Annotated in this window: 56 protein-coding genes (1 of these 56 only partly in view); 21 read left to right on the forward strand and 35 right to left on the reverse strand. The window is 33.6% G+C overall.

Features of this window, described 5'->3' with window-relative positions:
- A protein-coding gene (locus tag RMN97_RS00360; RefSeq protein ID WP_309612534.1) for a GNAT family N-acetyltransferase crosses the window boundary here: on the forward strand, positions 1-190 show its end. The gene continues 371 nt to the left of window position 1, outside the view; only the last 190 of its 561 coding nucleotides appear in the window; the start codon falls outside the window, past its left edge; it ends in the stop codon at positions 188-190.
- On the opposite strand, the gene RMN97_RS00365 is transcribed toward RMN97_RS00360, so the two are convergent.
- Both RMN97_RS00365 and RMN97_RS00370 read right to left on the reverse strand, forming a co-directional pair.
- Entirely contained in the window at positions 191-421 is a 231-nt protein-coding gene (locus RMN97_RS00365; RefSeq protein ID WP_309612535.1) for a VF530 family protein, read from the reverse strand.
- 69 nt (positions 422-490) lie between these two features.
- A complete protein-coding gene (locus RMN97_RS00370; RefSeq protein ID WP_309612536.1) occupies positions 491-2,020 on the reverse strand; it encodes a S8/S53 family peptidase in 1,530 nt (509 codons plus the stop codon).
- Positions 2,021-2,121: 101 nt separating this feature from the next.
- Here RMN97_RS00370 and smpB point away from each other — a divergent pair, with 101 nt between their 5' ends.
- The gene (smpB, locus tag RMN97_RS00375) at positions 2,122-2,574 is read left to right on the forward strand and encodes an SsrA-binding protein SmpB (protein WP_309612537.1); all 453 of its coding nucleotides are present in this window, start codon (positions 2,122-2,124) and stop codon (positions 2,572-2,574) included.
- On the opposite strand, the gene RMN97_RS00380 is transcribed toward smpB, so the two are convergent.
- Positions 2,571-3,212, reverse strand: coding sequence for a protein-L-isoaspartate(D-aspartate) O-methyltransferase (locus RMN97_RS00380; protein ID WP_309612538.1), 642 nt, complete (start codon positions 3,210-3,212; stop codon positions 2,571-2,573). The genes smpB and RMN97_RS00380 overlap by 4 nt on opposite strands.
- A 97-nt stretch (positions 3,213-3,309) precedes the next feature.
- Here RMN97_RS00380 and RMN97_RS00385 point away from each other — a divergent pair, with 97 nt between their 5' ends.
- The 7 genes from RMN97_RS00385 to RMN97_RS00415 all read left to right on the forward strand — a co-directional run bounded on the left by RMN97_RS00385 (position 3,310) and on the right by RMN97_RS00415 (position 10,560).
- Positions 3,310-4,293, forward strand: coding sequence for a Gfo/Idh/MocA family oxidoreductase (locus tag RMN97_RS00385; protein ID WP_309612539.1), 984 nt, complete (start codon positions 3,310-3,312; stop codon positions 4,291-4,293).
- 85 nt (positions 4,294-4,378) lie between these two features.
- Positions 4,379-5,266 (forward strand): 3-hydroxyacyl-CoA dehydrogenase NAD-binding domain-containing protein, encoded by an 888-nt coding sequence (locus RMN97_RS00390; RefSeq protein WP_309612540.1) that lies wholly within the window; start codon positions 4,379-4,381, stop codon positions 5,264-5,266.
- A gap of 94 nt (positions 5,267-5,360) precedes the next feature.
- Positions 5,361-6,599 (forward strand): DUF1015 domain-containing protein, encoded by a 1,239-nt coding sequence (locus tag RMN97_RS00395; RefSeq protein ID WP_309612541.1) that lies wholly within the window; start codon positions 5,361-5,363, stop codon positions 6,597-6,599.
- 13 nt (positions 6,600-6,612) lie between these two features.
- Positions 6,613-7,263: a YggS family pyridoxal phosphate-dependent enzyme gene (locus RMN97_RS00400; protein ID WP_309612542.1), complete on the forward strand. Its 651-nt coding sequence runs from the start codon at positions 6,613-6,615 to the stop codon at positions 7,261-7,263.
- A 39-nt stretch (positions 7,264-7,302) separates the two neighbouring features.
- The gene (locus RMN97_RS00405; protein WP_309612543.1) at positions 7,303-8,664 is read left to right on the forward strand and encodes an exonuclease domain-containing protein; all 1,362 of its coding nucleotides are present in this window, start codon (positions 7,303-7,305) and stop codon (positions 8,662-8,664) included.
- 90 nt (positions 8,665-8,754) lie between these two features.
- Complete coding sequence (gene miaA / locus RMN97_RS00410; RefSeq protein ID WP_309612544.1) at positions 8,755-9,690, forward strand: tRNA (adenosine(37)-N6)-dimethylallyltransferase MiaA; 936 nt, start codon at positions 8,755-8,757, stop codon at positions 9,688-9,690.
- 129 nt (positions 9,691-9,819) lie between these two features.
- A complete protein-coding gene (locus tag RMN97_RS00415) occupies positions 9,820-10,560 on the forward strand; it encodes an acyl-ACP thioesterase domain-containing protein (protein WP_309612545.1) in 741 nt (246 codons plus the stop codon).
- Positions 10,561-10,726: 166 nt separating this feature from the next.
- Here RMN97_RS00415 and RMN97_RS00420 read toward each other — a convergent pair whose 3' ends face one another.
- From RMN97_RS00420 to RMN97_RS00480, 13 genes are all read right to left on the reverse strand, one after another.
- Positions 10,727-11,428, reverse strand: coding sequence for a response regulator transcription factor (locus RMN97_RS00420; protein ID WP_136152319.1), 702 nt, complete (start codon positions 11,426-11,428; stop codon positions 10,727-10,729).
- A 17-nt stretch (positions 11,429-11,445) separates the two neighbouring features.
- A complete protein-coding gene (locus tag RMN97_RS00425; RefSeq protein WP_309612546.1) occupies positions 11,446-13,026 on the reverse strand; it encodes a HAMP domain-containing sensor histidine kinase in 1,581 nt (526 codons plus the stop codon).
- A 70-nt stretch (positions 13,027-13,096) separates the two neighbouring features.
- Entirely contained in the window at positions 13,097-13,681 is a 585-nt protein-coding gene (coaE, locus tag RMN97_RS00430) for a dephospho-CoA kinase (protein ID WP_309612547.1), read from the reverse strand.
- Positions 13,678-14,682, reverse strand: coding sequence for a glycosyltransferase (locus tag RMN97_RS00435; RefSeq protein ID WP_309612548.1), 1,005 nt, complete (start codon positions 14,680-14,682; stop codon positions 13,678-13,680). Before RMN97_RS00435 ends, coaE begins: the two co-directional genes overlap by 4 nt.
- A gap of 128 nt (positions 14,683-14,810) precedes the next feature.
- Positions 14,811-16,403, reverse strand: a complete 1,593-nt coding sequence (locus RMN97_RS00440; RefSeq protein WP_309612549.1) for a T9SS type A sorting domain-containing protein — start codon at positions 16,401-16,403, stop codon at positions 14,811-14,813.
- Positions 16,404-16,509: 106 nt separating this feature from the next.
- Entirely contained in the window at positions 16,510-17,703 is a 1,194-nt protein-coding gene (fabV, locus tag RMN97_RS00445) for an enoyl-ACP reductase FabV (RefSeq protein WP_309612550.1), read from the reverse strand.
- A 56-nt stretch (positions 17,704-17,759) separates the two neighbouring features.
- Entirely contained in the window at positions 17,760-19,412 is a 1,653-nt protein-coding gene (gene recN, locus RMN97_RS00450) for a DNA repair protein RecN (protein WP_309612551.1), read from the reverse strand.
- Between the two features lie 41 nt (positions 19,413-19,453).
- Positions 19,454-20,341: a DUF4835 family protein gene (locus RMN97_RS00455; protein ID WP_309612552.1), complete on the reverse strand. Its 888-nt coding sequence runs from the start codon at positions 20,339-20,341 to the stop codon at positions 19,454-19,456.
- A 63-nt stretch (positions 20,342-20,404) separates the two neighbouring features.
- The gene (gene coaBC, locus RMN97_RS00460; RefSeq protein ID WP_309612553.1) at positions 20,405-21,631 is read right to left on the reverse strand and encodes a bifunctional phosphopantothenoylcysteine decarboxylase/phosphopantothenate--cysteine ligase CoaBC; all 1,227 of its coding nucleotides are present in this window, start codon (positions 21,629-21,631) and stop codon (positions 20,405-20,407) included.
- 5 nt (positions 21,632-21,636) lie between these two features.
- Positions 21,637-21,957, reverse strand: a complete 321-nt coding sequence (locus RMN97_RS00465; protein WP_309612554.1) for a DNA-directed RNA polymerase subunit omega — start codon at positions 21,955-21,957, stop codon at positions 21,637-21,639.
- A gap of 7 nt (positions 21,958-21,964) precedes the next feature.
- On the reverse strand, positions 21,965-22,759 hold the full coding sequence (locus RMN97_RS00470; RefSeq protein ID WP_309612555.1) for an outer membrane protein assembly factor BamD: 795 nt from the start codon (positions 22,757-22,759) through the stop codon (positions 21,965-21,967).
- Between the two features lie 121 nt (positions 22,760-22,880).
- Positions 22,881-23,765, reverse strand: a complete 885-nt coding sequence (dapA, locus tag RMN97_RS00475; protein WP_309612556.1) for a 4-hydroxy-tetrahydrodipicolinate synthase — start codon at positions 23,763-23,765, stop codon at positions 22,881-22,883.
- A 1-nt stretch (position 23,766) separates the two neighbouring features.
- Complete coding sequence (locus RMN97_RS00480) at positions 23,767-24,285, reverse strand: DUF6913 domain-containing protein (protein ID WP_309612557.1); 519 nt, start codon at positions 24,283-24,285, stop codon at positions 23,767-23,769.
- A gap of 48 nt (positions 24,286-24,333) precedes the next feature.
- Here RMN97_RS00480 and RMN97_RS00485 point away from each other — a divergent pair, with 48 nt between their 5' ends.
- Positions 24,334-25,137 (forward strand): 5'-nucleotidase, encoded by an 804-nt coding sequence (locus RMN97_RS00485; RefSeq protein ID WP_309612558.1) that lies wholly within the window; start codon positions 24,334-24,336, stop codon positions 25,135-25,137.
- Between the two features lie 4 nt (positions 25,138-25,141).
- Entirely contained in the window at positions 25,142-26,056 is a 915-nt protein-coding gene (locus tag RMN97_RS00490) for a metallophosphatase (RefSeq protein ID WP_309612559.1), read from the forward strand.
- Here RMN97_RS00490 and RMN97_RS00495 read toward each other — a convergent pair.
- From RMN97_RS00495 to rpsF, 7 genes are all read right to left on the reverse strand, one after another.
- A complete protein-coding gene (locus RMN97_RS00495) occupies positions 26,042-26,728 on the reverse strand; it encodes a lysoplasmalogenase family protein (RefSeq protein ID WP_309612560.1) in 687 nt (228 codons plus the stop codon). The two genes, RMN97_RS00490 and RMN97_RS00495, sit on opposite strands and share 15 nt — an antisense overlap.
- Before the next feature lie 129 nt (positions 26,729-26,857).
- Positions 26,858-27,559, reverse strand: coding sequence for a hypothetical protein (locus RMN97_RS00500; RefSeq protein ID WP_309612561.1), 702 nt, complete (start codon positions 27,557-27,559; stop codon positions 26,858-26,860).
- An 11-nt stretch (positions 27,560-27,570) separates the two neighbouring features.
- A complete protein-coding gene (gene ligA / locus RMN97_RS00505) occupies positions 27,571-29,574 on the reverse strand; it encodes an NAD-dependent DNA ligase LigA (RefSeq protein WP_309612562.1) in 2,004 nt (667 codons plus the stop codon).
- Positions 29,575-29,875: 301 nt separating this feature from the next.
- Entirely contained in the window at positions 29,876-30,349 is a 474-nt protein-coding gene (locus RMN97_RS00510; protein ID WP_309612563.1) for a DUF6495 family protein, read from the reverse strand.
- A 241-nt stretch (positions 30,350-30,590) separates the two neighbouring features.
- Positions 30,591-31,031, reverse strand: coding sequence for a 50S ribosomal protein L9 (rplI, locus tag RMN97_RS00515; protein WP_309612564.1), 441 nt, complete (start codon positions 31,029-31,031; stop codon positions 30,591-30,593).
- A gap of 62 nt (positions 31,032-31,093) precedes the next feature.
- A complete protein-coding gene (gene rpsR / locus RMN97_RS00520; protein ID WP_136152299.1) occupies positions 31,094-31,390 on the reverse strand; it encodes a 30S ribosomal protein S18 in 297 nt (98 codons plus the stop codon).
- Positions 31,391-31,392: 2 nt separating this feature from the next.
- Positions 31,393-31,737 carry a 30S ribosomal protein S6 gene (gene rpsF / locus RMN97_RS00525; RefSeq protein ID WP_136152298.1) on the reverse strand — a complete coding sequence of 115 codons (345 nt, stop codon included), beginning with the start codon at positions 31,735-31,737 and terminating at the stop codon, positions 31,393-31,395.
- 188 nt (positions 31,738-31,925) lie between these two features.
- On the opposite strand from rpsF, the gene RMN97_RS00530 reads away from it, so the two are divergent.
- Positions 31,926-32,621 (forward strand): LytTR family DNA-binding domain-containing protein, encoded by a 696-nt coding sequence (locus RMN97_RS00530; RefSeq protein WP_136152297.1) that lies wholly within the window; start codon positions 31,926-31,928, stop codon positions 32,619-32,621.
- A 6-nt stretch (positions 32,622-32,627) separates the two neighbouring features.
- Here RMN97_RS00530 and priA read toward each other — a convergent pair whose 3' ends face one another.
- The 4 genes from priA to nadC are packed head-to-tail and all read right to left on the reverse strand — an operon-like array spanning position 32,628 to position 37,323.
- Positions 32,628-35,078: a primosomal protein N' gene (priA, locus tag RMN97_RS00535; protein WP_309612565.1), complete on the reverse strand. Its 2,451-nt coding sequence runs from the start codon at positions 35,076-35,078 to the stop codon at positions 32,628-32,630.
- Positions 35,079-35,089: 11 nt separating this feature from the next.
- A complete protein-coding gene (locus RMN97_RS00540; protein ID WP_309612566.1) occupies positions 35,090-35,512 on the reverse strand; it encodes a DUF2147 domain-containing protein in 423 nt (140 codons plus the stop codon).
- Positions 35,509-36,465 carry a YihY/virulence factor BrkB family protein gene (locus RMN97_RS00545; protein ID WP_309612567.1) on the reverse strand — a complete coding sequence of 319 codons (957 nt, stop codon included), beginning with the start codon at positions 36,463-36,465 and terminating at the stop codon, positions 35,509-35,511. Before RMN97_RS00545 ends, RMN97_RS00540 begins: the two co-directional genes overlap by 4 nt.
- Positions 36,466-37,323 carry a carboxylating nicotinate-nucleotide diphosphorylase gene (nadC, locus tag RMN97_RS00550; RefSeq protein ID WP_309612568.1) on the reverse strand — a complete coding sequence of 286 codons (858 nt, stop codon included), beginning with the start codon at positions 37,321-37,323 and terminating at the stop codon, positions 36,466-36,468.
- Between the two features lie 240 nt (positions 37,324-37,563).
- Between nadC and RMN97_RS00555 the strand changes: the two genes are divergently transcribed.
- Together RMN97_RS00555 and RMN97_RS00560 are read left to right on the forward strand one after the other, a co-directional pair.
- A complete protein-coding gene (locus RMN97_RS00555) occupies positions 37,564-38,586 on the forward strand; it encodes a quinone-dependent dihydroorotate dehydrogenase (protein ID WP_309612569.1) in 1,023 nt (340 codons plus the stop codon).
- Positions 38,587-38,651: 65 nt separating this feature from the next.
- A complete protein-coding gene (locus tag RMN97_RS00560) occupies positions 38,652-39,476 on the forward strand; it encodes a hydroxymethylglutaryl-CoA lyase (RefSeq protein WP_309612600.1) in 825 nt (274 codons plus the stop codon).
- A gap of 152 nt (positions 39,477-39,628) precedes the next feature.
- On the opposite strand, the gene RMN97_RS00565 is transcribed toward RMN97_RS00560, so the two are convergent.
- Complete coding sequence (locus RMN97_RS00565) at positions 39,629-42,124, reverse strand: cation-translocating P-type ATPase (protein WP_309612570.1); 2,496 nt, start codon at positions 42,122-42,124, stop codon at positions 39,629-39,631.
- Positions 42,125-42,237: 113 nt separating this feature from the next.
- Here RMN97_RS00565 and guaB point away from each other — a divergent pair, with 113 nt between their 5' ends.
- From guaB to RMN97_RS00585, 4 genes are all read left to right on the forward strand, one after another.
- On the forward strand, positions 42,238-43,710 hold the full coding sequence (gene guaB / locus RMN97_RS00570; RefSeq protein ID WP_309612571.1) for an IMP dehydrogenase: 1,473 nt from the start codon (positions 42,238-42,240) through the stop codon (positions 43,708-43,710).
- A gap of 12 nt (positions 43,711-43,722) precedes the next feature.
- Entirely contained in the window at positions 43,723-44,484 is a 762-nt protein-coding gene (locus RMN97_RS00575) for an FkbM family methyltransferase (RefSeq protein ID WP_309612572.1), read from the forward strand.
- 509 nt (positions 44,485-44,993) lie between these two features.
- Positions 44,994-46,319: an ammonium transporter gene (locus tag RMN97_RS00580; protein ID WP_309612573.1), complete on the forward strand. Its 1,326-nt coding sequence runs from the start codon at positions 44,994-44,996 to the stop codon at positions 46,317-46,319.
- Between the two features lie 135 nt (positions 46,320-46,454).
- Positions 46,455-47,525 carry an outer membrane beta-barrel protein gene (locus tag RMN97_RS00585; protein WP_309612574.1) on the forward strand — a complete coding sequence of 357 codons (1,071 nt, stop codon included), beginning with the start codon at positions 46,455-46,457 and terminating at the stop codon, positions 47,523-47,525.
- Between the two features lie 66 nt (positions 47,526-47,591).
- Here the strand turns inward: RMN97_RS00585 and purB are convergent, their stop codons facing one another.
- Both purB and RMN97_RS00595 read right to left on the reverse strand, forming a co-directional pair.
- Positions 47,592-48,935, reverse strand: a complete 1,344-nt coding sequence (gene purB, locus RMN97_RS00590) for an adenylosuccinate lyase (RefSeq protein WP_309612575.1) — start codon at positions 48,933-48,935, stop codon at positions 47,592-47,594.
- Positions 48,936-49,093: 158 nt separating this feature from the next.
- Positions 49,094-49,795 (reverse strand): NAD-dependent deacylase, encoded by a 702-nt coding sequence (locus RMN97_RS00595; RefSeq protein WP_309612576.1) that lies wholly within the window; start codon positions 49,793-49,795, stop codon positions 49,094-49,096.
- A 71-nt stretch (positions 49,796-49,866) separates the two neighbouring features.
- Here RMN97_RS00595 and RMN97_RS00600 point away from each other — a divergent pair, with 71 nt between their 5' ends.
- Entirely contained in the window at positions 49,867-50,520 is a 654-nt protein-coding gene (locus RMN97_RS00600) for an RNA methyltransferase (protein WP_309612577.1), read from the forward strand.
- Positions 50,521-50,633: 113 nt separating this feature from the next.
- Here RMN97_RS00600 and RMN97_RS00605 read toward each other — a convergent pair whose 3' ends face one another.
- The 3 genes from RMN97_RS00605 to RMN97_RS00615 all read right to left on the reverse strand — a co-directional run bounded on the left by RMN97_RS00605 (position 50,634) and on the right by RMN97_RS00615 (position 54,504).
- A complete protein-coding gene (locus RMN97_RS00605; RefSeq protein ID WP_309612578.1) occupies positions 50,634-51,401 on the reverse strand; it encodes a carboxypeptidase-like regulatory domain-containing protein in 768 nt (255 codons plus the stop codon).
- Positions 51,402-51,690: 289 nt separating this feature from the next.
- Positions 51,691-53,667 (reverse strand): DEAD/DEAH box helicase, encoded by a 1,977-nt coding sequence (locus RMN97_RS00610; protein WP_309612579.1) that lies wholly within the window; start codon positions 53,665-53,667, stop codon positions 51,691-51,693.
- 264 nt (positions 53,668-53,931) lie between these two features.
- Entirely contained in the window at positions 53,932-54,504 is a 573-nt protein-coding gene (locus RMN97_RS00615; protein WP_309612580.1) for a non-canonical purine NTP diphosphatase, read from the reverse strand.
- A 117-nt stretch (positions 54,505-54,621) separates the two neighbouring features.
- Here RMN97_RS00615 and RMN97_RS00620 point away from each other — a divergent pair, with 117 nt between their 5' ends.
- A complete protein-coding gene (locus RMN97_RS00620) occupies positions 54,622-55,884 on the forward strand; it encodes a pyridoxal phosphate-dependent aminotransferase family protein (RefSeq protein ID WP_309612581.1) in 1,263 nt (420 codons plus the stop codon).
- 77 nt (positions 55,885-55,961) lie between these two features.
- On the opposite strand, the gene RMN97_RS00625 is transcribed toward RMN97_RS00620, so the two are convergent.
- Positions 55,962-56,477 (reverse strand): hypothetical protein, encoded by a 516-nt coding sequence (locus RMN97_RS00625; RefSeq protein WP_309612582.1) that lies wholly within the window; start codon positions 56,475-56,477, stop codon positions 55,962-55,964.
- A gap of 114 nt (positions 56,478-56,591) precedes the next feature.
- Here RMN97_RS00625 and RMN97_RS00630 point away from each other — a divergent pair, with 114 nt between their 5' ends.
- Positions 56,592-56,738: a hypothetical protein gene (locus RMN97_RS00630; RefSeq protein WP_309612583.1), complete on the forward strand. Its 147-nt coding sequence runs from the start codon at positions 56,592-56,594 to the stop codon at positions 56,736-56,738.
- Between the two features lie 50 nt (positions 56,739-56,788).
- Here RMN97_RS00630 and RMN97_RS00635 read toward each other — a convergent pair whose 3' ends face one another.
- On the reverse strand, positions 56,789-57,535 hold the full coding sequence (locus tag RMN97_RS00635; RefSeq protein ID WP_309612584.1) for a hypothetical protein: 747 nt from the start codon (positions 57,533-57,535) through the stop codon (positions 56,789-56,791).
- Between the last annotated feature and the right edge of the window lie 136 nt (positions 57,536-57,671).

Consider the following 57,671-nt stretch of genomic DNA (forward strand, 5'->3'; position numbering starts at 1 on the left):
TTTCGGTTTTGAACAGATGAACCTGCATTCTATTGAAGCTATTATTGACCCTGAGAACATTGCTTCTGAAAGAGTTTTACAAAAAAATGGTTTTGTGAAAGAAGCTCACATTTTGGAAAATGAGTTATGGGAAGGAAAGTTCTGGGATACAGTGATTTATTCTTTATTAAGAAAGAATTGGAAAAAATAATTATTTGTTGAGCTCGGGTAATGTTCTAACATACAATTCTTCTACTTTTTTTCTGGCCCAATCTGTTTTTCTCAGAAAAGTTAAACTAGATTTAATAGATGGATTATCGGTAAAACATTTAATTTTTATCAATTCACCCAAAGTATCAAAGCCATAAAATTCAACGAGAATTTCCAGTATTCTTTGAAGCGTAATGCCGTGAAGAGGATCTTTTGATGAATTACTTTGCATGCTGTAAAAATAGAATAAAAAAACCATCCCAATAATTGAGATGGTTCTTAATTTTAGAATGCTGTGATACTATTGAACCGCTAAAAACGCATTTACGTTTCCATAGCCATATTCAGCATTTCTGTTTGGATACAAACTAGCCGATTGTCTCATTTTAGTTAGAACCTGATCTCTTGTCCAAGTTGGATTTTTTGACCAAACCAAAGCTGCAATTCCAGCAGTTGTTGCGGTTGCAACAGAAGAACCGCCTACATAATCAGTTTGGTTTTCATAATAACTATCCACAGGAACCGTATTTCCAGAAGAAGCTCTTTGCATTACAACGGTAAAATCAACTTTGCTACCGGTATGACAAACATCGCATGCTTGGTAAATTGAACTTTCTTTAACTCCAGTTACAGCGACAGTTTCGGACATCCAAGCGGGGAAAATAACTCCAGCAAAAGTGGTGAAACTAGTTGAAGTTCCTGCTGCGCAAAAGATTAATTTACCTTTTCCATAAGCATATTTGATAGCATCTTCTATTTTTCCAACAGAGAAAACATAACCCATCGACATCGAAATTATTTTCACTTTAGCATTATTTCCCAAGGCAGTAAAAGCTTTTTTAACACCTTCTTGTTCTTGATAGCCATCCAAAACAACATTCGCTGCAGCGCGATAAGTAACCAAATCTGCATTATAAGCAACTCCAACTGGCAATCCTCTGTCATTTCTTGGTGCTGCAGCTACAGAAGCCATGCTTGTTCCGTGTCCGCATAAATCATTTACGCCATCAGTTGTTGTAACCCATGGCCAAATAGAATCTACATAAACACCATTTTTTTGAATACTTCTTCCGGTTGAAAGTCCATTGTTGAAATTAGAACCTAACAGCGATTGATTTGGTGAAACTCCGCTATCAATAATTCCGATAGTTACAGCTCTTCCTGTACTTATTGTCCATGCATTTGGAATGCTGTGCTGATAAAACGTCCATGGCACCTTTGCATTTGGAGTTACCGTTGTGTAATCAGAAGTAGCCAAAGCTTCTGACTCATAACCGCAACCTGAGCTTGTTCCAACACTCGAATTTACAACAACATTTGGACGGTATTGAGCATTTCGAACAGCTAAATAGTTATAATCTCCAGGCTCAATATATCTAATGTATTTTGATTGTCTTAGAGCTATAATAGTTTCTTGTTTAGAAATTGAGACATCAATTAAATTCAAATCTGAATCAGCAGAAAGTAAAACCTTGTCTAAAGAGGTGTCTTCATATTTCATTATAATTCCCAATAATTCATTTTGAATTTTAGCATTATTAGCTGTTTTAGCTCTTTCAAAATTAGTTTTTGAATTCCCAAAGCCAATGGTGACAACATTATTTCCATTGACTACAGCGCTCCAAAGCAAATAAGAATCGGCATTTTTCCAATTAAAAGTACCTTTTGCATTAATTGATTCATCAATTTTCGCGTTAATTTGTGAAGGTGTCAAAGGTGTTTTTTGATTTTCCGGAATTACAATTGTTTTATTGTCGGTGGAATCTTCTCTTGAACATGATATTGAAAATAGCATTGTTAAAAGAAATAACGGTAGTATTCTTTTTGGCATAATTTGTTGGTTTTAATTTGTTTGACTTGACTAAAGTAACAATTTTATATTTAATTATATAATTTTCAATAAACTTCAATTTGTATTACATTTGCCATCCGATGTTAAAGACAATAAACATATTAAACAAGCGCGCCAAATTTGATTATGAAATAATCGAAACTTATACTGCTGGCATAGTTTTAACGGGAACAGAAATCAAATCTATCCGTTTAGGAAAAGCTAATATTACAGAAGGTTTTTGTGAATTTCACAATGGTGAATTATTTGCCATCAATACTCAGATTGATGAATATCTTTATGGAAATCAATTCAATCATAAGGCAAAAAGCGAACGTAAACTTTTATTAAATAAAAGAGAGTTGCGAAAATTAGAGAAGGCATTCGACACCAAAGGATTGACTATTATTCCTTTAAAGCTTTTTACTAATGAAAAAGGAATTGCCAAATTGGATATTGGATTATGTCGCGGAAAGAAAACTTATGATAAACGCGAAAGTCTAAAAGAGCAAGACACAAAACGCGATTTGGACCGAATCAAAAAATCCTTTTAATTTTTATTCTCCAATAAAGGAACAAATTTAAAATCGCCGAATTCGTGCTTTTCAAATTGGGTTTCGTTTTTGCGAATTAACAATGTCATTATTTGGTCTTTTTCACCAACGGGAATAACAAGCTTTCCTCCTATTTTCAGTTGAGCCATCAATGGTTTCGGAATGATTGGTGCTCCGGCCGTAACGATAATACTATCAAAAGGCGCATGATTTGGTAATCCTTTATAACCATCACCAAAGGATAAATGCTTAGCGCGAATTCCTAATTTTGGCAATAAAACTGAAGTAGTTTTGAACAATTCATTTTGTCTTTCTATCGAATAAACTTTTGCCCCCATAGCAACCAAAACTGCCGTTTGATAGCCTGAACCAGTTCCAATTTCAAGAATTTTATGGTCTTTTTTTACTTCCAATAATTGACTTTGAAACGCTACAGTGTAAGGCTGCGAAATAGTTTGTCCTGCACCAATAGGAAACGCTTTGTCCTGATAAGCAAAATCTTCAAAACTGGAATTTAAAAATAAATGTCTTGGAATTGCTTTAATTGCTTCCAATACTTTCGTATCTGTAATTCCTTTTTCTGCCAAGAGTGTGGCCAATTTATTTCGAAGTCCTTGATGTTTGCTTGTGTCTTTCAATTTGGGTCATAATTTATTTCGTAAAAATAGAAAACAAATTATCAATTATCAATTACCAATTATTAATTAATTTCTATTTTTGATAAAATTTACTTCTATGCTTAAAGTTGGCGTTTTAGGTGCCGGTCACCTCGGAAAAATACACTTGCGATTATTACAACAATCTGATAAATATGAACTAGTTGGTTTTTATGACGAAAACCACGAAAACGGAGCCAAAATCGAAGCTGAATTTGGATACAAACAATTTGATACCATTGCCAAATTAATTCACGCTGTGGATATTATAGATATTGTCACTCCTACTCTTTTACATTACAAATGTGCTAAGGTTTCAATCAAATCAGGAAAACATGTTTTTATAGAAAAACCAATTTCTACAACGGTTGAAGAAGCTGAAGAAATTATCGCTTTAGCAAAAGAATATAATGTCAAAGGACAAGTTGGTCATGTGGAGCGTTTTAATCCAGCGTTTACTGCGGTAAAAGATATGATCGAAACTCCAATGTTTATTGAAACACACCGTTTGGCAGAATTCAATCCGCGTGGTACGGATGTTCCGGTGGTTTTAGATTTAATGATACACGATATCGATGCTATTTTAAGTGTTGTAAAATCAAAAGTGAAATTTGTTCACGCAAGTGGCGTTTCGGTTTTGAGTCAGTCTCCAGACATTGCCAACGCTAGAATCGAGTTTGAAAATGGTTGTGTCGCCAACATTACTTCGAGCCGAATCTCAATGAAGAATATGCGTAAGTCACGTTTCTTCCAAAAAGATGCTTATATCTCTGTAGATTATTTAGACAAGACCTGCGAAGTTGTAAAAATGAAAGAAGCTCCGGAAACTCCGGGAGATTTTGATATGATTCTTCAAAATGCAGAAGGAGATCGTAAGCAGATTTATTTTTCTAATCCTGAAGTAACTAACAACAATGCTATTCTTGATGAATTGGAAACCTTTGCTGACGCTATCAATAGCAATACAAATCCAATTGTGACTTTAGAAGACGGAACAGAAGCATTGCGCGTGGCGTATATGATTATTGATTCGATGGAGAAAAATAAAACAAATTCAATTTAAACCATTAAGAAATTAAGTTTAATTAAGTCTTAATGATTCTTAATTTCTTAATGTTTCAAAAAAGCAAATAAACTCAACTTTTAATATGAATACAATTGCTGTAATAGGCGCAGGAACTATGGGTAACGGAATTGCCCACACTTTTGCACAAAGCGGTTTTACCGTAAAATTAATTGATGTCTCTGAAAAATCATTGGAAAAAGGAATGGCAACAATTGCTTCAAACCTTGACCGAATGGTAACTAAAGGAACCATCACCGAAGAAGACAAGCACAAAACAATTGGAAATATAATTACCTATACTGATATCAAAGACGGCGTAGTTGGCACCGATTTAGTAGTTGAAGCTGCCACAGAAAACGTTGGATTAAAACTTCAAATCTTCAAGCAATTAAGCGACGTTTGCGATCATAATGTAATTCTGGCGACCAATACTTCTTCGATTTCTATTACACAAATTGCCGCGCAAGTCGTGCATCCGGAACGCGTAATCGGAATGCACTTTATGAATCCGGTGCCGATTATGAAATTGGTAGAAATCATTCGCGGTTATTCCACCTCAGATGAAGTGACGAAAATCATCATGGATTTATCAGTAAAATTAGGAAAAACCCCTAATGAAGTAAATGATTACCCTGGCTTTGTGGCTAATAGAATTTTGATGCCAATGATTAACGAAGCTATCGAAACATTATACAATGGTGTTGCCGGAGTTTATGAAATTGATTCGGTAATGAAACTCGGAATGGCACATCCAATGGGACCTTTGCAATTAGCAGATTTCATCGGACTAGATGTTTGCCTTTCGATTTTGAACGTAATGTACGATGGATTTAAAAATCCAAAATATGCTCCTTGCCCACTTTTAGTAAATATGGTTATGGCCGGAAAACTCGGCGTAAAATCAGGAGAAGGTTTTTATGATTATTCGGAATCCAAAAAGGCTGAGACAGTTTCGAAGCAGTTTAAATAAAATTTTAACCACAAAGCGCACGAAGAAGGCACAAAGCACACAAAAATCTTCGTGACCTTCGTGAAAAACTTAGTGACCTTCGTGGTTAAGTAACATGAGCAAAATAATCCCTTTCAAAGCCGTTCGTCCTACTCCAGATAAAGTAGCTTTAGTAACTTGCAGAAACTATGACGATTATAGTTCGGCTGAGCTTGCGGCTTGGTTGAGTTTTAATCCGTATTCGTTTTTGCATGTTATTAATCCTGCCTATATGTATTCGCAAAAGATCACATTGGATAAACGATTTAAAGGTGTTGCTCATAAATATCAGGATTTTAAAGATGAAGGTATTTTTATGGAAGAAGACAAAGCTGTTTTCTTTTTGTATGAAATTCAGAATAAAGTGCAGTCTTTCACAGGCTTTATAGCCGGAACTTCGATCGAAGATTATAAAAACAATATCATCAAAAAACACGAAGATACGTTGCAATATCGTGTGGAATATTTTAAAGATTATTTGCATCAGACAGGTTTTAACACCGAACCCGTTTTGATTACGTATCCCGACAATGAAACGCTGAATTCCTGGATTGTCGAAAAGAAAAAAAGCGAACCGATTTATAATTACTCAACAACTAACAAGGAAAATCACCAAGTTTGGAAGATTGAAACTGCAGCAGAAATTCAATGGTTACAAAACCACTTCGAGCAAATTCCGGAATTGTATATTGCTGATGGACATCACCGTTCTGCTTCTGCAGAATTATTGTATGATGAAGACAAACATTTGGGTAACGAAAACTTAAACTATTTCATGAGTTTTTTAATTGCCGAAAGCAATGTCAAAATTTACGAATACAATAGAATTATTAGAGATTTAAATGGTTTTACTAAAGATGATTTTCTAGAAAAATTAGCTGAAAATTTTATCATCAAAGACAAAGAACTGGAATTGTGGAAACCACAAAGCAAGTTTGAATTTGGAATGTATCTTGACGGACATTTTTATGCATTGTTTTACAAGCAAGGAAGCAATGTCAATGGCAATAGCAATAGCAAAAATTCAATTTTGGATAATTTAGATGCCCAAATTTTATACAATAAAGTCCTGCAACCATTATTGGCAATAGAAGATTTACGAAACGACGAACGTATTGAATACATTCCGGGAAAGCAATCTATTTCAACCATAAAAGAATTGGTTGACGAAGGCGAATTTGAAGTTGGTTTTATGTTATTCCCATCTGATATTTCAGAAATAAAAGCTTTGGCCGACAACAATTTAATTATGCCTCCAAAAAGCACTTATATAGAACCAAAATTCAGAAGTGGATTGATGGTTTATGAATTGTAATTAGAAAACGAAAATGTCAATTAAAGACAATTTACTCAGAATAAAATCTCAACTTCCAGAAAACGTAACTCTTGTTGCTGTTTCAAAAACCAAACCTATCTCTGATTTGATGGAAGCATACAATGCCGGACAGCGAATTTTTGGTGAAAACAAAGTTCAGGAAATGACCGAGAAATGGGAACAAATGCCCAAAGATATTCAATGGCATATGATTGGACATGTGCAAACCAACAAAGTCAAATACATGGCGGAATATGTAAGCTTGATTCACGGAGTTGATAGTTTGAAATTATTGCAGGAAATCAACAGGCAATCCGCAAAGTACAATCGGGTTATTGATTGTTTACTTCAAGTTTATATTGCTGAAGAAGAATCAAAGTTTGGTTTGGATGAAAATGAATTATATGAGTTACTGCATTCCGATGAATTTAAATCATTACAAAACATAAAAGTCATTGGACTAATGGGAATGGCTACATTCACTGATAATCAAGCGCAAATTAAAAAAGAATTCCTGAACTTGAAATCTATTTTTGACAAACTGAATACTGAACACTACAAACTGAACACGCTTTCTATGGGAATGTCCGGCGATTACAAACTCGCAATCGAATGCGGTAGTACGATGGTTCGAATTGGAAGTGGTATATTTGGCAGAAGATAGATAATCTGAACACTTAAAACTGAATACTGAACACTGATTTTGTACGCAATACTCGACATAGAAACCACTGGTGGACAATTTAATGAAGAAGGCATTACTGAAATTGCCATCTACAAATTTGACGGTCACGAAATTGTTGATCAATTCATTAGCTTAGTAAATCCGGAAAAACCAATCCAGCCGTTTGTGGTTAAACTAACCGGAATAAACAACGCCATGTTGCGATCGGCGCCAAAGTTCTATGAAGTTGCCAAACGTATTATCGAAATCACCGAAGATTGCATCGTAGTGGCTCATAACGCTTCATTTGACTACAGAATCTTAAGAACCGAATTCAAACGTTTGGGATATGATTATATAAAACCAACGCTTTGCACGGTTGAATTGGCACAGAAATTAATTCCGGGTCAACTCTCGTATAGTTTAGGAAAATTGGTTCGTGCACTTGGAATTCCGGTAACCGATAGACATCGCGCCAATGGTGACGCTATGGCAACCGTGAAATTGTTTAAAATGATTTTAGCAAAAGATACCGAAAAAGAAATTTTAATCAGTTTGATTAAGGCTGAAATCAAATCGGGTTTGACTCCAAAATTATTAGATATTGTTGAAAGTTTACCAACAAAAACTGGGATTTATTATATTCATAACGAGAAAGGTGATTTGATATACATTGGCAAAAGCCGAAATATCAAGAAACGCATTAATCAACATTTCACGGGAACAACGGGAAAAAGCAAAAAGATTCAGCGTGAAGTTTTTGCCGTCACCTATGAAGTTACTGGAAGTGAATTGATTGCATTGCTAAAAGAAAGTGAAGAAATAAAAATCAACAAACCAATTTATAATCGTGCGCAACGCAAGACTATTTTTCAATGGGCATTATATTCTGAAAAGGATGAAAATGGTTATTTGGCTTTGAAATTGCTAAAAGCTGATGGCAGAAAAAAGGAAATCACCTCATTTACTTCCATACAAGAAGGTAAAAATTCACTGTTAAAAATTACCGAAAAGCATAATTTGTGTCAAAAAATAAATGGCTTATACGATACCCAAAATGGATGTTTTCAGTATAAGATAAAAGAATGCAACGGTGCGTGTTTGGGGAAAGAAGCTCCCGAATTATACAATGAACGCGTTGAAGAATTCATACAGGGAATGAAGTTTGAAAATGATAATATGGTTATTGTTGACAGAGGTAGAACAGTTGACGAACGGTGCGCTGTTTTGATTGAAAACGGAATTTACAAAGGATATTGTTTTTATGACTTGAATTATCAGGTTAACAATATCGAAATTCTAAAAAATATTATGATTCCAATGCAAAATAACCGTGACACCAGAACGATTATTCAGGCTCATTTGAGACGAAATAAAGTGATCCGTATTATAAAATTTTAGTATAAATATAAACTTGTCATTTCGTCTCGTCATTTGGGACGAGAGAGAAATCTCATGAGATTCCTCGTACCTCGGAATGACAAAAGAAAAATGAACTATTTAATCACTATTATTGGACCAACGGCGATAGGAAAAACTTCCTTGAGTATTGCTTTGGCTAAACATTTTGGTTGTGATATTATTTCATGTGACAGTCGGCAGTTTTTTAAAGAAATGCGCATTGGCACAGCTGTTCCGAGCGAAAAAGAATTAACATCGGTCACGCATCATTTTATTCAAAATAAATCCATTTTTGAAAATTATACTGTTGGTGATTTTGAAAAAGAAGCCATCACAAAACTGGATGAATTATTTCTAAAAAATAACATCCAAATCATGGTTGGTGGTTCTGGTCTGTATGTGGATGCCATTCTAAAAGGTTTTGATGATTTTCCGGATATTGACAATTCAATTCGGGAAAAAATAAATACTGATTTTGAACAACTTGGAATTGATTACCTGCAAAACAAGTTGAAAGAATTAGATGCAGAATATTATCAAAAAATAAAACTTGAAAATCCACAAACATTGCAAAATCCACAGCGAATGAAGCGCTTTGTTGAAGTTTGTATTGGAACCGGAAAACCGTATTCATCTTTTTTAAATCAAAAGAAAAACCAACGTCGCTTCACTCCTATTATCATTGGCTTGGAAGCTGAAAGAGAAATCATGTACGACCGAATTAATCAGCGAGTTGCCATTATGATTAAAGAAGGTTTGGTTAAAGAGGTTGAAGGTTTGTTTCCAAATAAACAATTAAATGCGTTGCAAACCGTTGGCTACAGGGAATTATTCGATTATTTTGATGGAAATATTACATTAGAATTTGCAATAGAAGAAATCAAGAAAAACACACGTCGATTTTCAAAGCGACAATTAACTTGGTTTAAGCGAACTGAAAATGTGAAATGGTTTGATTATTTGACTGATGAAAATGATATAATTGAGTTTATAAATTCCAAAAAAGAAATAGCAAACCACAAATAAAAACCAAAAAGCAAGAATCAAAATACAAACTAGTGTTCTAAAGAATTATGACTTTGAAATTTTAAAATTTGGAACTTTAAATTTATTTGTATTTTGTTATTTCTTTTTTGTGTTTTAAAATATAACGAAATGCCTATATCAAAAGACTTCACTTCTATACTAACCAAAGATTGGGAAATCACTTTTCTGCAATGTTATCCAAACGGTTATTTGAAATATACTGATTTGTGTAATATTTTGCAGTTAACTGCCGGTGTTCATGCGGAATTAGGTGGCATTAGTTTTAGTGATATGCAAGTGCATCACCAAGCGTGGGTTTTGAGCAGAATGCGTGTTGAGATAAAGCGATTGCCAAAATGGCGAGATGTTGTAACGGTTAAAACCTGGATTAATTCGCTGGAGAATTCACGTTCTATTCGTTGTTTGGAATTGTATATTGGTGATGAGAAAATTGTGGGTTGTGAAACCTTTTGGGCTGTTTTTAATACACAAACGCGTCGCCCAGAAAACTTGGCTTTACCACATGCCCATTTTGAAAAATATCCAGATGATAAAGCAACTGAAATTCAATTTTCTAAAATTGATACTACGATTGACAAGATATTTGTAACTGAAAAAACGATACTGCTTTCTGATTTAGATATTGTAAACCATGCTAACAGTGTGAAATATTTAGAATGGTGTTTGGATTACGCTGATCCAAAATTGCTACTAAATCAAAAGTTAGAAAGCTTTGAAATGAATTATTTAAAAGAAGTTTCATTTGACGATACAATTGCGATTGAGAAAAGTACTTTAGATAATCCAATGATTTTTACTGTGAATTCAACCAATAAGATTTGTTTTGCTTTACAACTGAATTTGAAGTGAAAGCCACTGCCCTAGCCCGGATGCTAGTGGAAATCCTGTTATTGTGAGATTACCTTCGGTCAGTTCGCAATCTCGGGTGCCGCGCAAGCTCGCAATGACAGATTGAAACGGACAGCCGGATTAGCTCCTAATTAAAAATGGCTCCAATTTCTTGAAGCCATTTTGCTTATTTTTTTACGACTAATCTAAAACCTTCGCCGTGTATGTTGAGAATTTCAACATTAGGTTCCTCTTTCAGATACTTTCTCAATTTGGCAATGTAAACATCCATACTTCTTGAGGTGAAATAATTATCTTCTCTCCAAATTTTTGTCAGAGCCAATTCTCGTGGCATTAAATCATTTTCGTAAACAGCCATCATTTTTAACAATTCAGACTCTTTTGGAGATAATTTAATTGGTTCATTATTTTCGAATTTCAAGTAACGAAGCTTGGAGTTTAAAAGGAATCTTCCGATTTGGAACTCAAATTTTGCCGGTTCATTTTTATTCTCGGCCGCTTTTCTTTGAATAATTGCTTTCACTTTCATCAGTAATACATCTGAATCGAATGGCTTGTTCAAATAATCATCAGCACCAACTTTGTAGCCTTTTAAGACATCCTCTTTCATTGACTTAGCAGTCAAGAAAATCAACGGAACATCTTTATTTTTTTCTCTAATTTCCTTTGCCAAAGTGTAACCATCTTTGTAGGGCATCATCACATCCAAAATGCATAAATCGAAATTGTCTTTTTTGAATTTTTCGAAACCTTCCATACCATTTTTGGCCAGTGTTACTTCAAAATCATTTAATGTCAGGAATTCTCTCAAAACTATTCCGAAGTTTTGATCGTCTTCCACCAGAAGTATTTTTTTGTTATTTTCCATAGTAGTTTTTTTTTATTTTAATTTATGAGTGGGACTTTAATTATAAATGTGCTTCCTTTTCCTTTTTCGCTTTCTACGAATATTTCACTATTGTGATCATCAACAATTCTTTTAACGTAAGACAAACCTAAACCATGTCCTTTTACGTTGTGCAAATCTCCAGTATGCTCGCGATAGAATTTTTCAAATATTCTTTTTTGAGCTGCTTTCGACATTCCGGAACCTTGATCTTTAATTTTGACAATGACGAAATCTTTTACGTTTTCAGTTTGAATGTCTATTATCGGTTCTTCAGGTGAATATTTAATTGCGTTATCCAAAATATTAACAATAACATTGGTAAAATGGACATCGTTTAATAAAACCGAAGTTCTGGTTGCATCAAAATGCGTCGTTATCGTTCCGTTTCTATCTTCAACAATTAAATTCACATGTTCAATAGCATCTTCAATTATCTCGTGAATGTTCGTAGACTCTTTATTAATATCTAACTCTTTTTTCTCGAGTTTCGAAATACGCAAAACATTTTCAACCTGCGCATGCATACGCTTATTTTCATCCTTTATCATTTGCAAATAACGAAGCACTTTTTCTTTGTCTTCAATCACTTTCGGATTTCTGATTGCATCTAAAGCTAAATTTATCGTAGCAATTGGCGTTTTGAATTCGTGTGTCATATTGTTAATGAAATCGGTTTTAATTTCAGAAATTTGACGTTGTTTTATCAACTGATTCAGTGCGCTTGAATAAGCAATGACAATGATGAGCGTAAAAATTATTGATAAAATGCAAATCCCAATCAATTCTGAAAACAGAAACTTCTTTTTTTGAGGAAACGTTAATAACAATTGATATTTGTTGTTTCCATCGTTATCAATAAAAATTGGAATGGAATACGTTGATTGTTTTTCATACCTAAATCGTTCCGATTTTATTTTTGTTGCTAAACCATTACTGTAAACATTGAATTCAAACGGTGTTTTAACGCCATATTCTTTGAGTTCATCTGATAATAATTTTTGCATCATATCATTTGAAACTCTTTCCTGAATAGGCTTTACTGCTGCAATATCTTTATAAACAATCTCAAATTGCGCGTTGTCTAATAAATCTAAACGTCCGGATTTTTCGATTTTAATATCCGGAGTAACCGATTGTTTTATACTTGAATTATCAATATCATCATTGTAAATCTCAGTTTTCCGTTTTGCGGTGTAATTCTTGAGTTTTACGCTGTCTAATTTTTTATCAAAGAACGAAGCAGAAATTCCGTAATCTTCGGAATTTATACTGTTTGAATATATTATCGTTTCATTAGTTCTGGAATCGCGCTGATAGTAACCAAACTCTAAAAAATCACTTTTTTGTGGTGTTTTACCTGTACTATCTTTAAGGCGATTATACATTTCATAATATGAATATTGCTCATTCTTTTGTAATTTATTAGCAACATTCCCAAGAACTTGTTTTACATGATACTTAAATTGTTCTTCATTATTCTCAAAAGATTTATCAAACCAATATACCTGAACAAGAATTATACCTATCAAAGATAAACTCATTAGGATAACCAGTAAGCGGAAAAACATTTTATTCATCACACAAATTTAACATTTTAACATTTATACAATAAATACATTAACCAAACATTAACATCTTGTGTTTAAATTATTGATTTTTCAATAAATTGAGGATTTCATCAACTTGCCTTTTGGTACCATCAACAGATAGATTATGAATTACATAATCGCTTTTTGCAATTCTTTGTTCATCAGTCCATTGGTTTTGCATTCTTTTTAAGACAGATTCTCTATCCGTTTTATCACGATTAATTACTCGTTGAAGTCGGGTTTCTAGTGGAGATGTAACTGTAATTACAGCATCGCAATATTTATAGCTACCGGATTCAAATAAAATAGCAGCTTCTTTAAATAGAAAGGGAGAATTTTTATGCTTTTCAACCCAACTATCAAAATGCTTTTTAACTTCCGGGTGAACGATGTTATTTAATTTTTGAAGCTTTTCGGGATTGTTAAAAACAATTTTAGCGAGTTTATCACGACTAAGTATTCCGTTATCTACAACTTCTTTTCCAAATGCAGCGCTAATAGCTTGAATAACTTTAGCTGTATTCATTAATTCTCTCGCTTCATCATCGGCAATATAGACAAGGATTCCCAATGATTTGATATACTCAGCAACCATTGTTTTTCCGCTTCCAATTCCACCTGTTAATCCGATTATTTTGGTCATGATTTTACTATAAAGAATAATTCAGGAAAAGCAACTTCGGGCTTTTGTTTTAAAATAATGACTTTTATATACGATTCTAAAAACCCTCTTCCGTATCCAAAGAATTGTTTGGAAACGGCTATTAAGGAAAGAAAACCTATTTTAAAACTTTTATTTTGAATGGTTGCTGCAACTAATAGTAAGAGGAAATAGAATGCATAACAGATTATTGGCAATTGAAAACCAAATAGAAACAAAAAAAGTGCAGCCGAAAAACCTAAAATAAAAAGCGTTGGAAAGAAAAAAGTAAGTTTGCTATATTCGGGATACCAACTATTTAAAATTGGACGTGCTTTGCCAAATTTAGTTACTTGAACTGAAAATTTATCCCAATCAATTCTTCGTTTATGATACACAAATGCTTTTGGAAAAAGCCTTGTTTCATATCCTAATTTCCATAATCGGATTGTTAAATCTGGATCTTCGCCAGGATGAATATTTCCAAATCCATTAGAATCTTTAAATGCTTTTTTAGAAATTCCCATATTAAAACTTCGAGGTTGGAATTTGGTTAACTTTTCTGAACCGCCACGAATTCCACCTGTGGTTAAGAAAGATGTCATCGTAAAATTTATCGCTTTTTGAATATCTGAAAACGAATCTAAAGCAGCATCTGAACCACCAAAGCAATCGACATAATTGGCTGTTAATTCTTTTTCAACTTCAGAAAGATACTGTTTTGGAATAATACAATCTGAATCGAAGATGATGAAATAATCTCCTTTGGCTAATTTCATTCCGTAATTTCTGGAATCGCCCGGACCTGTGTTTTCTTTAAAATAATAGGATATGTTTAGTTTGTCTTTAAATTTTTCTACTTCTTCTTTACAATTTATAGAAGAGCCATCTTCTACAATTACAATTTCATACTCTTTACTATAATCAGAAATCAAAAGACTTTCTAAGAGCTCCTTAATTTCATCAGGTCTATTATATACAGGAATAACAATTGAAATGTCCATGGCATAAATTTTTACTTCGTACAATTCATCTCGTCTTTAAGATGAGACTCGGGTAACAAAGATAAGTTTTATACAAAAGAAAAACCACCTAAAATTTAGGTGGTTTTAATTATAAAAAAGAAATCAGATTATTCTTTTATAACCTTGATTATTTTTACTTGATTGTTAGATGTTACTCTTACCATATAAGCCCCTTTTGATACGTTTGACATATCAATATGAGCATCGTTAGCATTAATAACGTTAGAACTTACTTTTTGTCCTAACAAATTAAATACTTCAACATTTGAAATTTCTTGATTATAAGATAAGTTCAACATGTTTTTTACAGGATTCGGATAATAAGAAAAATTAGTATCATTAAATCCTGGAACTGCTAAACCATCAGGACAAGTTACAGTACCCACGCCAGTAAATACAGTTGAAAAATTTCCAAAATCTGTTGGTGAATAAGATGTTGTTACTAAGTAATAAGCAGTACTTGTTGATAAATTCACATCAAGAATCTGAGAAACATTTGTCCCAAAATCGTCATCAGCTGCAACAAAATTTGTAAGTTGGTTGTTTGGATCAAATGAATTTTGATATATAAAAATGAATCCATCATAATCTTGTGTACTAGTAACGGTATATAAACCAGTTGTATCAACAGTGAATGGTCCATAAATATGATATGAGATACCAACTCCTACTGCAGATAATCCAGTTCCAGCAGCTACTGGTCTAGTCCAAGTAGGACCTCCAAGTGAAGGATCAGCTATAATAGAAACAAGATCACAATTTGGCGTTTCTGCAGGTGGAGGAGATACAGTTAAGACTCCACTAACATTAGATGTTCCATCCCAAAAACCACCTCCTGAAGAAGTATAACCTCCATATACATAGGCACCTCCATTTAATTGGAAACGGGTTGCATAATAATAAGTACCAGGAGCTAATGTTGATCCAATAGTTGCTTGATATTCATCATCGCTATTAGGATTAGACCCTGCAGGTATTCCTCCAGCAACTTCCACATTAAAAGTTGCAGGAACCCAAGTGGTCCATGTGTTAGGGTTAGTGTCAGTTCCGTTATAACCTACCCAAGCCTGAATTCCAGGAGCTTGTCCAGATGTTGTATCTGTCAATCCTCCCTCATATACTCTTCCATAAACAGTTACACTACCTCCTGCTGCTATTGTAGCACTATCAGGAAATTGTAAATTAACATAATCTGGTAAATCAAGAATTACAGGAGCAAATGTTATTGACCAACTATCCAGTGTTCCTGTATCAGTAGCAGCATCATCACAAACTCTTAAAATCCATGTACCGTCAGCATTTAAACCATTTAAAGTTGCTAAATTTCCTTCTGGTGTGTAAGTGTTAGTAAATGGTGCTGTACCTGCAACAATTGATGAAGCTCCAGAAGCGCTAATTACAGTATTTGTATAATTATCTCCAGACCCACCGTTGTCGGTAGATAATTCAACAATTGTTCCATCAGGCGCAACCAAATAAATATCTAAATCAGCGTCAAAAGTATGCGTTATACTAAATCCAGCTGAACTAAAATTATTGCTAACCCCAAGAACACCAACTCCAGTAACTGTTACAGGAAAATCGTGCGTGGCGGCATCACAACTATTGTCTGAAATTGAACCTGTCCCACCCGTAAATGTTTGAGCAAACAAACTTACTGTTGTAAAACACACTAAAAATAAAAAAGTAATTTTTTTCATATTGATATAAGTTAAAAGTTAATTGCAATAAAAGTAACTATATTTAAAAAACCACACAAATAAATTGTTATTTTTAGATACTATTTATCAAATTATTATTATGATATTAATTATTTATACTAGATATTAGTACTAATTCATTAGAATTAGCTTTATAATCAACATTATTGAATCCAAAACCAAAAAGATTTAGAAAATCTTGTTTGTAACCAGCTAAATCTCCAATTTCAATTAGATTTTCAGAAGTGGCTTTTGCCCATAATACTTTTATTCTTTCCTGAATATCGTCACGCATTTCCCAATCGTCAATTCTGATTCTGCCTTTATCATCAGTTGGAACTTCATTTCCTTCGTAAAGTCTTTGTTCAAATAATCTTTGAATTTGTTCAATGCAACCTTCGTGAACGCCTTCAGCTTTCATAATTTTATATAATAGCGAAATATATAGCGGAATTACAGGAATAGCAGAACTGGCCTGCGTTACTAAAGCTTTGTTTACCGATACATAGGCTTTACCGTTTAATGCTTTTAAATCGTCTGTGATTTTGAATGCTGTTGCTTCCAAATCATCTTTGGCACGACCAATTGTTCCTTTTCTGTATACAGCTTCTGTAACTTCCGGTCCAATATAGGAATAAGCAATAGTTGTTGCTCCATTGGCTAAAACGCCAGCATTTTTTAATGCATCTATCCACATCTTCCAATCTTCACCGCCCATTACAACAACAGTGTTGTCTATATCATCTTGATTTGCTGGTTCGATAGTAACTTGAGAAACTAAACCTGTATGAAAGTCAACCGTTTTGTTTGTAAATGTTTGTCCGATAGGTTTTAGAACCGAACGATGCAAAACTCCAGTCACAGGATGCATTCTAACAGGAGAAGCCAAACTGTAGATTATCATATCAACCTGACCTAAATCAGCTTTTATCAAATCGATGGTTTGCTGTTTTACTTCGTTTGAAAAAGCATCGCCATTTATGCTTTTAGCGTATAAACCAGCTTTTTGAGCCTCTGTTTCGAATGCAGCAGAATTATACCAACCCGGAGTTGCTGTTTTGCCTTCTGATGGTGGTTTTTCAAAGAAAACTCCGACTGTTCCGGCACCTGAACCAAAAGCACTTGTTATTCTTGAAGCCAATCCAAAACCAGTTGAAGCTCCAATAACTAATACTTTTTTAGCACCATCAATTTGCCCTTTTGACTTTACATATTCAATTTGATTTTTAACATTTTGAGCGCAACCTTCTGGATGTGCTGTCAAACAAATAAATCCTCGCATTCTTGGTTCTATAATCATATGATATGTATTTTTATGTTAGTTTTTTTATGTTACAAAAGTAATAAATTAGCATTTCAATTCAATAGTGCTTTGGCATGATTAACGGCTGAATCTGAAATATCCTTACCAGAAAGCATCTCTGCAATTTCTATTATTCTTTCATCGCTGTTTAATAATTTCAATTCTGAAACGGTATTCTCTCCCAATACGGTTTTGTATACTTTATAATGATTTGCTCCTTTCGCTGCAATTTGGGGAAGATGTGTTATGGCAAAAACCTGCATCATTTTACTCATGTCTCTCATGATTCCTCCCATTTTATTAGCGATTTCGCCTGAAACACCGGTATCAATTTCGTCAAAAATGATTGTTGGTAGTTTTGAATATTGAGATAAAATTGATTTCACTGCCAACATAATTCGGGACATTTCACCTCCAGAAGCAACCTTTTTCAGTAAACCGAAATCGGTTCCTTTATTGGCAGAAAATAAAAACTGAAGCGCGTCTTTTCCGTTATTGTGATAATTGCCAGAAGGAATAATTTCTATTTTAAATCGGACATTTGGCATACCTAGTTGATTCAGAATATAAATTAGTTTTTCACTTAAATTTGGTATTGCTTCTCTCCTACTTTGACTAATTTTTGCCGCAATTAAATCTAACTCCAATTCTAAATCTTTGATGCTATTTTCAAGTTTTGCAATTTCTTCTTCTAAAGTAGCAACCGAAACTACTTTACTTTCCAAATCCGTTTGAATTTGAATTAATTCTACGACAGTTAAAACATTATGCTTTTTCTGAAGATTATAAATCAGTTGTAGTTTTTGATTGATAGCTTCCAATTTTTCAGGATCATTAAAAACCAAATCGGATTCTCGACTCAGTTCTTTAACAATATCATCAAATTCAATTAAGATGCTGTTGGTACGTTCAAAAAGCGATTGATATTCAGCCGAAAAACTACTATTTTTTTGAAGAGCCGCTTTGAATTCTTTTAAGTTTTTTAAAATCCCAAATTCTTCTTCAGTAGCAATAGACAAAAGGGTAGAAAGATTTTCTTTTATGAATTCGACATTACTTAACGCTTGATATTGTTTTTCTAACTCTTCTAATTCGCCTTCTTTTAAATTGGTAGATTCCAATTCCTGATACAAAAACTCGTTATAATCTTTTTCTTTTAAGATTGATGAAAACTCATTTTTTTTAGATTCTAAAGTCGATTTTGCATAGCGGTATTTTTTTAAACCGGATTGAAATTCAATAAGTAACTCATGATTATTAGCAATAGCATCAATGATTTTAAATTGATACTCTTCTTCCGATAGCTCTAAAGTTTGATGTTGTGAATGCACATCAATCAAATAAAAACTCAAATCTTGTAGTTGTTGAAGATTAACCGGACTATCATTCACGAACGCTCTTGATTTTCCTGAAGGAAGAATTTCTCTTCGAATTATCGTTTCCTGTTCATAATCTAAATCATTAGCCTCGAAGAAAGATTCTAAATCGTATTTTCCAATAGAAAAATTGGCTTCAACAATGCACTTTTCATCTTTGTTTTTAAGGGAAGTTAAGTCTGCACGTTTTCCTAAAACCAAACCTAATGCGCCAAGAAGTATTGATTTTCCTGCTCCTGTCTCACCAGTTATAATTGAAAAACCATTCGAAAAATCGATATCTAATTTTTCTATTAGGGCAAAATTTTCAATAGATAACGATGTAATCATGTGCAGAAATTAAAGAAAAGTGTAAGTAGTAAATGTACTAATTATAGCTTAATCGCTTGCCATTTACTTGTATTGAGTGGTGACAATTTATTTAAATTCTCGATAGTTTCTGTTAAAGAAACTTTTGGACCTGAGGACAATATCGAAACTAACTCATCCACTTTAGCATCAAAAAATACTCTGGTTAAAAAAGCATTTGGGCGCACTTTATATAGTGCTGTAAGTGTATTAATTGCACCGATAACTTTATCTTTTCCTGATTTTACATCAGCACTCATAGTATCTAATCCTTCTCTATGATATTGATACAAAGCTTCTCTGTATGCATCATAAGTTCCGCTAAGAATATCGGTTGTTAAGAAATATCTATTTTGATTTCCATCAGCTTGACTCCAGCCTTTATAACCACTTTGTTGCGCTACGGATTGTATTTGTTGTGCTACTTCATAATTTTTATTTCCACCCATTAATGAATACGTATCGGCATCAAAACCAAGAATCATATAACTGTAATAAGCCAAGACGGAAACTAAATTAGAATCAAAATTGGATGGATTAAATTGTAAGTTTTCAAATTCAACGTATCGAAAACTAAAATCTTTGTCGTTAAAATTAAATACCGGCGATGCATAAGTCGAATTAAAAACAGGTCTTGTTGATTGCACCTGAATCGTTGCAGAAAATTGGTTTGATTCATAGCTGTTCACTATGATAACCATGGAACATTCAATTTTCTCATTTTGCTTGTACTCGTCTCCAGTCCAATCGGTTTTATTAACAAAATCACTTACAGAAGTTTTTAAGTTTTTAAATATCTGATTATTAGTCGTAGCCACTTTATCCGAATTAATCTGAACTGAACAATTTAATTGTTGTGCTTGTACAACTCCAATGAAAAGCAATAAAAGAAAACTAAATCTATTTTTCATGTATAAGTGTTTATTGTTTTTTAATTGTCACATGGAATTCGCTTTTGAAAAATATAGTAAATACTACTTTCTCTGCGTGCTCATTTCATAATGTGAAATTACTTTATTCATAATATCATTTGCAACCAATTCTTTTGATTTTAAATCCATTGGTTCAACCACAAAATCCTTATCGATAAATGTAATTTTATTGGTTGCTTTTCCAAAACCGGCACCTTCATCCTGAAGCGAATTTAAAACAATCAAATTTAGGTTTTTTTTCTGAATTTTCAACTTGGCATTTTCAATTTCATTTTCAGTTTCTAATGCAAAGCCAATTAAAAATTGATTTTGTTTGATTCTTCCCAATGAGGCCAATATGTCCTGCGTTTTTTCGAGCTCAATTGTTAATGCAACTTCTGCCTTTTTTATCTTTTGTTCGGCTACAAATTTTGGTTTAAAATCTGCAACCGCAGCTGAGCAAATAGCGATGTCAACAGAATTAAAATTTTCATGACAAGCATCATACATTTCTTTTGCCGAAGTGACTCTAATTAGATTAATAGTAGAATTCTGAACAGATAAATGTGTTGGACCGGAAATCAAAATTACTTCTGCTCCAAGATTTGCAGCACTTGCAGCAATATCAAATCCCATTTTTCCTGAAGAATGATTACCAATAAAACGAACTGGATCAATCGCTTCATAAGTTGGTCCAGCTGTAATAAGTATTTTTTTTCCTCTTAAAGGCAATTTGTTTTCCAAATCTTTTTCCAAAAAAGCTACAATGTTTTCTGGTTCTGCCATTCTTCCTTCACCGGATAATCCGCTGGCAAGTTCACCAGTTTCTGCCGGAATTATGATATTTCCGAATTGTCTCAACGTAGTAAAACTGGCTACAGTTGAAGGATGTTTATACATATCCAAATCCATTGCAGGTGCAAAATAAACCGGACATTTAGCAGAAAGATAGGTTGCAATTAAAAGATTGTCGCAATTGCCATTTACCATTTTAGATAAGGTATTGGCAGTTGCAGGAGCAATAACCATCAAATCGGCCCAAAGCCCTAATTCAACGTGATTGTTCCATTGCTCATTTTCGTCTTTTTCATCATAAAAAGTAGAATGTACAGGATTTTTAGAAAGAGTTGACAGCGTTAACGGTGTCACAAAATCCTTAGAAGCAGGTGTCATTATCACTTGGACATGTGCACCTGCTTTTATAAATAACCTAACTAATGTTGCTGTTTTGTATGCGGCAATTCCACCTGAAACGCCGAGTAGTACTTTTTTACCGCTTAAAACAGACATCTTAATTAGTCTTTTGTAGTATCTCTATGGTAAATTTTGTCATCAAGCCATTCCTGAACAGCTAATGCATGAGGTTTTGGCAATTTTTCGTAGTATTTAGAAACTTCGATTTGTTCTTTGTTTTCAAAGATTTCCTCAAGACTATCGTTGTAGGTTGCAAACTCTTCCAATTTCTCAGTCAACTCTTTTTTGATTTCAGAATTGATTTGGTTTGCTCTTTTAGCCATTATTGTTATTGCCTCGTAAACATTGCCAGTACGCTCTTCAATTAACGTTTTGTTATACGTAATAGTGTTTACCGGTGCATTCGTCTTCTTTAAATCCATGACTTTTTTATTTAGAATATTGTTTTAAATCGTTTTCAATTCGAGCTAACATTTCATCAGCTTTAGCTTTATATTCAGTATCAACTTTAAATTTGATCAAACTTGCGTGAGCATTTTTGGCATTTACCAATCGTTCTTCCATTTTTGATGGAACACTGTTTATTGCCAATAAATAAGCCGAATCTAATTTATAAAATAATGCTTTCTCTTTATACGGTGTTCCCGGAAAATTAATTAGAAAATTATCAAATGCTACCATTGATGCTTTATAATCAGAAATAGTATGATAAATTTTCGCGTTTTCAAATGCTTTTTTTTCTAATTTTTCTCTTAAATTTTTTGCTAATAAATTCGCTTCTGCCAAATTCGTTCCTTCTGGATACGAATCAATATAATTTTGAAGTTTATCAACTGCTTTGTAGGTATCTGTTTGATCTAAACTGTAAACCGGAGATAAAAAGGTAAATGATTTAGCTCCTAAAAATGAAGCTTCTTCAATTTTTTCGCTTTTTGGATAACTAGACACAAAACTCTCAAACTGGTAACCCGCTAAATAATATTGCTCTGTTTTATATAATGATTGTGAATACATGTAAAACATTCTTTCTGCTTGTGGCTTTCCTTTATAAGCTGGAGCGATTTGTTCAAAAAGACGAATTGCTTTACCGTATTTTTTGGCATCATACATTTTTGTAGCTGATACAAACTTTACAGCAACATCTTCCGATTTTAATGCTTTTTGATATTCACTACAAGACGATAAAAATACAACAGCTGCAAATAGGGCAAAAATTTTTTTCATTTATTTATTTAATTCAGTTGATTTTAAACACTTTTTGTGTTAGAAAAATCTCCCGAATATTCGGGAGCAAATTTAGTTATTAATTGTTGATTACAAAATATTTTTTTTGGTGTCAAAAAATCTACATTTTTGAAATTTTATTGGTGAAATTATGCAGGCGCTTTGCTAAATCTTCATCAACATTAACTAGCGGTAAACGAACGTTATTCTCAGACAAACCCAATGCCTTAAAGACTTCTTTAATACCTGCTGGATTTCCTTGCTCAAAAATCATATCAATTGAATCGGCTAAAAGATAGTGTATTTTATAAGCATCGTCTACTCGTTTGTTTAAACCAAGATGCACCATTTCTGAAAATTGTTTAGGAAAACCTTGTGCAATTACCGAAATAACGCCAGAACCTCCAGCCAAAACCATTGGCAATGTTACCATATCGTCGCCGGAAATTACCAGAAAATCTTTAGGCTTGTCTTGTATCAATTTCATCGCTTGAACAATATCACCGGCAGCTTCTTTTACAGCAACAACATTCTTGAAATCATTCGCCAATCTGATAATTGTTGACGGCAGTATATTACTAGCTGTTCTTCCCGGAACATTATATAAAATCACAGGAATTCGTGATGCTTCGGCAATGGCTTTGAAATGTTGGTAAATTCCTTCTTGTGTTGGCTTATTGTAATATGGGGAAACCGATAAAACAGCAACGAAATCTGAAAAATCTCTTGATTTTAATTCTTCAACAACTTCTGCAGTATTATTACTTCCAACTCCTAGAACTAATGGCAATCTTCCATTATTGGCATCAACGATAGTCTTTATTACCAATTCTTTTTCAGCTTTTGACAATGTTGCATTTTCAGCAGTAGTACCAAGTACCACTAAATAATCTATTCCGTTATCAATTTGAAAATTGACAATGGCTTTCAACGCTTCAATGTCTATTGAAAAATCTTTTTTGAATGGTGTAACAATTGCAACGCCAGTTCCAATTAATGATTGCATTTTATATTTTGTTTAGGATTTTTAAATATTTGAATAATTCAGACATAAAAACTTTATAGTTTTCGGCATTGGTATCAATCATAAAATGATTTAATCGCTTGTCAATTGAAGCAAAACCAACTTTGAAACCTGCTTTAGATAAATTAGAAACCAGTAGCAACGCTACTTTTTCGGTATCATAATAATTAATCAACAAATCAAAAGGTTCTGTTATAAAATCTTTTACTTCTTTTTTATCTACAGTTCCAGTCCAACTCAAATCTTTATGACTATAAACAGGATAATCAAAAACTTCATTCTTCTTTATTTTGTCTTTAAAAACCAAGACTTTAATATTCTTTTCATCAATTCCTTTGCGAATTAACTCTTTGACCAAGTCTTCTCTTTCATAAAAATAACTTTCGTCAAAAATAATTCCGACAGTTTTGATTATGCTATCAGAAGCCAAATGTTTGACATTTGACAGGTTGTTTTTAACTATTTTTTTTGTTGAAAAATCCTTGAAGTAATTTAAAAACATACTACTTTTACTTGAATTACAAATTTACTAAAATTAGTACCAAAAGCGATGGTAAAACTAAAAAACTATAACGGTGTAGTAAAGCATTTTGTTTTATTATTAACATTTACCACTGTTATTTCCTGTGCCGAAAAGAAATATGCCGTTACCAAAATTGAAGGCAAAGAAATTGGAATTACTGACAAGAATTCTGAAGTTGTTGGCTCGAGCGCAAGCGAACAGGCGAAGCAGATTGAAAATTTTATCAAACCCTATCGCGATAGAATCGATGCTGATTTGAATACCGTTTTAGGAAATGCTCCGGAAACTCTTGACAAATCTGGCGAATGGCAAACGCCAATGGGAAACTTCCTTGCGGATATTACTTTTGAAAAATCGGATAAAGTGTTTCAACTGCGTGAGAAAAAAGCAATTGATATCTGTTTACTTAACCATGGTGGCATCAGAAGTATTATTCCAAAAGGAAATATTACTGCCAGAACTGCTTATGAAGTAATGCCTTTTGAAAACAGTGCGATTGTAATTGGACTAAAAGGAGAGCAAATTTTGGAAATTGTCAATTATATTATTTCAGAGAAAAAGCCACATCCTTTAAAAGGAATGACCTTTACCATCGACAAAAACAATCAACCTACAACCATTTTGGTAAACGAAAAAGCTTTGGATGAAAACAAAGTCTATTATGTAATTACTTCCGATTATTTGTCCAATGGTGGTGACAACATGATTTTTTTTAAAAAAGGTGTTGAAAAATATGATTTAGATTATAAACTTCTAAATATAATCATTGATTATTTCAAGGAAAACAAAACGATTACAGCCAACAAAGACATTAGAATTACCAAAGAATAGCACCATGAAAAGAAGAGATTTTATCCAAAATACTGCATTGAGTTCAGCTTTGATTGGACTTGGTGGTATATCATTGAGTAGCTTTAAAACTTTCGACACTAAGCATTTGGCGGTTCTTCATACCAATGATGTGCACAGTTATATTGATCCATTTCCGCCAACGCATCCAAAGAATCCGAATATGGGTGGCGTTGCCCGAAGAGCCGCTTTGATTGAAACTATCCGTAAAGAAAATCCAAATGTATTATTGCTTGATGCAGGAGATATTTTTCAAGGAACACCTTATTTTAATTACTATGGTGGCGAATTAGAATTCAAACTGATGAGCATGATGAAATATGATTTGGCAACCATTGGCAACCATGATTTTGACAATGGTATTGAAGGTTTGTATAACCAATTGCCGAATGCAAGTTTTGAATTTGTTAATGCCAATTATGATTTTAAAAACACGATTATGAATGGCCATGTGAAACCGTATAAAATAATTCACAAAGACGGAATTAAAGTCGGTGTTTTTGGAATTGGTGTCGAGCTTGAAGGCTTGGTAGACAAGAAAAACTCTAAAGAAACAGTATATCATGATCCTGTTGCGATTTCTCAGGATATGGCCCGAATTTTAAAACAGGAACATAAATGTGACTTGGTAATTTGTCTTTCGCATATTGGGTATCAATACAAAAACGAACCAGATAAAATTTGTGATGTTAAATTAGCCTCTTTGACAAAAGATATCGATTTGATTATTGGTGGTCATACACACACTTTCCTAGACAAACCGACCGTTTTAAAAAATGCTGACGGAAAAGATGTTTTGGTAAATCAAGTGGGATGTTATGGTGTAAATCTGGGCAGAATTGATTTTTATTTTGATAATGATGTTACGAAAATAGCATCAGGAAAGTCAATTATTGTTTGATTTTTCGGCAGTAATTACATATTTATAAAAAGAGAAAAAGGCGAAAGCATTGAATGTCATTGCTAATGGTCTGAATAATTCTTCAAATTCGTTTACCAAAAAATACTTTTCTACAAATACCACAAATTGCAACATCACAAAAAGTAGTGCACTGATTAGCAGTAGGGAATTTTGTTTGTTATCATTCATAAAATAACTCGAAAGAGCTATTCCGGCAAATAATGATATCAATAAATTTTGGAATATTATTATGTAAATACTATTCTCTGGAATTTCAACAGTTTCTAAAAACAAATAAAAGAATATAAGTAAAAAGGGTGTTGTTGCAATTATCAAAGGAATAAAATCATTCACTTTTTGGAACCGAAATGTCAGATATATTACAATGATGCGATGGAATGTAAAAACTAATACACCATAAAACAAATAGGTTGGCGTATTTGGGATAAAGAGAATATTAGTAATTAAGGATAACAGCAATGCAACTATAAAAAGCCAGTTCTTATTATTGGACTCAATATAATAAATTGCAATTAAAAAAAGAGGAATTATCGGTTTCAAAATACAGATTAGCGGTCTGTTTACAAAATACTCCGCTATAGCTTCAAAAAAAGCTATTACAAAATAACATACTGATAATCCCTTTACTTTATTTTGTCTGTTTTGCATCATTCAAATTTAAAAGCTTAATTGTTTATAGTTACTAAAGACCACTAAATTTAATCTATTTTTTTTTGGAATTATTATATTCTCTCTTAATTAATTTGTAATCATTATATGAAGAATTCTATTTATTTTAATTTAAAGATCAATTTCATCTTGTTTGACTTTTTCAATTATAAAAAGGTAAATAAGATAAAAACCAACGAAATGCAAAATTAATTCGATGATATTTAGTGTGAAAACATAAATATAATAGACATTAATAGCAGAGAATACATCAGATAAAATTAATGTAATCGCTCCTAAAAAGTATAAGTACGATTTTCTACTTGCATCAAGACTCAAATATACAACAGCACAAATCATCAGTATTAATGCAGCAATTGCATTTAAAATCGCAATAAAATTTGTAATAGTATCTGTCGTTGTTTCGAACATTATATGAACAATTAGAAACAAAAAAAAGGCATTTAATAAAATTACTACTGCTGTAAGTCCATTCACTATTTTTTTTAAATGAGCACCGCTAATTAGTGGCGCTGATAAATTGATTAATGCAAAATAAAATAAGGCATAAAAAACTAAAGCAAATTGCAAAAGTAGGCTTGAATGATCAGAATACAGCATTAATAATTCTCCACAATAAAAAAACAAGACAAAAAATAAGTAGCTTTTTGGAAAAACAAAACCGTTTTTTAAAATAGCATAAAGCAGAAAAAGTGGTACAAATAGAAGTTTTATATAAAATACAATCTTTGCGCCAGGCAGAAAAAATATTGAATAAAAATACGATGCAACTAGTAAAAGTAATAGAGCGAGAATGATTTTTTCTAATTTCATTTCGTAACTTTTTAGTTATTGTTTAGAAGTAAAATGAATTCATCTTCAGAGATAATTTTCACTTTTAACTGATTGGCTTTCTCGAGTTTTGCCGGCCCCATATTATCGCCAGCAACTACATAATCGGTCTTCGCCGAAATTGAACTTCCTACTTTTCCACCATTATCTTCTATAGCTTTTTTCAAATCGTCTCTTGAAAATTTTTCAAAAACTCCAGAAACTACAAAGGTCTTTCCTACCAATTTATCTGTAGCATTTGGATTAAATTTTTCAATCAATTCCATCTGAATTCCAAACTGTTTTAATCGTTCAATTATTTTTACATTTTCCAAATTTTCAAAGAATTCGATAACACTCTGCGCTATTTTCTCTCCTATTTCATCTACCAAAATCAAATCTAACAAGGAAGCATTTTGAAGTGCATCAATGGTTTTATAATGTTTGGCTAATTTCTTGGCTACAGTTTCACCAACATAACGAATTCCGAGTGCATATAGCACTCTGTCAAACGGAATTTCTTTAGATTTCTGAACGCCATTCACTAGGTTTTCAGCTGATTTTTGAGCCATTCGTTCCAATGGTAGAATTTGTTCAACGGTTAACTCATATAAATCAGCATAATCCTTGACCAAACCATTATTGAACAGCAAAGCCACTGTTTCTCCGCCAAGACCTTCAATATCCATCTCTTTTCGCGAAATAAAATGCTGAATTCTGCCTATGATTTGTGGTGGACAACCATAAAAATTGGGACAATAATGATTGGCTTCGCCTTCAGTTCGTATCAATTCCGAATTACATTCAGGGCAATGAGTAATGTATGTTGTTTTTTCAGAATCAGTTGGTCGTTTGGATAAATCAACACCAATAATCTTCGGAATAATTTCCCCGCCTTTTTCAACAAAAACAGTATCACCAATGCGAATGTCTAATTTTTCGATTTGATCCGCATTATGTAAAGAAGCTCGTTTCACAATAGTTCCAGCTAATTGTACAGGTTCCAAATTAGCAACTGGAGTTATAGAACCGGTTCTTCCAACCTGATACGAAATAGAATTTAGTTTTGTAGAAACTTGTTCGGCTTTGAATTTATATGCCATCGCCCAACGCGGAGATTTAGCTGTGTATCCTAATTCATCTTGTTGGTGCAGATTGTTTACTTTTATTACAACACCATCCGTTTCATAGGGCAAATTGTGACGATTTGTATCCCAATAATCAATATACTCAAAAACTTCTTCTATAGTATTTGCTAATTGGGCTTCTTTGGGAACTTTGAAACCCCATTTTCGAGCAGCTTCTAATCCATCAAATTGAGAATTGAAATTCAAATTATTGCCAACTATAAAATACAACAAACATTCTAATGGACGCTTAGCAACTTCGCTGCTGTCTTGCAATTTTAAACTTCCTGAAGCTGTATTTCGTGGGTTAGAATAAGGAGTTTCTCCAATTTCAATTAATTCCTGGTTCATTTTTTCAAAACCTTCAAAAGGCAAAATGATTTCACCCCGAATATCAAATCGAGCCGGATATTCACCTTTTAATTTTAGCGGAATTGATTTTATCGTTTTAATATTATTGGTCACATCATCACCTTGAAAACCATCACCCCGCGTAACAGCACGTTTTAATTTCCCGTTTTCATAGGTTATTGAAATCGATGCGCCATCATACTTTAATTCACAAGTATATTGTAATGGAACATTCCCTAAGACTTTCTGAATTCGGGTTTCCCAATCGATTAAATCTTCTTTGGAATAAGAATTATCCAAAGAATACATTCGGTAATCGTGAACAACCGTATTGAAATTTTTGGTAATCGTTCCGCCAACTCGTTGTGTTGGTGAATTATCGTCATAGAATTCAGGATGCTGATTTTCTAGTTCTTGTAGTTGTTTTAGTTTTTGATCAAATTCGAAATCAGAAATCGTTGGCGTATCTAACACATAATAATTGTGATTGTGTTGATTGAGTTCATCGCGTAAATCCTGAATTGTTTTCTGAATATCCATAAAAAGAAATTGGCTATTATAGTTGCAAATTATGTGCACTAAAATAGCCAATATTTTTGAAAAAAAAGCATCTTTTATAACTGAATTCAGCGTAAAAAAGATTTTGAATAACCGCAGATTCGCAGATTTTATAAGCTTTATTATTATCGATTATATGAACTTAAAGAATTAACTCTACATTTTTTTGCCACAAATTGCACAAATTCTCACCAATTAATTCGTGTAAATTTGTGCAATTTGTGGCAAAGTATTTTTAAAACCTAAATTTAAAATCATAAAAATCTGCGAATCTGCGGTTAAACTACGACTGAATTATTCCGTTGATTTGAAGATATAATTGTCCATCGCTCAAAATGGCGCCTTCTTTTATTAAATCAAAAATGGCTGCGTTTCGTTCGGCTTGATATTCTTTTTTACCCAAATGAATTTCAACTGCGTCCGTAAATAAATTATCACTCAACCATTGCAAACCCTCTTTTTCCATAAAGTCCACTTGTGGTTCCAATGCTTTTAAAACAATAGATTGGATTAATTTTTCCTGACAGTGAAAAAGGAAAATATGGTTTTGAGAAAAATGTTCTAAATAATTAGCATTCGTTAAAACGCCTTCCCAAATCAGATCGGAAAAAACATCCAGTTCTTGTTCAGCAACTTCTGGTTTGTCCGATTTTATTTTATCCCATTCTCCTTTATCTATAGATTGTGTAGCCAGGAAAGTTGCAAATTCCTTCTGCAAGGCTTCAAATTGTTCTTTGGTTAATCTTTTGTATTTCATATTATAGTTGCTAAGTAACTGATTGGCAGAGTAACTGAGTTTTTGTTTTGTATGTAATGCCCTAGCCCCGATAGTAGTGGAAATCCTTTTTAATTTGTCATGCTGAGCTTGTCGAAGCACAAATTAAAAAGATTGGAACGAATAGCGGGACACGAGCTCCTAAAAAGCGAACTGGCGCAGCAAATAGCTTCAAAAAAAAATCCCGACTCGCATCGGGATTTAGTATTGATATAGCGAAATATTAAACTTCAGCTACGATTTCATATGGTAATTCAACAACCACATCTCTGTGAAGTCTTACACTTGCAGTGTATTTACCTGTACGTTTTACAACACCGCTTGTGATGAATTTTCTATCAACAGTTTGACCGGCAGCTTCTAATGCAGCAGCAATGTCAATGTTAGAAATAGAACCGAATAATTTTTCGCCACCAGCTTTTGCTGTGATTTTAATTTCGATAGCTTTGATAGCTTCACCCAATGCTTTTGCATCGTTTACAACTTTAGCTTCTTTGTGTGCTCTTTGTTTTAAATTTTCAGCTAACACTTTTTTCGCAGATGGAGTTGCTAAAGAAGCAAATCCTTGTGGAATTAAAAAGTTACGACCGTATCCGTTTTTTACGTTTACTAAATCATCTTTAAAGCCTAAATTTTGAACGTCTTGTTTTAAGATCAATTCCATGTTGTTGTCCTTATTAAAGAAGTTAGGTTCTGTTTGACGAGAAACCAACAACTGAGTTTATATTATTTTAATAAATCGGCCACGTATGGCATTAAAGCTAAATGACGCGCTCTTTTTACAGCTACTGACACTTTTCTTTGGTATTTTAAAGAAGTTCCGGTTAAACGACGCGGCAAAATTTTACCTTGCTCGTTTACGAATTTCAATAAGAAATCTGCATCTTTATAATCAATGTATTTGATTCCAGATTTTTTGAAACGACAATACTTTTTAGTTTTGTTGGTTTCAATGTTTAAAGGCGTAAGATATCTGATATCTCCGTCTTTTTTTCCTGAAGCGGATTGTTGTAAGTTTGCCATGATTAGTTTGCTTTTGCTTCTTTTAATTTAGTTCTTCTTCTTTCTGCCCAAGAAATAGCGTGTTTATCCAAACTTACAGTAAGGAAACGCATAACTCTCTCGTCACGTCTAAACTCAGTTTCAAAAGCAATTAAAGCTTCTCCTGATACTTGGAATTCGAATAAATGGTAAAAACCACTTTTCTTGTTTTGGATTTCGTAAGCTAGTTTTTTCAAGCCCCAATCCTCTTTGGATACCATCTTTGCTCCTTTAGCAGTAAGAAAATCTTCAAATTTGCTTACTGTTTCCTTTACCTGAACTTCAGATAAAACGGGATTTAAGATGAAAACAGTTTCGTAATGATTCATAATAATTATGATTAAATTTTAAATTGGGCGCAAAAGTACAAATTGATTTTTAATATACAATGGCAATATTGGAGAAATCGTCTAAAAGTAAAAAATACCGTTTAAAAGCAAAAAAAAACGATGAAACGTTAGGTTGTTCCAAAAAAAGTACTTATTTTTACAATTCCAAATCTATAATAAATAATATTATGAAACTAAATTGTGTTGTTGTTGATGATAGTTCCATTCAGAGAATGATCATTGCAAAGTTAGTAAATAATCATCCGAATTTACATTTAGTCGGTGATTTTTCTAATGCAATTGAAGCCAAAAATTGCATGTCGGTTCATACCGTTGACTTAATTTTTCTCGATATTGAGATGCCAGTCATTAGCGGTTTTGATTTTCTTGACGGCTTAAAAGTAAAACCCCAAATTATTTTTATCACGTCAAAAGCAGAGTATGCTATGAAAGCATTCGATTATGACGCTACGGACTACCTACAGAAACCGATAGCTTTAGATCGTTTTAATGCATCTGTTAGAAGAGCAATGGATTTCCATATGCTTAAAAAAGAAAATCAGGAAGAAGAAGGAGAACATATCTTTATTAAGAGTAATCTTAAGAAACTTAAAATTTATACCAATAAAATTAAGTGGATTGAAGCTTATGGAGATTATGTGAAAGTAGTTACCGAAGAAGATAGCAATCTTGTTCTTTCTACTATGAAATCTTTTGAAAATGATTTGTCAAAAGAGAAATTTATTCGGGTTCATAAATCTTATATCATTAATATTGATAAAGTGGAACGTTTCAACAGTAAATTCGCCGAAATTGGAGTAACCAAAATTCCGTTGAGCCGAAATAAAAAGGAAGATTTGATTAAAGCTTTAGCTATTGCTTAAATCTACTCAATAAAAATCCACATTTACGGTAACTTTAATCGTTCTGTATTGTGATACCAAATCAAAACTATTCAGTATTTTCTGGATAGTTTTTTTTGTGCCTTGAATAGAAGCATCTACTGGCATTTTAATCATTATAGTTCGAATGTATTCGTTTCGAATTCTTCCAATTGCCGGTTCTTCCGGACCAAGAACCGGAATAGTTAAGTTTTGTTGCAAAACCTGAAACAGCCACATCGAACCTTCTTTCAGCTTTTCAAAATCGCGATGCTTTAATGTCAATTTTATCAAACGGTAAAATGGTGGATAGTAATAAATCTTTCTTTCGTAAAGTTGCTCTTTATACATTCCTTGGTAATCATTGTTTGTCACTTGCTGAATGATATTGTGCAATGGATTGTAGGTCTGAATAATCACTTTTCCACGTTTTTCAGCTCTTCCTGAACGACCTGCAACCTGTGTCATCATCTGAAAACTTCTTTCAAATGCCCTAAAATCGGGATGATACAACATATTGTCCGCATTCATAATTCCGACTAAAGAGACATTGTCAAAATCTAAACCTTTGGCCAACATTTGAGTACCCACTAAAACATCAATTTCTCTGTTTTTAAAACTGTCAATGATCTTTTCAAAGCTATATTTCCCGCGTGTGGTATCTTGGTCCATACGTTTGATGTTTTTCAACGGAAAAAATTCAGCTAATTCCAATTCGATTTGCTCTGTTCCAAAACCTTTGGTCTCCAAATCAACACTTGAACATACATGACAATTTGTTGGCTTTGCCATCGAATAACCACAATAATGACAACGCAATTGATTTTTAAATTTATGATAAGTCAAACTCACATCGCATTGTGGACATTGTGGCACATGACCACAAGTCATACATTCTAAAACCGGCGAAAAGCCACGACGATTTTGAAAAAGAATTACTTGTTCCTTATTAGCAAAAGCTTCTGTAATTTCATCTATCAAAGTGGTGCTGAAATGCCCTTTCATCTTTTTACGAAAGTAACTATCTTTCAAATCGACCAATTCTATTTCGGGCATTTGTACTTTTCCAAAACGCTCTTTTAAGTTTATTAAACCAAATTTTCCTGAAGTCGCATTGTAATAAGTCTCAATACTTGGTGTTGCTGAACCTAACAAAACTTTTGCCTGATGTGCATTTGCCAAAACAATCGCAGCATCACGAGCATGATATCTTGGTGCCGGATCTTGTTGTTTAAACGTTTGTTCGTGTTCTTCGTCAACAATGATTAAACCTAAATTATTAAATGGTAAAAATAAAGCCGACCTTGCTCCTATTACAATTTGGGCTGAAGTTGAATTCTGGATAACATTATTCCAAACTTCTACTCTTTCATTATTGCTGTATTTCGAATGGAAAACAGCAACTTTATTTCCGAAATGCTTTGTCAATCGAGCAACCAATTGCGTTGTCAAAGCGATTTCTGGCAACAAATACAAAACTTGTTTGCCTTGGGCAATATAGTTTTCAATGAGTTTGGTGTAGATTTCTGTCTTACCACTTGACGTTACACCGTGCAAAAGCGAAACTTCTTTTGTGTAAAATGAGCTAACAATTTCATCAAAAGCTTGTTGTTGGGCTTGACTCAAAGTCAATTCATTCTCAATCTTATTCTTCTCAAAATTTACTCGGTCTTCCTGAATAAAATATTCTTCAAAGATCCCTTTTTCTACTAAACCTTTGACAATTGCTACTGTAGTTTGAGTCTTTTCAGTTAATTGCTTTACAGAAATAGGTTGTTGTTCTTGCGCTTGCAATTGAAAATATTGAAGCACGAGATTTTTTCGTTTTTCAGATTTTAAACTGTCTAATAAGGCAATTAACTTTTCTTCAGCGAAATAATTCTCGTGCAAACGAATATATTTTACAAGTTTGGGTTTGTATGCTGACTGAATTTCTTCCTGGAGCGAAATGATGTTTTTATTTATCAGCTTTTGAATAACCGGCAAAACCGTTTTCTTATTCAGAATATCAATAATGTTCTGAATATTCAATGAACTTTGATGTTGTAAGGCTTCGTAAATTAGAAACTCATCATCTGTAAAAGAAGTTTGGTCAACAAACGTTTCGTTGTTTTGAGAGATAATCGTTTCGCTTTCTAACAATAATGCTGATGGTAATGCGCCACGATAAACATCTCCAATAGTACACATATAATAAGACGCAATCCAAAACCAATGATTGATTTGGAATTCATTTACAATGGGATTTTCGTCAAGGATTTGATGGATTTCTTTGGCTTCATAAAGCGTTGGTTCTTCACGATGCAAATCGATAACTAAGGCTGTATAGATTTTGTTTTTACCAAATGGAACAGCAATTCGCATTCCTTTTTTAATAAAAGAAAATTCACTTTCTGAAACCTTATAAGTAAAGGTTTTAGGTAAAGAAAGCGGAACAATAACTTCAATGAAGTAATTCATTTTAAGTTTAGTTATTTTTGTCTCATCCAGATTTGTGATCTTCCAAAAAGCGGAATTCCAATATAACCGCGAACAATAAGTTTATCCTTTCCATCGAGGGTAATTTTGCAGTGATACCATTTACCAATTTTTGGATCCAATACTTTTCCGCCGCTATAAACAGAGCCATCTTTAGCTAATCCTTTGATTATATTCATTCCCAAAACTGGCTTATTTTTTTCATCACCGTCACATTTTTCGCATTTGATATGTTTTTTATCCGTTTCAAAAATTTCGATTACTTTACCATAGATTTTACCTTTGTGTTCAAAGATTTCAACAACTCCTTTTTCTTTCCCGCTTATATCATCAACAGTCTTCCATTTTCCAAAAATAGTTTGAGAAAAACTTATTTGAAAAATAAATAGCATAACAATGTATAAGGGAAGTTTCATGGTATTTTATTGTTTTCTATTTCTTTTTGTTTTTCACGTCTGATATGATGTATGGAAGCATTTAAATCGAAGCCAATAAGTAATATCATTGAATTTATCCAAATATAAAACATTACTATTAATAACGTTCCTATCGAACCATAAAGCTCATTATATTTTGAAAATTTCAATACCCAAATTCCAAAAAAGTAGGATGATATAATAATCAAAAGCGTCGTAACAACTGAACCAATAGAGATTAAACGCCTCTTATTGTCATGCTTAACACCATATTTGAAAAGGATTGATGTTGCCATTAGTATCATCAAAATGACAAAAATGTATCGTCCCATTTCTATAAGAGGAATGTTATCGGACAAAACATCCTGAATTTTTGTTTTTTGGATAAAAACCTCAAAGATTACGATGGCTGCAACTGTGATTAACAATAATAATGAGAGCACTATTGACAATGCTAATGCTACAAGATATTGCTTAAAAAACTTTCTTTTTAACGAAACATGAATATGATGTGAACTCTCAAATCCGCCAAGAATGGCATTTACACCGTTGGTCATCAAAAAAATTGCCATCAAAAAACCTGTTGAAAGCAATCCGCTATGACTGTTATGTAAAATATCATTGATGATTTTATAAATTGCGTCATAAGTTGTTGGCGGTACGCTTTCTTTAACAAAACCTAAAAAATCATTCTGAAATCCTTGGATTGGTATATAAGGGATAAGATTTAGGATAAAAAGTGCAAACGGAAACAACGCCATAAAAAAGCTAAAGGCAATTGCCGTAGCACGATAGGTAATCTCTCCTTCAAAAATTCCTGTAAAGTAGAAATCGAGCAAATCATACAGAGACATCCCATGAAGCCAAGGTAGTTTTATTTTATGTAAAAGATATACTAACTGTTTAACAACAGGAAGTTTACCAAATCTATTATCTGCTGTTGTAGTCGGCATTTAAAAGGCTTTTAAGCTTAAATCCATATTGTAAACCGAATGCGTCAAGGCGCCAGAAGAAATATAATTTACACCACATTCAGCATATTGGCGAATGGTTTTCTCATTGATGTTTCCAGATGATTCTGTTAAACATTTTTTACCAATCAATTCAACAGCTTTGCGTGTATCTTCAAAATTGAAGTTGTCAATCAGAATGTGATAAACGCCTTCACTTTCTAAAATTTCTTTGATTTCGTCTAGGTTTCTTGCTTCTACGATAATCTGTAAATCCAGATTGTTAAACTTCAAAAACTCTTTAGTTTTGTTTATTGCATTTGTAATTCCGCCAGCAAAATCATTGTGATTGTCTTTCAGCATCACCATGTCATACAAAGCAAAACGGTGATTTTCGCCACCACCAATCTTGACTGCCCATTTTTCACAAGCACGAAATCCGGGTGTGGTTTTTCTAGTATCTAAAACTTTTGTTTTTGTTCCTTCTAAAAGTTTTACATATTGGTTAGTCTTGGTGGCAATAGCAGACATCCGTTGCATCGAATTCAGTACTAATCGTTCCGCCTTCAAAATAGATTGCGAACTTCCCGAAACATGAAAGACAATATCGCCATGTTTTACTGCTGTTCCATCTTCAATAAAAGTTTCTATTTTTAAAGTTGGATCAACATTCTCAAAAACCATTTTGGCAAATGCAACGCCGGCAATGATTCCGGTATCTTTCACTAAAAGCTTGGCCTTTCCTTTGGCATCAACAGGAATACAAGCCAACGAACTATAATCGCCCGGGCCAATATCTTCACGGATACCGTTTTGAATAATTATATTGAGTTCTTTTTGAAACTGTTCTTCTGAAATCATTTGAAAACTATTGATTGGCTAAAGTAATACTTAATTTGAAGATTTGAAAATAGGTTTATTTGTTAATTCGGTTATTTGGTTATTTGACTGTTTGCTAACATCTTTAGTTGTAAAGAATTAAATATAAGTTTTTATTTTTTTTATCTTCAACTCGAAAAAACAAATAACCGAATCACCAAATAACCAAATCTACTATCTTTGCAGCATCTACCTGTCGGCAGACAGGCAACAACACTACTCATGTACAAACTATTCATTCGTCCCATTTTATTTTGGTTTGACCCAGAAGATGTTCATTATTTCTCTTTTAGTTTTATCAAATTTATTTCCAAAATTCCTTTTGTTCCTGCCATTCTAAGATCAATTTACGAAGTAAAAGATACTCGATTAGAACGAGAAGTTTTTGGCTTGAAATTTAAGAACCCAGTGGGCTTAGCCGCCGGATTTGACAAAGATGCCAAATGCTATCAAGAACTTTCCAACTTTGGATTTGGCTTTATCGAAATTGGAACGTTGACACCAAAACCACAAGATGGAAATCCAAAAAAACGTTTATTCAGATTAAAATCAGACAGCGCAATTATTAACCGAATGGGATTTAACAATGGCGGTGTTGATGCTGCAGTGATTCGATTAAAGAAAAACAAAGGTGTTCTTATCGGTGGAAATATCGGTAAAAATAAGCTTACGCCAAATGAAGATGCAACTTCTGATTACCTAATTTGCTTTGAAACCTTGTTTGATTATGTCGATTATTTTGTAGTGAATGTGAGTTCACCAAATACACCAAATCTCCGTGAGCTACAGGAAAAGGAACCGTTGACAAAACTTTTGCAGGAATTACAAAATCAAAATGCTAAAAAGTCAAGCCCAAAACCAATCCTTCTGAAAATCGCACCCGATTTAACTAACGAACAACTATTGGAAATTATAGATATTGTAAACGAAACTAAAATTGCAGGTGTAATTGCAACCAATACGACTATTTCAAGAGAAGGTTTACAATCGGAAAACAAATCAGAAACTGGCGGATTATCTGGTAAACCATTAACTCAACGTTCTACGGAAGTGATTCGTTTTCTTTCAGAGAAAAGCAATAAAGCATTTCCAATTATTGGTGTTGGCGGAATTCATTCTGCTGAAGATGCTTCGGGAAAATTGGAAGCTGGAGCTTCTTTAGTACAATTGTACACCGGATTTATTTATGAAGGCCCAAAATTGGTTTCCGATATCAACAAAGCAATACTTAAAAAAACTTCCTAACTTAGCCACTTAGTCACTCAGCAACTTTGAAAAAAATCAAAATCATAGAATGTCCACGCGATGCCATGCAAGGTATCAAAGACTTCATTCCTACTGAAAAAAAAGTGGAATATATTCAGTCTTTGCTTAGGGTTGGATTCGATACAATTGATTTTGGAAGTTTTGTTTCGCCTAAAGCTATTCCCCAAATGCAGGATACTGCAGAAGTATTGGCACAATTGGATTTATCGCAAACCCAAAGCAAATTATTAGCTATTATTGCCAATACACAAGGCGCACAAATCGCATCAACGCATAAGGAAATTAAGTATTTAGGTTTTCCTTTTTCGATTTCAGAAAATTTTCAGATGCGTAATACACATAAAACTATAGCTGAAAGTTTGGTTACGCTTCAGGAAATTTTAGATATTGCTGATGCTTCCAACAAAGAAGTAGTAACTTATATTTCTATGGGGTTTGGTAATCCGTATGGTGATCCTTGGAATGTTGAAATTGTTGGCGAATGGACAGAAAAATTGGCTACCATGGGCGTAAAAATTCTTTCACTTTCTGATACTGTTGGAAGTTCTACGCCAGCTGTGATTACTTATTTGTTTTCGAATTTAATTCCAAAATATCCTCATATAGAATTTGGTGCCCATTTACATACTACTGCAGACAAATGGCATGAAAAAGTAGATGCAGCATATAAATCCGGATGTGTTCGTTTTGATGGTGCCATCCAAGGTTTTGGCGGCTGCCCAATGGCAAAAGATGATTTGACTGGTAATATGCCAACCGAGAAACTCCTATCCTATTTCACTGCACAAAAAGCTAATACGAATACAAGTCCGATGAGTTTTGAAAGTGCTTACAATGAAGCCACCAAGATTTTTACGAAGTACCACTAAGTAATGGTAAAAGCTTTTTTTTAATGTTTAGTACTCAGTCGCAGTCGCAGTTTGATTGTATTTCATTTTGAATATCGGTTTATGCATAAAGAGAATATTATTACTATTGTTAGCTACTCATTATGACTGAATACTGTGACTGAGACTGAATACTAACTCTTCCTCTTAAATAGCTTATAAACTTCAATCCACATTACGGATACAAATCCAACTAAAACACTAAATCCAATTTGAGATATATCTACTTTTTCAAATAAGAAGAATTTTGAAAAAACAGGTACAAACAACAGCAATGATGTAATAACTATTGTGATACCGATAATCATCAAAACCAAATTGTTTTTATACCGAATAGTTGTGAAGACCGAATAATAGAAGGATCGATTCTCCAAGGTCAAAAAGATATTTGATGCTATTAAAGTTAGAAAAATAGTAGTTCTGGTATAGGCTTCCGAAAAACTTTCTTCAACACAATATTGATATACAAAAAGTAACCCTAAAGTAATGACTAATCCTTGAACAATACTAATTGTTATTTCTTTAAGATTAAAAAAAGTAGTAGTCAAAGGTCTTGGTTTTTGCAGCATTAAATTCTGTTCCATCGGCTCATTTTCAAAAATCACTGAGCACGTTGGTCCCATAATTATCTCTAAAAAGATGATATGAACTGGCGTAAATATATTTGGATAAAGCCATCCTAATGCTAACGGAATAAAAACGACAAGAATAATAGGAATATGAATCGAAATAATATACTGAATCGCTTTTTTGAGATTAATATAAATCTTTCTTCCCATAGCAATCGCATCAATCATTTTACTGAAATCGTCATCAATTAAAATCAGATTGGCTGCTTGCTTTGCAATTTCGGTTCCTTTTTTACCCATGGCAATTCCAATATGAGCCGATTTAAGTGCCGGACCATCATTTACACCATCGCCAGTCATAGCTACAATTTGATTGTTATCTTTTAGCGCCTGAATAATTTTTAGTTTGGCTTCGGGAAACATTCTAGTGAAAATGGTAGTTTCCATAACTTTTACTTTCAAAGTGGCTTCATCCATTGTCATCAATTCATCTCCATTAAGTACTTTATCAGCATCTTTAAAACCTATTTGCCGGGCAATAGTACTTGTTGTTGCCGCATTATCTCCTGTTACAATTTTGACTTGAATACCTGCTTTATAAAAAGTTTCAAATACTTGCTGAATGTTAGCTTTTGGAGGATCATAAAAAGCTACTAATCCTTTAAAATTAAACTTAAATTCCTGTTGTGTTTTTGGAAAATCTTTTCCTGAAAAATTAGCCACTCCAACGCCTAAAACCCGATATCCTTCTTTAGCCATGGTTTCCATAGCATTTAGAATTTGCTTTTTATCGTTTTTGGATAAATTACTAACTTCTATTAATGCTTCGGGCGAACCTTTGGCAGCAATAATAATTTTATCATTACTGTCTTCAAAAACATGAGTCATCATTGGTGGCTTTCCTCCTAACGGATATTCGTGAATCAATTTATAATTAGGCCTTTCATCAACTGACTCTAATTTGGTGTAAGCCTCATGAACTGCAATTTCCATAGCATCAAACGGAATGGGTTCACTTGACCACATAGCATAACTCAGCACTTCTTCGGATTCTGTATTCAGTTTTTCATTGGTATCAATTATAGCATTTGATTTAAAAAGATAAAGTTGTGCCAAACTCATCTTATTCTCCGTAATCGTTCCTGTTTTATCGGTGCATATTACAGTAGCACTTCCTAATGTTTCAACGGTTTTTGTTTGTTTAGTAATGATCCCCATTTTCATCAAACGCCAAGCTCCTAATGCCATGAATGTGGTGAATGCTACTGGAATCTCTTCCGGAATTACACTCATGGCAATCGTGAGTGCTTTTAATAAACTATCTAAAACCACTTTTGAATGATAATAATTTACTGCCCAAACAATACCGAAAATAACCAATCCAATAATGGACATCTTCTTAACAAAATTGGTAATCTGTAGCTGTAAAGGTGTTTTTTCTTCTTCAATAGATTCCAAACTTTTTCCTATTTTACCCAGACTGGTTTGATTACCTATAGCGATTACTTCACAAATCGCAAGCCCTGTAGCAACAATGGTTCCCTGAAATACCTGTTTGATTTCTGATGATTCGCTTTTGAAAACGGATAGCGATTCTCCTGTCAAAATAGCTTCATTTACCGAAAAATCATTTGATTGCAAAATCTCAGCATCAGCTGGAATAAAAGTGCCTTCTTCTACTTGAATGAAATCACCTAATACAATCTCCTCACTCAAGATTTCAATCACTTCACCATTTCTAATAACTTTACTTTTAGGCTGAGATAATTTTTTCAAAGCATCTATAGCGTTTCTACTTCTAGCCTCCTGAAACAATGAAATAACAGCAACTAACAAAATAGCTATTGTCATAAAAATACCATCACCGTAATCTCCTGTAATATAATAGATACTGGCAGCGGCAACTAAAAGCAGAAACATGGGTTCTTTTATCATTTCTAATATTGAAATCAGTAAATGATTTTTCTTTTGATGTTCCAAAGAGTTTGAACCACTTTTTTTTCTTGAGGCAATAACTTCATCATTTGAAAGTCCTGTAATTAGCTTCTGATTTTCCTGCATTATAATGAATTAAGTTATATATACTAAGTTAGTTATTTAAGATGAATTTAACTGTCTTATTTTCATAAAGATTATTATATTTGCATGCAATTTAACTACAACTACAAATTGCAATGAAAGCACACACAACAAAAATCGTTGGAGAAGGTTTAACCTATGACGATGTACTGCTAATCCCAAATTATTCTGAAGTTTTACCGCGCGAAGTTAGTATTCAATCGAAGTTTTCGAGAAATATTACTTTAAACGTTCCTATTGTTTCCGCAGCTATGGATACCGTTACCGAAAGCGCTATGGCGATTGCTATGGCTCAGGAAGGCGGCATTGGCGTACTGCATAAAAACATGACGATTGAACAACAGGCGGCCAAGGTTAGAAAAGTAAAACGTGCTGAAGCCGGAATGATTATCGATCCGGTTACCTTGCCATTGACAGCCACCGTTGGCGATGCCAAAATGGCGATGAAAGAATTTGGAATTGGCGGAATTCCAGTCGTGGACGAAAATGGAATTCTAAAAGGAATTGCAACCAACAGAGATTTGCGTTTCGAAAAAATAAATTCTCGTTCTATATTAGAAGTCATGACTTCTGAAAATCTGGTAACCGCTGCCGAAGGAACAACTTTACAAGAAGCCGAAGGTATACTGCAAAAAAATAAAATTGAAAAGCTTCCTGTAGTAGATGATAATTTTAAACTTATTGGATTAATTACTTTTAGAGATATAACCAAACTAACTCAAAAGCCAATCGCCAACAAAGATAGATTTGGTCGTTTGCGAGTTGCAGCTGCCTTAGGAGTTACTGCTGATGCTTTGGAAAGAGCTACAGCTTTAGTAAACGCCGGAGTTGATGCTGTAATTATTGACACCGCTCACGGACACACGCAAGGCGTTGTAACAGTTTTAAAACAAGTAAAAGCTAAGTTTCCAAACCTTGATGTGGTTGTTGGTAATATTGCTACTCCTGAAGCAGCACTGTATCTAGCCCAAAATGGTGCCGATGCTGTTAAGGTCGGGATTGGACCAGGTTCTATTTGCACAACACGTGTTGTGGCCGGAGTTGGATTCCCGCAATTCTCAGCAGTTTTAGAAGTTGCTGCAGCATTAAGAGGAACTGGAGTTCCTGTAATTGCTGATGGTGGAATTAGATATACTGGTGATATTCCTAAAGCGATTGCTGCTGGTGCTGATTGTGTAATGTTAGGTTCACTTTTAGCCGGAACAAAAGAAAGCCCAGGAGAAACTATAATTTTTGAAGGTAGAAAATTCAAGTCTTATCGTGGAATGGGTTCTATTGAAGCTATGGAAGATGGTTCAAAAGACCGTTATTTTCAGGATGTGGAAGACGATATTAAAAAATTAGTACCGGAAGGAATCGTTGGCCGAGTTCCATACAAAGGCGAATTAAACGAAAGCATGCAGCAATTCGTTGGCGGACTTCGTGCCGGAATGGGTTACTGTGGAGCAAAAGATATTCCAACGCTTCAAGAAACAGGACGCTTTGTTAGAATTACGGCGAGTGGTATTGGCGAAAGCCATCCGCATAACGTTACGATTACCAAAGAAGCTCCTAATTATTCGAGATAAAAAAATAATTACATGATAAAAATATTAAACTCTTTAACAAAATTCTTAAATCATTATAAAGTATTAGGTTTTTCAGGATTATTACTTCTATTCAAAAGATATTTTAAAAAAAATAGTATCATTGAAGTAAATTTAGCAAACTACCACCACCCAATTTTTTTAAGAAACAACACAAGTGACATAACAGTTTTCTATCAAATTTTCCTTGCCGAGAGTTATAAGTTTAATTATGGTGTCGTGCCGAAATTGATAATTGATTGTGGCTCAAATATTGGATTATCTTCTGTCTTTTTTAAAAACAAATTTCCTGAAGCAAAAATTATTTCAATAGAACCTGAAGAGTCTAATTTTGAAATTTTATTAAAAAACACTGAAAAATATACTGATATTCATTGTTTAAAAAGTGGTATTTTGAATAAAACAACTAACTTAATTGTTAAACCAACTGAGTATGGAAATTGGAGTTTTGTTGTAGAAGAAGTCGATTATAAAAATAATGAAACAATACCTGCACTATCAATATCTGACATTATCAAAAAATTTAATATTAGTCAAATAGATGTGCTTAAGATTGATATCGAAGGATCTGAAAAAGAATTATTTAATTCAAACTATGAAGATTGGTTACCCAATACAAAAATAGTTATCATTGAATTACACGATGGTTTAAGAAAAGGAGCTTCAAAATCTTTTTTTAATGCTATTTCTAAATATGATTTTCATATGATAAAAAAAGATGAAAATCTTATTTTTTACAACGAAAAATATTTTTAAAATTCATTCTCTTAATAATCATCAATAGTTAAACGTAAAAATTCAACTTTAATATTATTTGAAACATGTATTCTTACTCTTTAATTATGAATTGAAACATAATTAATTATAGTTCTTTTTTTTGTTAAAACCATATAATGCTTCCTAAGGAATTCTCCAACCTTCTATTTATATAGTAGTTTAAATCACTTTACAACTACTGTCTTTTTTTATCTTCCTCAAATATTGATTCTTAAAAGCAATTTTTTTAATCTATTATTTTTTTGAAATGTTCTATAAAATAAAATTAGTGAGAGCATTCTAAAAAATACTGTAGTTATTACTAAAAACATCAAAATTAAGAAAATTAAAAATTATCAAATTATAAATTTATACATATTTATTAATTATACCCATATTTTTTTAGGGTATAAATTTAAATATTCATAAAAATGATTGTATAAACACTTTTTTTATATGGGTTATAACTCATTTTATATATTTTTAACAAAATTTTAAATATTAAACATATGAGAAAAATTATTTTAAGTGTGATTCTAATCACAATTTTAGTGTTATCTGTTTTTTCAATTTATTTATTTCCAGAAGGGACAACATTAGGTGCTCACGTAGTTAATCTAAAATTAGATACTGGAGATACTGCTTGGATGTTATGCGCAACGGGACTTGTGTTGTTAATGACTCCAGGACTTGGTTTCTTTTATGGAGGAATGGTTGGTAAGAAAAATGTAATTAGTACAGTTCTACAAAGCTTTATAGCTATGGTAATTGTAACTGTACTTTGGGTTGTAGTTGGATTTGGACTGTGTTTTGGACCTTCAATAGGAGGTTTTATTGGAGATCCTTCCCATAACATGTTTTTTCAAGGAGTAAGTGCCAATACAGCATGGGATTTAGCTCCAACGATTCCTTTTATATTGTTTGCTTTGTTTCAAGCAAAATTTGCTATCATTACACCTGCCTTAATAACAGGAGCTTTTGCAGAACGTGTACGTTTCTGGGCTTATATGTTATTTATGGTTTTATTTATACTATTCGTTTATGCTCCATTATGCCACATGACTTGGCATCCTGATGGAATCTTTTTTGGATGGGGAGTATTAGATTTTGCTGGAGGAACTGTAGTACACATGAGTGCTGGTTGGGCTGCTCTTGCAGGAGCTATATTTTTAGGAAAAAGAAAAGCGCAAAAGGCAAACCCTGCGCGTATCACATATGTATTATTAGGAACTGGCTTATTGTGGTTCGGTTGGTTTGGTTTCAATGCAGGTTCTGCTGTTGGATCTGGAAGCCTTGCAGCTCAAGCTCTAGGAACAACTACTGTAGCCGCTGCCGCTGCCGCAATGGGTTGGGTATTCCTTGATAAAATTTTAGGTCACAAACTTTCTGCAATGGGAGCTTGTATCGGTGCAGTTGTTGGATTGGTTGCTATTACTCCTGCTGCAGGTTTTGTAACGATTCCTTCTGCTCTTGCTATTGGTTTTATAGCTAGTATTGCAAGTAACCTTGTGGTTAGTAATTTTCCAAAAGGTAAAATCGATGATGCATTAGATGTATTTGCTTGTCACGGTGTTGGCGGCATGGTTGGTATGCTTTTAACTGGTGTATTTGCCTCAAAATCTGTAAATGCAATTGTTGGTGACAATCAAGGTTTAATATATGGTGATACTACTTTGTTTTTTACACAATTGAAAGCTTTAGTACTAGTATCAATATTTGCATTTTTGGTATCTTATGCCTTATTCTTTATTGTAAATAAAATTACACCATTACGAGTAAGTGAAGAAAAAGAGGAATTAGGATTAGACATTTCTCAACACGGAGAATTTCTCTAAATAAATTATTTAAAATCACGCTTATTACTGAAAATATTTTCAACAACATCTTTTTGCCCCAGATGTTGTTGATGATATTTTCTATCGTCTTAATCTAAAAAAATCATTACAAACTAACTTTTAAAAAACAACAAAATGAAAACAACTACAACAATTTTAAAAAAAAATTTTTTTCAAATAGTCGGATTTTGCTTATTGGCAACATATTCTGCTAATGCACAAGAAGGCACGACAATATTACCTGGAACTACTTTCGCAGGTTCTGCTGATTTCTATTATAAATATGACTTTGCAGAAGTTGATAACAGTTACACCAGTTTTACACATTCTCACGATTCCTATGAGATCGGAATGGCTTCCATTGAAGCTTCTCACAAGTTAGGAAAAGCCTCTATATTTGTTGATTTAGGTTTTGGTTCAAGAGCAAGTGAGTTTACATACAACGATGCTGCCAATACTTTTATGATTAAACAAATGTATATTACTTATGATTTTACACCTAGTTTTAAAGTAACAGCAGGAAGTTTTGCCACTCATATAGGATACGAATTAGTAGATGCCGTTGATAATAAAAACTACAGTATGTCCTATGCTTTTACAAACGGACCATTTTTCAATACAGGAGTTAAAGCTCAATACACTTCTGGAAAGTATAGCTTTATGGCTGGAATCACTAACCCAACTGATTTTAAAACGACAAGTGATGCAGGATCAAAACAAAAAACCTTTATTGGTCAAATCGGTTATGTTGCAGACAAAGGAAGTGCTTACTTGAATTTCACTTCAGGAAGTGCTTTCCCAGCATCTGATAAAAACAAAACACAATTTGATTTTGTTGGCAGTAGAAAGTTAAATACTAAATTGACTCTAGGTTTCAATGGAACGTATGCAATGGTTACAGATGACAATGATAGTGATCTTGATGCTAACTGGTTTTCACTTGTAGGTTATTTAAACTATGCCTTGAAAGGAAAATGGAGTGTGGCTTATAGATTAGAATATTTTGATGATAAAGATGGTGCTATTTATGGAGCAATGCCAAGCATCATAGGCAATACGCTATCTTTTAATTATAAAGAAGGAAACTTTACTTTTATTCCGGAAGTTAGATTTGATTCATCATCAGAAGATATTTTTAGCAAGAAAGATGGTAGTGCCACAGGTTCTTCTGCTTATGTTTTATTAGCAACAACCTATTCATTTTAAATAATACAATAACCAAAACAACACAAATTATAAAGGCATAAGTTTAATTACTTGTGCCTTTATTTATTAAATTCCAGTGTAATTACTTGGAGTGATTTGAAGCAATTCAGCTTTGATTACATCTGAAACTTCTAATGTTTTAATGAATGTATGAATCGCTTCTTTGTTGATTACCGAATTAGTTCTGGTCAATCCTTTCAATGCTTCATACGGATTTGGATAACCTTCTCTTCTTAAAATGGTTTGAATCGCTTCAGCAACAACTGCCCAATTTTTCTCTAAATCTTCAGCGAATTTTGATTCGTTTAATAACAATTTATTCAATCCTTTTAAGGTTGCATCAAAAGCAATTAATGTGTGCCCTATTGGAACTCCAATATTTCTTAAAACCGTACTGTCAGTCAAATCACGTTGCAATCTTGAAATTGGTAATTTTGCAGAAAAATGCTCAAAAACAGCATTGGCAATTCCCAAATTCCCTTCGGAGTTTTCGAAATCAATTGGGTTTACTTTATGTGGCATTGCCGACGAACCAATTTCTCCCTCTTTAATTTTCTGTTTGAAATACTCCATCGAAACATACGTCCAAATGTCTCTGTCTAAATCGATAACGATATTATTTATTCTTTTTAGTGCGTCAAAAAAAGCAGCAAAATGGTCATAATGCTCTATTTGTGTGGTTGGAAAGGAATGTTGCAATCCGAGCGTATCTTCCACGAAAGTGGTGCCAAATTGTTTCCAGTCTATATTTGGATAGGCAACATGATGGGCATTAAAATTCCCTGTTGCACCACCAAACTTAGCGGCAAACGGAATATTAAACAACAAACGCAGCTGCTCTTCCAAACGTTCTACAAAAACTAAAATCTCTTTTCCTAAACGTGTTGGCGAAGCAGGCTGACCATGTGTTCTGGACAACATCGGAATGTCATTCCACTCCATCGCCAGTTCTTTTAATTTTGCTACTAATGCAATTAATGACTTCAAATACACTTCCTGAAAAGCATCTTTTGTCGATAACGGAATAGCGGTATTGTTGATGTCTTGTGACGTTAAACCAAAATGGATAAACTCTTTGTATGGTGATAATCCTAAGGCTTCAAATTTTTCTTTAATGAAATATTCTACCGCTTTTACATCGTGATTTGTGATTTTTTCAGTGTCTTTTATCCATTGTGCATCTTCAGTAGTAAAGTTTTTATAGAGATTTCGTAGGCTGTCAAAAACGGTTGGGTTTACTGCTTTTAACTGCGGTAGATTAGCTTCGCATAACGCTATAAAGTACTCAACTTCAACTAAAACTCTGTATTTTATTAGTGCTTCTTCAGAAAAATAATTGGAAAGTGATTTGGTTTTGCTTCGATACCTTCCGTCAATAGGAGAAACGGCGTTTAGTGATGTTAGTGACATGTGTTGTGTTGTTGTTTTATTCCGCTGCGCTAAATACAGTTCGCCTGCGGCTCGGGTTGTATGATGCAAATTTAGGTAATCCTATTTAGAATATAGAGAATAGAACATAGAAAATAGAGTAAAATTCTACTTAAAATCTATATTCTTTATTCTATATTCTATTCTCTTTTGATAAGTTTTTCTCTTAACAACGGAACTCCTTCAGTAGCATTCATTGCAATAACTTCCAAAGGATTTTGCAAATTATTGATACTTGCCGGTCTTGGATCTATATAGAAAACAGGAACATTCGGATTCGCATAATGCATCAAGCTTGCTGCCGGATATACCTGAAGTGATGTACCAATAACAACTACATAGTCAGCTTGTTCTGTGATGTTTATTGCTTCTTCTAAAGCTGGAACCATTTCGCCAAACCAAACAATATGCGGACGCAATTGATTTCCTTTGTCATCAACATCTCCAATCACTAAATCATCTTTCCAATCTAAAATATACTCTTCTCCCGAAACTTCGGGATTGGTGCTGCGTACCTTCAACAATTCGCCATGCAAATGCAATACTTTAGAACTGCCGGCTTGTTCGTGGAGATTGTCTACGTTTTGAGTTATGATATGTACATCAAAATCTTTTTCTAATTCAGCTAACACAATGTGACCGTGATTTGGTTTTACTTCATGCAATTGTCTACGACGTTGATTGTAGAAATCTAATACCAATTCCTTATTTCTATACCAACCTTCGGGCGAAGCCACATCCATCACATTATGACCTTCCCAAAGTCCGTCAGCATCTCGAAAGGTTTTGAGACCGCTTTCTGCAGAAATACCCGCGCCAGTTAATACAACTAGTTTTTTCATTTTTTTAATTTGCCCCGAGGTTTCGGGATTAAAGCTACGCATTTTTACTATTTTTGCCAAAAGCATTATCAATGATTGACCTAGATTATCTCGCTTATCTCGAAGGATTTTTAACAGACAACCGTAAGGAACGTTTTGAAACTGTATTAGCAAACAGAACCAATCATTTTACTATAGCGGTAGAAGATGTCTTTCAGTTTCACAATACGAGTGCAGTGATGCGTAGTTGCGAAGTTTTTGGCATTCAGGAGATTAATATAGTTGAACAACGTTTTGGGAAGAACATAGACAAAGAAATTGCGATGGGCGCTCAAAAATGGGTTGATATCAATAAGTTTGAAAACATCTCAAATTGCATACAAACTTTAAAAGATAAAGGCTATCAAATCATTGCAACTACTCCGCATAACGATTCATGTTTGCTGCAGGATTTCGACGTAACCAAAAAGAGTGCTTTGTTTTTTGGTACTGAAAAAGAAGGATTGTCAGAAGAAGTGATGAGTCATGCAGATGGTTATTTGAAGATTCCGATGGTAGGTTTTACGGAAAGTTTGAATATATCGGTTTCAGCTGCGATTATTATTCAGGACATCACCACTCGCCTACGCCAATCGAATGTAAACTGGCAACTCACTGAAGAAGAATTACTGGAAAAGAGATTGCTTTGGGCAAAAAATACTATCAAGGATATTAAACGTATTGAAGCGAGGTATTATGAGAAATGACCACTTCGTTGAAAGAAGAACGAAAAAAGAAACGTCCTGATTTAAATCGGGACGTCATTTTTTAACCATTATACATCTATCTTCTTGCAGCGAAGCGGTCTATATTCTTTTCTCTATCTCTTCTTCAACACTTTATATTGCTCATAGCATTCACTGATAGCATCCATAATTTGCAAATCGTTTGCGGTTTTGATAAACTCTTCAGAATAGCTACAACGCGTCAGGATTTCGGCAATTTCTTTTTTGTCTATACCAAGAAGTACACCCAGCGTTTCTCTGTCAAACTTAGATTCTAACAGATTTCTAACGGTATCATCCTTTTTCATCTGTTTGAGTTTCTTGAGCTCGTTGGTCTTCTTGCCAAAGAAATTATAGAGCATATCGGCCGGATTGAAGATAGAACCTAGAACTCTCGTAAAAGCTCCTGGAGAAGTATCTCCCGTTTCATAACCTTGTGGCAAACCCGAAATACTGTAGCGGTAGTTTTCTTTATCAGGAATAAGCTTTGAATCGATTTCAAGATAACCTGTTAAGTCATATTTTTTGACAATAACTTCTTCCAAAGCAATGGCTTTTTCAGTCAGCATTAATTTGGCCGTACCATTTTTCAGCCAGTCATTAGTTACTCTTACTCTCAACGATTGATAACCAAGCAAAGCGATGTGCAGTGTATCATTAACACTTACTTCCAATTCAAAGTATCCTTTTACATTTGTTGTAACTCCTTTTACTTTGTTTATGTTGATAACGTTTACATTGGAAATGGGCTGCAACGTATTATCGTTGATAATTGTTCCTGTAACTTTTTGCGATATTGGATTGACTTGCGCGATGGCACTTAAAGGAACTATAAATAAAAGTAAAATTGTAAAATATCTCATAGCTAATTTTGATGGTTTAAAAGTATGAAACTCTTTTAAGAAAAGGTAAAGTTTAATGGCAGAATTAGAACAAAATTAACAAAAGGGTGAAATTCCAAATGTCAAATCATAAATTCCAAATAAAAATCAATTTAAAAAAAGGTTTAATTTCAAAATTAAAAAAAATAAATACAAAATAAAAAAAAATTAAAAAAATTCAAAAAAAAGCAAAAAAACTCCGATATCGTGATGAAATCGGAGTTTATAAGAAATGCCAAATTATTGGAATTTGTTTTTTATTTTTTGAGATTTAGCTCTTTCTTGGCCTTCTGCTTTTAGCAGCTTCAAATGAACGACCTGCTGGCTTATCACTTGAACCTTCTGAACGTCTTGGCGCTCGTTCTTCTCTTTGAAAAGAACCTGGTTCTCTTTTTGGAGCTGCGCTATCGCGATTAAAACCACCTTCTCTTCTTGGTCTGTCTGAAGAACTTCTTTCACTTCTGAAACCACCTTCTCTAGGAGCTGAACTTCTTTCACTTTTAAATCCGCCTTCTTTTCTTGGTCCGAAACTTCCTCCGCCACCAGAACTTCTGCGTTCTCCACCTGAATTTCTATCACCTCTAAATCCGCCACCAGAACTTCTTCCGTTATGGTCACGTCTTTCACGGCTTCCACCGTCGTTTTTAGAAATTTCAACATTGATTCTTCTTCCATTCATATCATATCCGTTAAGAACAGACATAACTTTTTCAGTATGTTCTCCGTCAGTATTAAAGAAAGAGAAACCTTCTTTTACATCCACTTTAAATACGTCATCTCGACCTAAATCAAGTGTGTCTTTCAAGAAATCTTTCAATTGCATCCAATCGAAATCATCTCTTGAACCAATATTTACGAAATAACGAACAGGATCTCCGGCTCTGATTTCTCTTGGCTCAGAACTTCGTTCGCTTCTTTCTCCTCCTTCACCAGATATATCGCGTTTCTTTTTGTAATAAGCGATAAATCTGTTGAATTCTACAGAAACCATTTTCTTGATTAACTCTTCTTTTGATAAACCGTCAAGAACTTCGTTGATTGCTGGTAAATAGTTATCTATTTCGTGGTCAACTTCGGTATCTTTAATTTTATTCGCTAAGTGCAATAATTGGATTTCGCAGATTTCAATTCCACTTGGAATTGTTTTCTCTTGAAACTTTTGTTGGATGATTCTTTCGATAGACGAAATTTTCCGCAACTCACTTTTGGTGATGATTACGATAGAAGTTCCCAATTTACCAGCACGACCTGTACGGCCTGAACGATGCGTATAGGTTTCAATTTCGTCTGGTAACTGATAGTTTACTACGTGTGTGATATTATCAACGTCAATTCCACGAGCTGCAACATCAGTCGCAACAAGCATTTGAATTTGTCTTCCTCTAAATGATTTCATTACACCATCACGTTGCGCCTGAGATAAATCTCCGTGCAATGCCGCAGCACTGTATCCATCTTCAATTAACTTTTCAGCAACCGCTTGTGTATCTCTTTTGGTTCTACAAAAAACTACTGAGAAGATATCCGGGTTCGCATCAGCCAATCTTTTCAACGCTTCATAACGGTCACGTGCATTCACACAGTAAAATTCGTGTGAAACGGTAGCCGTACCTGAGTTTTTGCTTCCAACTGTAATTTCCACAGGGTCAGCCATGAATTTTTTAGCAATACGCGCTACTTCCGCAGGCATTGTTGCTGAGAATAACCATGTTTTTTTCTCATCTGGAGTATCTGACAAAATCGAAACGATATCATCATAAAACCCCATGTTTAACATCTCATCTGCTTCGTCAAGAATACAGTAACTGATGTTTTTAATGTTTACAAGACCACGATTAATCATGTCCTGCATTCTACCCGGAGTTGCCACAATTACTTGTGCTCCGCGTTTAATCTCTCTGGCTTGTTCTGTAATGCTAGCACCACCATAAACTGCCACTGTATGTAAACCTTTTACATATTTTGAGTATTGTTTAATCTCGTTGGTGATTTGTAAGCAAAGCTCACGCGTTGGGGATAAAATTAACGCTTGAGTACTTCTGTCTTCAGCATCAATTTTTTGAATTAGCGGAAAACCAAATGCTGCCGTTTTCCCTGTTCCTGTTTGTGCTAATGCGACTAAGTCTGTGTTTTGTTCCAATAGTACTGGAATCGCTTTTTCTTGCACTTCTGACGGATTCTCAAATCCTAGATCTTTGATCGCCAGCAGTAACGACTCATTCAGACCTAATTGTTCAAATTTATTCATATTGTATTTTAAAATTTGGTGCAAAGGTAAGTTTTAAATACTATAAAAACTAATTTGTTATTTATTGATAATTAAGTAGTTAACTTTTGGCTGACGAAGTAACTAAGTAGCTGAGTGTCTGAGTGGCTAAGTTTTTTTAATTAGGAACGGAACTTTTAGCTTTTTTTACACTATTGCTCCCGCTATCCGCGCTACATGGTAGCTAGCTCCTATCAGGGCTATTAAGAACTTTCATCTTTCTCAGTCACTCAGTTACTCAGCGACTTAGCGACTAAGAAAATCCACCAACTGCTTCACTGCCAAACCGCGATGACTGATTTTAGATTTTTCCTCTATCGTCAATTCCGCAAAGGTTTTAATGTAATCATCGGCAACAAAAATTGGATCGTAGCCAAAGCCGTTGGTTCCAATTTTTTCTCCGATGATTTTGCCTTTGATGATGCCGGTAAATAAGGTTTGACTTCCGTTAAGGTTTAATGCAATTACTGTTTTGAATTGAGCTGAACGATTAGTTTCATCGTTTAAATTTAATAACAATTTATCCATATTATCATTGGAATCTTTCTGTTCGCCTGCGTATCTTGCTGAAAAAACTCCCGGTTCTCCGTTCAAAGCTTCAACCTCCAAACCGGTATCATCAGCAAAGCAATTGTATCCAAATTTTTCGGTTACGTAATTTGCTTTGAGAATAGCATTTCCTTCAATCGTTTCAGCAGTTTCGTGAATTTCCTCAAAACAACCAATGGCTGAAAGACTCAAAACCTGAATAGAATCTGGTAGTAAAAGTTGAATTTCCTTTATTTTATTTTGATTATTGGAAGCGAATACAAGTTGCATTATTCATAATTTTAGTTTACAAATATAATCTTTGAAAAGCTCATAAAACATAATTCCTTAATCATAAATTTTAATAATAAATTATTACTTTTGCCTCGACTAAAACACAAAGTGATAATGGTAAAAGATTTATTCGAAAGAATACAAAACAATAAAGGTCCATTAGGAAAATGGGCATCTCAAGCAGAAGGATATTATGTTTTCCCAAAACTAGAAGGAGAACTTGGTCCAAGAATGACATTCCACGGAAAAAATATTTTGAATTGGAGTTTGAATGACTATTTAGGTCTGGCAAATCATCCTGAAGTCCGTCAAGCGGATGCTGATGCAGCAGCTAAATATGGTGCAGCATATCCAATGGGTGCTCGTATGATGTCAGGTCATACTGATGCTCACGAACAATTAGAAAATGAATTGGCTGCTTTTGTACAAAAGGAATCAGCATACTTATTAAACTTTGGTTACCAAGGAATAATGTCTTGTATTGATGCTTTGGTTACTAAAAACGACGTAATTGTTTATGATGTTGATGCGCATGCATGTATCATTGATGGTGTTCGTCTGCACATGGGAAAGCGCTATACATACAAACATAATGATGTGGAAAGTATGGAGAAAAACCTGCAACGTGCTACCAAACTTGCTGAAGAAACTGGAGGTGGAATTTTATTCATTACCGAAGGAGTTTTTGGAATGCGTGGTCAACAAGGAAAGTTGAAAGAGATTGTGGAAATGAAAAAGAAATACAATTTCCGCCTTTTAGTCGATGATGCTCACGGATTTGGGACATTAGGAAAAACTGGTGCTGGTGCCGGAGAAGAGCAAGGTTGCCAAGACGGAATTGATGTTTACTTTTCTACGTTTGCTAAATCTATGGCGAGCATTGGAGCATTTCTTGCTGCGGATAAAGATATAATCGATTATTTAAAATACAATTTGCGTTCACAAATGTTTGCCAAAGCGTTACCAATGATTCAAACCGTTGGTGCTTTGAAAAGATTGCAATTGTTGAGAGATAATCCGGGATTGAAAGACAAACTTTGGGAAAACGTAAATGCTTTACAAAATGGTTTAAGAACTAAAGGATTCAATATTGGTGATACAAATACGTGTGTAACACCAGTTTATCTTGAAGGAAGTGTGCCTGAAGCGATGGTAATGGTTAACGATTTACGTGAAAACTATAGTATTTTCTTATCGATAGTTATTTATCCCGTTATTCCAAAAGGGATTATCTTATTGCGTATGATTCCAACTTCCTCTCACACTTTGTCTGATATTGATGAAACACTAACTGCTTTTGAAATTATCCGTGAGAAATTAGTAAACGGAACATATAAAAAGATTGCTGATGCTACTAAGGTTGATTTAGATGCTTAAATAATTTTTGAGTTATATTGAAACAAAAAAACCATCCGCCGATGCGAATGGTTTTTTTATGAAATTAAGAGTACAAATTATTTATTCAGAACTTTAATATTAGACTGATCAATATGAAATGCATTTACAACTGCATTGTAATCTGATAAATCTAAACTACTTTTCATTTTATTTGAAAGATAACCAGGAATAATAACAATTCTAAATGTCTGATTGTTTATATAATTTGGCGTTAAGGTCAAATCATAAGTTCCGCCTGCATATATCGTAAAGTCTTCTTGGCTGAAATCAAAATCGTAGTCCAACTCACCCTCATTCAAGTATAAGGTTCTTGGAATTAATTGCCATATTGGAGTACTCGAATCAATTGTTCCTGATAATCTATAAATCAGTATAACATCTGAAGGATAAATTTGGGGGTTTAATGTTTGATAAATTGAATAACTGTTTCCTCCGTCAAAACCAAAATTGATATTTTTTAATTCAAATACTTCACTAATGGTATCGTTATCAACATTGTCATCATTGCTAGTGCTGCAACCTTGTAGCGTTATCATCCCGATAAAAGCTAAAATTAGAGTAATCTTTTTCATAATGTTTATTTTTTAAATGACCTGTCAGCGGACAGGCAGGTTAATGATTTATTTTTTTGTTACCCATTAATTGTGCCAAAGATTTAAATTAACAAAAATTTGTATTTTTAACGCATGGGAAGAAACAACGCCAAAAATATAAAAGCACATAACGACAAGCTTCACAAAGCACAAGACAAAGAAAAAGCCAAGAAAACAGCTCGAGCTGAACAACTCAAAGCTATTGTGAAAAAGTTTAATGAGGATAAATCAAGTGAATAAAAAAAGCCTCATAGTGATGTGAGGCTTTTTCTGAATTAATAAAAATGCAATTATAATGTGCGATGACCTGTAATATTTATTGTTGCTGAATTTCCATCAACAAAAGAGCCGTGAATTTCGTCACCTGAAATTGTTCCAATATTTACTCCGTTTCCGGTTACTATTAGTTGATTGCTTGCGTTTATTGTTCCATCAATGTCGTCGTCTGGTTCTGATCCTGGCTCATCATTTAGTGCCACTCCACCCCATTTGTTTAAGGCTCTTGAAAGCAGAATGTTGAATACCCCTGTTTCTCCCCCGGTTTTTGTATAAGTACCTTCGAACACTTCTATTAATGAAGTTGATGTTTCTTTATACAAAGTAAAAGTAGCATCTGGATGTCCGGGAATATTGGAAGCTGTTACCAACGGAGTTAAACCGCCTATTGCTACCGAAAATGTAATAGAGATTGGTGAGCCATCAAAAACACCTGTAAAAGGTGCTACATACGCTGCTCCATCAACATAAGCTACTGAAGAGGTTAATATTACACTTTCTCCATCTAATACCATAACCCCAGTAATGGTGCTGCTACCATTTTGAATATTAATTGATAATGTACCCGAAGAACCAACTTCGGTTCCTTTGTAGATTCCTTTAGCACTTCCGTCATTAGCGACCAAGGCTTCCGGTGTATCATGACACGTAGCACAAGTATAACTTGCACTATCTTTTGAACAGGATAAGACAAAGAGACTTATTCCAAAAATTACTACCGAGAGCATCACAATTCCTTTTGTCTTTTTAAATACTTTCATTTTGTGTTTTGTTTAAGGTTATATACATGATAAAACATCATATATTTAGAAAGATACCTTATATAAGTGGTTAACAATATATTACTTACATTTAACTGTTTAACGACTGTATTAGACGTTTAAAAGCTGATTTATA

This window comes from Flavobacterium sp. (genome assembly GCF_031381455.1).
Taxonomy (GTDB): Bacteria; Bacteroidota; Bacteroidia; order Flavobacteriales; family Flavobacteriaceae; genus Flavobacterium.

Bases quoted from the DNA above. Each gene is read 5' to 3' on its own strand.
- RMN97_RS00365 (WP_309612535.1), bottom strand. From the start codon at position 421: ATGCAAAGTAATTCATCAAAAGATCCTCTTCACGGCATTACGCTTCAA.
- RMN97_RS00370 (WP_309612536.1), bottom strand. From the start codon at position 2,020: ATGCCAAAAAGAATACTACCGTTATTTCTTTTAACAATGCTATTTTCA.
- smpB (WP_309612537.1), top strand. From the start codon at position 2,122: ATGTTAAAGACAATAAACATATTAAACAAGCGCGCCAAATTTGATTAT.
- RMN97_RS00385 (WP_309612539.1), top strand. From the start codon at position 3,310: ATGCTTAAAGTTGGCGTTTTAGGTGCCGGTCACCTCGGAAAAATACAC.
- RMN97_RS00390 (WP_309612540.1), top strand. From the start codon at position 4,379: ATGAATACAATTGCTGTAATAGGCGCAGGAACTATGGGTAACGGAATT.
- RMN97_RS00395 (WP_309612541.1), top strand. From the start codon at position 5,361: ATGAGCAAAATAATCCCTTTCAAAGCCGTTCGTCCTACTCCAGATAAA.
- RMN97_RS00400 (WP_309612542.1), top strand. From the start codon at position 6,613: ATGTCAATTAAAGACAATTTACTCAGAATAAAATCTCAACTTCCAGAA.
- miaA (WP_309612544.1), top strand. From the start codon at position 8,755: ATGAACTATTTAATCACTATTATTGGACCAACGGCGATAGGAAAAACT.
- RMN97_RS00415 (WP_309612545.1), top strand. From the start codon at position 9,820: ATGCCTATATCAAAAGACTTCACTTCTATACTAACCAAAGATTGGGAA.
- RMN97_RS00420 (WP_136152319.1), bottom strand. From the start codon at position 11,428: ATGGAAAATAACAAAAAAATACTTCTGGTGGAAGACGATCAAAACTTC.
- RMN97_RS00425 (WP_309612546.1), bottom strand. From the start codon at position 13,026: ATGAATAAAATGTTTTTCCGCTTACTGGTTATCCTAATGAGTTTATCT.
- coaE (WP_309612547.1), bottom strand. From the start codon at position 13,681: ATGACCAAAATAATCGGATTAACAGGTGGAATTGGAAGCGGAAAAACA.
- RMN97_RS00435 (WP_309612548.1), bottom strand. From the start codon at position 14,682: ATGGACATTTCAATTGTTATTCCTGTATATAATAGACCTGATGAAATT.
- RMN97_RS00440 (WP_309612549.1), bottom strand. From the start codon at position 16,403: ATGAAAAAAATTACTTTTTTATTTTTAGTGTGTTTTACAACAGTAAGT.
- fabV (WP_309612550.1), bottom strand. From the start codon at position 17,703: ATGATTATAGAACCAAGAATGCGAGGATTTATTTGTTTGACAGCACAT.
- recN (WP_309612551.1), bottom strand. From the start codon at position 19,412: ATGATTACATCGTTATCTATTGAAAATTTTGCCCTAATAGAAAAATTA.
- RMN97_RS00455 (WP_309612552.1), bottom strand. From the start codon at position 20,341: ATGAAAAATAGATTTAGTTTTCTTTTATTGCTTTTCATTGGAGTTGTA.
- coaBC (WP_309612553.1), bottom strand. From the start codon at position 21,631: ATGTCTGTTTTAAGCGGTAAAAAAGTACTACTCGGCGTTTCAGGTGGA.
- RMN97_RS00465 (WP_309612554.1), bottom strand. From the start codon at position 21,957: ATGGATTTAAAGAAGACGAATGCACCGGTAAACACTATTACGTATAAC.
- RMN97_RS00470 (WP_309612555.1), bottom strand. From the start codon at position 22,759: ATGAAAAAAATTTTTGCCCTATTTGCAGCTGTTGTATTTTTATCGTCT.
- dapA (WP_309612556.1), bottom strand. From the start codon at position 23,765: ATGCAATCATTAATTGGAACTGGCGTTGCAATTGTTACACCATTCAAA.
- RMN97_RS00480 (WP_309612557.1), bottom strand. From the start codon at position 24,285: ATGTTTTTAAATTACTTCAAGGATTTTTCAACAAAAAAAATAGTTAAA.
- RMN97_RS00485 (WP_309612558.1), top strand. From the start codon at position 24,334: ATGGTAAAACTAAAAAACTATAACGGTGTAGTAAAGCATTTTGTTTTA.
- RMN97_RS00490 (WP_309612559.1), top strand. From the start codon at position 25,142: ATGAAAAGAAGAGATTTTATCCAAAATACTGCATTGAGTTCAGCTTTG.
- RMN97_RS00495 (WP_309612560.1), bottom strand. From the start codon at position 26,728: ATGATGCAAAACAGACAAAATAAAGTAAAGGGATTATCAGTATGTTAT.
- RMN97_RS00500 (WP_309612561.1), bottom strand. From the start codon at position 27,559: ATGAAATTAGAAAAAATCATTCTCGCTCTATTACTTTTACTAGTTGCA.
- ligA (WP_309612562.1), bottom strand. From the start codon at position 29,574: ATGGATATTCAGAAAACAATTCAGGATTTACGCGATGAACTCAATCAA.
- RMN97_RS00510 (WP_309612563.1), bottom strand. From the start codon at position 30,349: ATGAAATACAAAAGATTAACCAAAGAACAATTTGAAGCCTTGCAGAAG.
- rplI (WP_309612564.1), bottom strand. From the start codon at position 31,031: ATGGAATTGATCTTAAAACAAGACGTTCAAAATTTAGGCTTTAAAGAT.
- rpsR (WP_136152299.1), bottom strand. From the start codon at position 31,390: ATGGCAAACTTACAACAATCCGCTTCAGGAAAAAAAGACGGAGATATC.
- rpsF (WP_136152298.1), bottom strand. From the start codon at position 31,737: ATGAATCATTACGAAACTGTTTTCATCTTAAATCCCGTTTTATCTGAA.
- RMN97_RS00530 (WP_136152297.1), top strand. From the start codon at position 31,926: ATGAAACTAAATTGTGTTGTTGTTGATGATAGTTCCATTCAGAGAATG.
- priA (WP_309612565.1), bottom strand. From the start codon at position 35,078: ATGAATTACTTCATTGAAGTTATTGTTCCGCTTTCTTTACCTAAAACC.
- RMN97_RS00540 (WP_309612566.1), bottom strand. From the start codon at position 35,512: ATGAAACTTCCCTTATACATTGTTATGCTATTTATTTTTCAAATAAGT.
- RMN97_RS00545 (WP_309612567.1), bottom strand. From the start codon at position 36,465: ATGCCGACTACAACAGCAGATAATAGATTTGGTAAACTTCCTGTTGTT.
- nadC (WP_309612568.1), bottom strand. From the start codon at position 37,323: ATGATTTCAGAAGAACAGTTTCAAAAAGAACTCAATATAATTATTCAA.
- RMN97_RS00555 (WP_309612569.1), top strand. From the start codon at position 37,564: ATGTACAAACTATTCATTCGTCCCATTTTATTTTGGTTTGACCCAGAA.
- RMN97_RS00560 (WP_309612600.1), top strand. From the start codon at position 38,652: ATGCAAGGTATCAAAGACTTCATTCCTACTGAAAAAAAAGTGGAATAT.
- RMN97_RS00565 (WP_309612570.1), bottom strand. From the start codon at position 42,124: ATGCAGGAAAATCAGAAGCTAATTACAGGACTTTCAAATGATGAAGTT.
- guaB (WP_309612571.1), top strand. From the start codon at position 42,238: ATGAAAGCACACACAACAAAAATCGTTGGAGAAGGTTTAACCTATGAC.
- RMN97_RS00575 (WP_309612572.1), top strand. From the start codon at position 43,723: ATGATAAAAATATTAAACTCTTTAACAAAATTCTTAAATCATTATAAA.
- RMN97_RS00580 (WP_309612573.1), top strand. From the start codon at position 44,994: ATGAGAAAAATTATTTTAAGTGTGATTCTAATCACAATTTTAGTGTTA.
- RMN97_RS00585 (WP_309612574.1), top strand. From the start codon at position 46,455: ATGAAAACAACTACAACAATTTTAAAAAAAAATTTTTTTCAAATAGTC.
- purB (WP_309612575.1), bottom strand. From the start codon at position 48,935: ATGTCACTAACATCACTAAACGCCGTTTCTCCTATTGACGGAAGGTAT.
- RMN97_RS00595 (WP_309612576.1), bottom strand. From the start codon at position 49,795: ATGAAAAAACTAGTTGTATTAACTGGCGCGGGTATTTCTGCAGAAAGC.
- RMN97_RS00600 (WP_309612577.1), top strand. From the start codon at position 49,867: ATGATTGACCTAGATTATCTCGCTTATCTCGAAGGATTTTTAACAGAC.
- RMN97_RS00605 (WP_309612578.1), bottom strand. From the start codon at position 51,401: ATGAGATATTTTACAATTTTACTTTTATTTATAGTTCCTTTAAGTGCC.
- RMN97_RS00610 (WP_309612579.1), bottom strand. From the start codon at position 53,667: ATGAATAAATTTGAACAATTAGGTCTGAATGAGTCGTTACTGCTGGCG.
- RMN97_RS00615 (WP_309612580.1), bottom strand. From the start codon at position 54,504: ATGCAACTTGTATTCGCTTCCAATAATCAAAATAAAATAAAGGAAATT.
- RMN97_RS00620 (WP_309612581.1), top strand. From the start codon at position 54,622: ATGGTAAAAGATTTATTCGAAAGAATACAAAACAATAAAGGTCCATTA.
- RMN97_RS00625 (WP_309612582.1), bottom strand. From the start codon at position 56,477: ATGAAAAAGATTACTCTAATTTTAGCTTTTATCGGGATGATAACGCTA.
- RMN97_RS00630 (WP_309612583.1), top strand. From the start codon at position 56,592: ATGGGAAGAAACAACGCCAAAAATATAAAAGCACATAACGACAAGCTT.
- RMN97_RS00635 (WP_309612584.1), bottom strand. From the start codon at position 57,535: ATGAAAGTATTTAAAAAGACAAAAGGAATTGTGATGCTCTCGGTAGTA.